Source organism: Hymenobacter yonginensis, assembly GCF_027625995.1.
Lineage (GTDB): Bacteria > Bacteroidota > Bacteroidia > Cytophagales > Hymenobacteraceae > Hymenobacter > Hymenobacter yonginensis.
On the sequence record NZ_CP115396.1, the window covers coordinates 2,340,000 to 2,397,670 of the forward strand.

Consider the following 57,671-nt stretch of genomic DNA (forward strand, 5'->3'; position numbering starts at 1 on the left):
GGCGCTGCTCCTCGGTGTGCGTGGGATTTTCGTAGATCCAGTGCTGGAACTTGTCGATGGTAGCCACCCAGGGGAAGGTTTCGAGCACGCCTTCCAGATGCGTTTTCTTGGCGCGACGTAGCTCATCCGGGTCGGTGAAGAATACGTCCCAGTGGTCCATGCTCATCAGCTCCATGCTCATGGAGGCCAGCTCGGCCACTTCGGACGGCGGGTGCTTGTCGGCGCCTAGCGGCAGGTTGCGGGTCAGGAACGAATGCACGGCGTGGCCGCCTTCGTGCAGCATGGTCACCACGTCGCGCAAGGAGCTGGTGGCGTTCATGAAGATGAACGGCACGCCGGTTTCGTCGAGCGGATAGTTATAGCCGCCGGGAGCCTTGCCCTTGCGGCTTTCTAGGTCGAGGTGGCCCATCTGGCGCATGGTGCGCAGGCAGTCGCCTAGGTAGGGGTCGAGGCGCTGGAACACGTCGATAGTTTTTTCCAGCAGCTCGGCGCCCGTTTCGAAGGGCCGTAGCGGGGCTTTGCCGCTCACGTCCACGTCGAGGTCCCAGGGGCGCAACTCGGGCAGGCCCAGGTCCTGGCGGCGCTCCAGGTCGAGGTCGTCGATAAGCGGCACTACGGTTTCGCGGATGGCCCGGTGGAAGTTGAAGCAGTCCTGCGGGGTGTAGTCGAAGCGGCCCAGCGCGGCAAACATGTAGTCGCGGAAGTTGGCGAAGCCGGCGTTCAGCGCCACCTGATGGCGCAGCCCGATCAGCTCGGTAAACAGCGCGTCGAGCGGCTCCGAGTCGCGGAGGCGGCGGGCCTGAATGGCGCGGTAGGCGTCTTCGCGTACGGTGCGGTCGGTACTCTTAAGGCGGTCGGCGGCGCGGGGCAGCGTCACTTCCTCGCCGTCGAGCGTGACCGTCATGGCGCCGGCAATGGCCGCATATTGCTGCTGCTTGGTACTGATGTCGGTTTTGAGCGGAATGTTCTCGGCGCGGTAGATTTCCAGGGCCTGCCGTACCGAGCGCAGAAACACGCGGTACTTCTGCGGATCCAGCTCCGGCAGGAATTCCGAGGCCAGCATCTTCTCGTTGAGGGCGTGGTCGTAGGGCGCCACGTTGGGCTCAATCTCGCTCACGAAGTACTGAAACGCCGTGCTGCGGGCCTCGTCCTGGGTGTCGCAGGTCATGCGGATGTAGCGCCAGGCCAGGTCTTCGCTCAGCGCCGATTCCAGCTCCGAGCGGTCGAGCAGCCAGCGCTCCAGCTCCGCGCCGGAGTGGATGGTCCGGTCGCGCAACTCCACAAAAAAGGGTTCCAGCGCCGCCCAATCCGTCACCGAGTAGTCTTCGGGCAGGTAGTGGCGGGGCGGACGCTGGGTATCAGTAGCCGAGGCAGTCGGCAATTCAGAGGAAGTAGACATAGAAGCTCGGATACGGGGGAAATGGGCGGCGGGGGGGTGGTACCCCGACTTTTTCCAGTCGGGGCATCCCTATTGTTGCGGATGACTGCAACGAAGGCCGTTCAACGATAGTGGTACCACGAGGCCCTGCGGGCAACTCGTGGCACCACGCCGGTGACTAGGGACACTAGTCGATTTCGATAACCACGTCGCGGGTGAGCGGGTGCGCCACGCACACCAGCACGTAGCCCTGCTTCATCTCCGAGTCCGACAGGCCCTCGCGCTCATCGAGGTGGACTTTGCCCGAGAGGCACTTGCCGCGGCAGGCCGTGCACAGGCCGGCCTGGCACGAATACGGCAGGTCGATATCCAGGTCGAGGGCGGCTTCCAGAATCGTCTGGCTGGGCTTCACCTCAAACTGGTACTCGGTGCCTTCGTAGTTCACGGTCACGTTGCGGGTCATGATCTGGCCGTCGTCGTCGGCGTCCGATACGTCGCCGTGGCCGCCGGGCTGGGCGGCGGCGGTTTCCTGCGTGTCGGCCGCGGCCACGAAACTCTCGCGCCGGATCTGGGCCTGGGGCACGCCCAGCAGTTCCAGCGCCGATTTAGCTTCGGCCATCATGCCGTCGGGGCCGCAGAGGTAGTAGTCGGCCTGGGCGGGCGGGGCCTGGTGGCGCTGCTCCAGAATGCGCAGCAGCATGGTGCGGTTGAGGCGGCCGGTGTGCTGGTGGGCAGCTACCGGGCCGGTGGGCTGGCTATACACGTGCTCCACCTGCAGGCGGCCGCCGCTCTGGGCTTCCAGCTGGCGCAGCTGCTCCCCGAATATCACCGAGGCCTCATTGCGGTTGCCGTACACCAGCAGCACCTGGCTGCGGGGCTCATCACGCAGTACGGCCTTCAGCATGCTCATGAGCGGCGTGATGCCCGAGCCGGCTCCCACCAGCACCAGCGAGCGGGCCGCGGCGGGGTTGGGCGTGAGCGTGAAGTTGCCGAGCGGGGCCATGGCCTCCAGCTGCTGGCCCACGCGCACCGTCTCAAGCAGGTAGTTGCTGACGAGGCCGCCCGTTACGCGCTTCACCGTCACGGACAGGCGCGGCGCCTCGCTGGGCGTGCTGCTGAGCGAGTAGGCGCGGCGCTCCTTTTTGCCGCCCGGCCCGCAGGGCAGAATCAGGGTCAGGAACTGGCCGGGGGCGCTGGCAATGGGCTGGCGGCCGGGGGCTTCGAGGTGAATGGTAACGGCGTCGTTGGTTTCCTGGGTGAGCTCAACAACGGTAAGCGTGAGGTACGGACTGCTCATTAGAGACTTAGGGGCTTGGGGACTTGGGGACTTGGGAACTTGACCGGGAGCCTGCGCAAGTTGGCGGTAGCCGCGTGCAGACGTGGAATAAGGGCTGCAAAGTACGGGATTCTATAGCGGATGCTTTAGCTTGCGGCCCCACTGCCCGGCGTATAAAATATTGCCTTGCGGCTATGCCGTATGACCGGCCGGCCTTGCCCCACGGCTGTATGCCGGGGCACCTGGGTAACTCCTTTCATTTTCATCTTGTTCAGAAGTATGCTTGCTGATCTGCTCGAACGCCACCAACACGAATTCCACCCCGTTCTGCCCGTCGACCTGAATGCTGCCGACGTAGCCCGCCTCGACTTCACCGCCAACAACCCCGTGGTACGCGACGCCGACCTGCGCGATACGGCCGCCTTCGAGACGCTGGTAACGCAACTGCTGGCCGACCAGAACGCGCATATCGGCGTAGGCGGCTACCTCGAAAACCGCGTCATCTACCGCCGCAGCCCCGGCCTGTTCGGCGACCCGGCCGTGCCTGCCCGCTCCCTGCACCTGGGCGTGGACGTGTGGCTGCGCGCCGGCACGCCCGTGCTGGCCCCGCTGGATGCCACCGTGCACAGCGTGCAGGACAACGACAACTTCGGCGACTACGGCCCCACCGTCATCCTGCAGCACACCCTCGAAGACACCACGTTCTACACCCTCTACGGCCATCTAAGCCGCCGCGAAACCGCGCTGCTGCGCCCCGGCATGGCCATCGAAAAAGGCCAGACGTTCACCGAAGTCGGCCCCGCGCCCGAGAACGGCGACTGGCCGCCGCACCTGCACTTCCAGGTGATAGCCGACCTGCAGGGCCGTTCCGGCGACTTCCCCGGCGTGGCCTTGCCCGAGGAGCGCGAGCAGTGGGCCGCCCTGTGCCCCAACCCGAACCTGATTCTGCAGAGCCGCTGGTTGTAAGCTATATTCAAACAAAGAGGCCCCGCAGCGCTGCTGCGGGGCCTCTTTGTTTAGTCGAACTTGATGGCCGTAACAGGCTTGATGCGGGAGATGAGGTAAGTGGGAATCAGCACGGCCAGCAGGGAGGTGGCAAACACGGCGGCGTTGAGGATGACGATGATTTTAGGGTCCCAGAAAATCGGCACCCGGTCCATGTAGTAGTTCTCGGGGTCGAGCGGGATGAGGTGGGTGTAGTACTGCAGGGCACAGAAGCCCAGCCCCACCAGGTTGCCATAAAGCATGCCGCGCAGCGTGAGGCTCAAACCCCGGAAGAAGAACATGCTCCGGATCTGGCGGTCGGTGGCGCCCACGGCCTTCAGCACCCCAATCATGTTGGTGCGCTCCAGAATCATGATGAAGATGGTGGCCACCATGTTGAACGTGGCCACAAAGATGATCAGGATCAGGAAGATAATGACGTTGCGGTTGAGCAGCTGCAGCCAGTCGAAGAGCTGCGCGTACTGGTCCGTGATTTTGTCCAGCTTGAGGTCGTAGCGCAGGTTTTCGTAGAGGTTTTCCGCTACCGGGTCGAGACGGTTGAAGTCCTTGAGCACCACTTCCACGCCACCTACCAGGGAGTCGGGCCAAGCGTTCAGCTCCCGAATCTGGCGGATGTCGCCGATGACGTACACCTCGTCGAACTCGTCGAGGCCGGTCTGGTAGATGCCCTTCACGGTGAACTTGCGCACCCGCGGCGGGTTTTGGATGAAGTAGAACAAGGCATCGTCGCCGACCTTGAGGCGCAGCTTGTCGGCCACCTTGCGCGAAAGCAGAATGTCGTTAGAAGCCGTTGAGTCGGGGAAGGTCAGGAACTTGCCCGACTGCAGGTTTTCGCGCATCGGCGATTTGCCGTCTTCCTCCGAAATGCCTTTCAGCACCACGCCCAGCACCTCATCCTTGGTTTTGATGATGGCCGTTTTGCGGGCGAAGGGCTGAATGGTCTGCACCTGCGGGAAGCGGTGCAGGTCTTGCACCAGACGGGGCCCGCCGATGGGCTCTACTTCCAGCGAGTTGTTGGTGTCGTACTTACTGATCTGCAGGTGCGCGCCAAAGGAAAAGATCTTACTTTGGATTTCGTTGCGAAATCCTTCGAGGATAGCAAAAGACACAATCATCACCGCAACGCCAAGGGCAATGCTGATGATGGCTATCTTTGTCACCGACGAGGTAAAAGACCCCGAGTCGGCTCCGTCAATCTTGTGGGATATGTACCGCGAGACGTTCACTGCCGTAAAGCTACGCGTCTACGGTCAGTTTCCTAGCTTCGTTTCCTGATGCCGATATCCAATTTCTCCGGGCTGCTGAGCACTGCGCTGCTGCTCGCCAACTGCAGCGCCACCGCCCCCACCCAGCCTGCCGCTACTGCGCCAGTTGCTTCTCCTTCTGCCACAGTGGTTTCGGCGCCGCAGGTGCTCACCGAGCCGGCCGCCGCCCTGCGCGTAGGCGCGGCGCAGTTCGAGCGGTACCTGCCGTTGCTGAAGGGCAAGCGCGTGGGTTTGGTGGTGAACCAGACGGCGCTGGTGGGCCGCGCCTTCCTGCTCGACACGCTGCTCACGCAGGGTGTGGCCGTGAAGGCCGTATTCGGGCCCGAGCACGGTTTCCGGGGCGAGGCCGCCGACGGTGCCACCATCAAAGACGGCAAAGACGCCCGCACCGGCCTGCCGGTGCGCAGCCTCTACGGCGCCACCAAAAAGCCCACAGCCGAGATGCTGGCCGACGTGGATGTGCTGGTGTTTGATATTCAGGACGTGGGCGTGCGGTTCTACACCTTCATCAGCACCATGCACTATGTGATGGAGGCCGCCGCCGAACAGGGCAAAGAGGTGATTGTACTGGACCGCCCCAACCCCAACGGCTGGTACGTAGACGGGCCGGTGCTGGAGTTGCAGCACAAGTCGTTTGTGGGCATGCACCCGATTCCGGTGGTGCACGGCCTCACGGTGGGCGAGCTGGCCAAGATGATTAATGGCGAAAAGTGGCTGGCCGGCGGCAAGCAGTGCCGCCTGACGGTGGTGCCCGTGCAGGGCTACACCCACGCCACCCGCTACGAGCTGCCGGTGCGCCCTTCCCCCAACCTGCCCAACGCCCATTCCGTGAGCCTCTACCCCACCGTCTGCCTGTTTGAGGGCACCGACGTGAGCGTGGGCCGCGGCACGGATATGCCGTTTGAGGTGATTGGAGCGCCCACCCAGCCCGCCACGCGGCCGTTCCGCTTCACGCCCAAGCCCAACACTGGCTCGCCCACGCCGCCCCAGAACGGCAAGCAGTGCTACGGCCTCGACCTGCGCAACTCTGGCAACGAGGTGGGCTTCACGGTAAAGTATCTGCTCGATTTCTACCAGCAGAGCACCACCAAAGACAAGTTCTTCGGCAAGTACTTCGAGCAGTTGACCGGCACTTCCACCATTCGCCAGATGATTGTGGCCGGGAAGACGGAGCCGGAAATCCGGGCTTCGTGGGAGCCGGCGCTGGGGCAGTACAAAGCCATGCGGCAGAAGTATCTGTTGTATCCGGAGAGGTAACGCGAAGTTCCACTTCGCGCACCAGCGCCCCAACTGGCAGGCTTTCGGAAGCCAATTGTTAACTCCGCGAAGCACGACTTCGCGTTACGCTCTTCTATGACTCCCCTCCGCATCATCTTCATGGGCACGCCGGAATTTGCCGTTCCGACACTGGAAAGCCTGCTTAGCTGGAACGGCTGCCAGGTGGTAGCCGTCGTGACGGCACCCGACAAACCGGCCGGGCGCGGGCGGCAGCTGCAGGGCTCGGCCGTGAAGCAGGCCGCCGAAGCGCACAACCTGCCCGTGCTGCAGCCCACCAACCTGAAGTCGCCGGAGTTTCAGGCGGAGCTAAAGGGCTACGCGGCCGATTTGCAGGTGGTGGTGGCCTTCCGGATGCTGCCCGAGGCCGTTTGGAACATGCCGCCGCAGGGCAGTATCAACATCCACGCCTCGCTGCTGCCACAGTACCGCGGGGCGGCGCCCATCAACTGGGCCCTCATCCACGGCGAAACCCGCACCGGCGTCACGTCCTTTTTCCTGCGCCACGAAATTGATACCGGCGACCTGATCTTCCAAGACGTAGTACCGATTGCTGACGAGGACGATTTCGGCTCGCTCTACGAGAAGCTGAAGCTGGCCGGCGCGGCCCTGGCCTTGCGCTCGGTGCAGGCCATTGCGGCCGGTACGGCACCCAGCCTGCCTCAGCAGGAAAGCACGGAGCTGCGCGCCGCCCCCAAGATCCAGAAGGAAACCGGCCGGCTGGATTTCAACGAGTCGGCACCGGTGCTGGCCAACCGGGTGCGGGGCCTCTCCCCCATCCCCACGGCCTTCACCCAGCTACCCGACGGCCGCACGCTCAAAGTGTTCCGGGCCCAGCCCTTCGACGACGAGGAAGCCAGCGGCCCCGATGCGGGCGGCATCGGCACCTGGCACACCGACGGCCGCACTTACCTGCGCGTGCAAACCGGCAGCGGCCTGCTCAGCCTGCTCGACGTGCAGCTGGAAGGCAAAAAGCGCATGCCCGTGCAGGAGTTTCTGCGAGGGTTCAATGCTGCTTCGCTTGCCAGCTAATATTCCCCGCAGCTCGCGCAGTTTGTCACCCTGAACATGTCGCGCATCAATCAGCCTATATGGTATCCTTCGTAGTAGCCACCGCCGAAAACAACGTCATCGGGCACGACAACCAGCTGCTTTGGCACCTGCCCGACGACCTCAAGCATTTCAAGCGTCTCACCCAGGGCCACCCCGTCATCATGGGCCGCCGCACCTACGACAGCATCGGGCGGGCGCTGCCCAACCGCGCCAACATCGTCATCACACGGCAGCAGGACTGGCAAGCACCGGGCTGCGAAGTGGCGTATTCAGTGCCCGCCGCGCTGGAGAGGGCGGCGCAGCTGGATGAAGAAGTGTTTGTTATTGGTGGCGCCGAAATCTACCGCCAAGCCATGCAGGCCGCCGACACCATCTACCTCACCGAAGTACACCATAGCTTCGAGGGCGACACCGTGTTTCCGGAACTCAACCACACCGAGTGGCGCGAGGAGTCGCGCGAGCGGCACGAGGCAGACGAGCGGCACGCTTACGCCTTCAGCTTCGTAACGCTGCGACGGCGGTAGGCAGTTGTCAGCCAAAAGCCTGTACATATAAAAAGGGCCGCCAATTTTGGCGGCCCTTTTTATTGGGTATTGCTTAGCGGTGCCTGCTTAGCGAATCAGGACGATCTTGCCCCAGTCGTTTTTGAAGGCCCGGCGGTCGGCCTCGGCGCTGGTGGCGCGGCGGCTGAACTTATTGGTCGGGTCGTCGAGGATGACGCGGTACAGGTAGGTGCCGTTGGCCAGCCGGTCGCCATAGGTGTCGGTGCCGTCCCAGGCGTAGCCTGTGATATTGTTGCCGATGCGCAGCGGCCCTTTGGCCGTAATGTCTTCCATCATGATTTCCTTCACTACCCGGCCCGTGAGGGTCAGGATCTGAATTTTCATGTCCCGCGGCAGCTCGGCGCCCGTGAGCGTAAACACGAACTGCGCTTTGCTGGTGACGGGGTTCGGATACGGGAAGACGTTGGTGATGGTGGAGGCATTCACCACCTCAAACGTCACGCGGTACGGCTCGGAGCCAGCGGGCTTGTTGGTGGCGTCGCGGCCCTGCACCTCCAGCGTGTAGATACCGTCGGCCAGCGCCTGGGTTTTGCCCATGTCCAGCGTCAGCACCGCCAGGCCTCTGGTCGAGTCCGATTCGAAGATGACGTTGGAGCCGTTCAGGTTGAGGCGGGTGGCCGTGGTCTGGCCGGGCGCGGTCAGCAGCACGTCAAAGTTGTTCACGTCCTTGATGCGGCGCAGCCGGTCATCGTCCTTGAGCTGCACCCGGATGATGGGCGTAGGCGACACAATTTCCCCGTTCAGAATCCGGCGGCCATCGAAGGCCACGTCCAGCACTGGCGGCGTGTTGCGGTCGTCCACCTGGAAGGCCGGCAGCAGCAGCTCGTTGTTGAAGAAGTACAGCTCGGGCAGGGCCTGTGGCTCGGCGGCCGTGGCCGGCCGTGGGTTCACCACCACGTTGCCACTGATGGAGCCATCGAGGCCCACCACGTTCACGCTGGCATTGAAGCTCACCTGCGAGTTGGCTGCCAGCGGCCCACCGGGCACATCTACCAGCGCCGTGCGGGTAGCCCCGCCGTTGCTGAGCGTAATGCGCGCCTTCAGTGCCCCGCTGAAGTTGATGGACGATACGTTTTCGAATACCACCGGCACCGTTACGCTGCCGGTTGCGGCCGCCTGCCGGGCCAGAGTGGCGGCATCGTAGGCCGTGGCGGGCGTGGCCAGGTCGCGGCGCACGATGCCTTCGGGTACGCCCTGGTAGGTTACCAGCCACTGCTCCAGCTGCGGCGCCGTGCGGTTCACGGTGTCGCGCAGGGTCAGCACCAGCTTCAGATACGGGTACTGCTGCGCCGAAATGCCCGCCAACGACAGGCTACGGCTCGTGACGTTGGGATTGAGCACGCTCTCCACGTCCTGGGCATTGATTCCCACCAGCTGCAGCGTGTAGCTGTCGGAGGCGTCGGGCAGGCGCACGGTGTGGTAAAGCGTTTCCCACTGCCGGGCTGGCCCGATGCGGGTCGACGACACCGTGCCGCTGCCCCCGCGGGTACCAATCTGGCCGCTCAGCGTAATCACCTGGCTGCTGCGCGGCGTTGAGCTGGTGGGGTCGGCGGTTACTTCCTGGGCCGGGCGGGCGTTGGGGCCTTTCTGCACCAGCAGTGCATACGGGTCACCATCCTGCAGGCTGTTGATGCGCGTGGCACCCAAGCCGGCCAGCACCGTTTTCAGGGAGGCCGGGAAGGCGGAGAAGTTCACCTTGTTCATTGACAGCAGGGCGATGTAGTCGCCAGGTTGCACGTTGGTAAGCAGCGCCTGCAACTGGGCCTGCCGGGCGGGGGTATTGATGTTGTCGGTGGCAGTGGTGGCGAAGTGGTAGAAGCGCAGGTCACCCTGGCCGCACGAGTCGTAGAGGCCGCCGCCCACGTTGCGCACGGGGCGCAGCGTCTGGCCGCTGAACACAGCCACCATGATGTTGGGCTGGCTGACCGCGCAATTGCCAACGAACGGCAGAGAGGCTGCGGTGATGCCGTCCGTCACCTGGTTGAAAGTAGGTGCGCTACCGTTGCCACCACCGCGTGTGTTTAGACCAATGGCCTGCGTTACGGCATCGGCAAATTCCCACCGGCCGGAAGGAGCAGCAACATTTACGCGGGCCAGTTGGTCGCGCTTGAACTGGCCGTGGTGGCTCTGCGACCAGCCCCCGAGAGTGCCCGGAATCACACGGAAGGAACTGGTGGCCCACTCCGGATTTTCGTTGAGCGTCGGGTCGGGCGTCTGGAAGCGCAGGCGCCAGTACCATACCACACTGTCGCGGCCCGTGAGGGTAGGCAGCGTGGGGCGCCAGTCGGGCACCAGCGTGGTCGTGACGGTGCGGGTCTGCTTGAGGCCGCTGTTGAAAGTGGGCACGGTATCGAGCTCCATTTCATAGGACCGCGAGGTGCCGCGGGGGTCATTGGTCTGGCCTACCAGGCGCAGGCCGGCAGCGGGCACAATGGCAAATTCCGGCGGCCACAGCGTCGTGACGCCGCCCTGCAGGAAGTTGAAGCAGGCCTGGCCACTGTTGTTGGTTTCCGACAGTTCCGCAATGCGCTGCTGATAATCCAGCTCCACCTGGAAGCAGTTTTCGCCGAATACGTTGCCGGCGTTGGGCAGCACGAAAGCGTAGGTGGTATCGCGCCGGGCCTGGCGTACGGTGTAGGTGTACACGTCGGGGGCGCGGGTGCCGGCGCTGGTGGTGGGGTAGCGCCGCGTGACGCGTACGTCCAGCGGATCCGTCGTGATTTTGCCGGGGTTCTTCACGTTCACCACCACCTTCAAGCTGGTGGCCGACGCCTGCAGCGGCCCGGCCCCGTTGGGCTGGATCTGCACATCGCCGGGTTGGTTGGCAATGAAGTCGGGTTTGTCGGGAGCGAAGAAGCGCAGGGCCGGGTCACCGAGCCAGACGTTCATCAACGACTGCGAAATAGCAGAAGGTATGTCCAACTGCGCTAGCATCCGCCGTGACGCCTCAGCCTGAATAACAGTAATGGGCTTGCCGTAGAAAGCCGGATCATTGAAGGCCAGCTTGTAGAAATTGGTGCTGAATGCGTCTAGGTTCTGCTCAAAACCCAAATCGGAATCGGACATAAATCCAATAGATCCTTTGTTCTCAGCGAAAATCCAGTTTTCGGAAAGGGTGCGAACTTCTGTACCAAGGTTGGTGAATACAGCATTGACACTGCAACCGTTTATTAGGAATACTGGATACTTGTTGGGATTGTTGTAGCCTTTGCCAGGGTCTGTGGGATCACCAAAGTTTAGGTCTAAGTCCAACACTTGGCCGTGCCCAAAATAGCTTACCAACGACACGCCTGCGTTCACCTCGGGGGCAATGGTCATGCTGATCGGCAGGTTGGTACCTGGTGACTCGGCACGACGGTAGGTTTTCACGACCGTCCCCCCGAAGAGTGGCCGTTCAACCAAGCGCTTGTACTGGTCCATGTATCTCTCAAACCGGACAAATTCATCCTGGTTCTTGCCGCCAGCCATGTGCACGATACTCTTTCGCCACGGCTCGGCCCCTAGCGCCTCATATGTTTTGAGCTTGTTTAAATAGTTGAGCACCTCCACTGGTGTTCTGGCCGACACGCGACCAGTAGGCATGCGGGCAACATAGTTGTTGTTTTCCCAGTCAGCCGAGAGAAAGTTGTCGGAGGCGCTACGCGTGGGGCCTGGAATCAGGTCAATGGATGGTGCCAGGGAGTTGCGGCTATACTCGCCTACCATCAGGCCTTTACCGAGCAGCAGCAGGTAATTGGTTTGGGTAGCCGGTGAGTTAGCTAGTTCCCAACGCACATAGTTACGTATAGCCCCTACCGACTTTTCACCGTAGTGAAACTGGTCGTAGAGCTGCTGTGAGGTCACTACCACGGTGTCATAGCGGCCACCGGCTGTGGAGGCGCGGTAGGTAGCATAAGCTCGTACGGCATCAACTCCCCCTATCGGCCGCATCAGCACTGAGTGACTAATGATTAGAAAGTTGGTCGTAGCAGCATTAAGAGTCCGGAAACGTATTCGAGTGGCGGGGCGTGGAACTGACGCCACCGCCTCGTCGGCCAGCACCAAGCTACGGGTGCGGTTAGCCGCGTCAGGAAACACGTATCCCCTGCGCTGCCCTCCCAAGGCGGCCCCGGCAACCCGCTGCACGTTGTAAGGATCCGTGACATCAAAACCGGCTACTGTAGCTGGAATGGAATCCAGCGCATAGTAAGCCGGCCCGGCTAAGGTGGAATCGTTCAGAAAAGACAAATGCTTACGACCAGCAAACCAGCGACTGGTTTGAGAGTAACTATAATGAGCATACGCCACCCGAAATTTATTATTGTTATTAGCTGGCGGCGTACCGGAGACATTAAAGAATAAGTTAATTTTCCCATCAATTCCAAAATCAGCAGGTTGCAGCGGCAAGCGCAACAATTGCTTGTTATAGCCACTAATTGCTGCACTGCCGAGCAGACGTTTAGTAACGCTGCTACCGGGCGTAAACACTGACACCTCTACTGTACGCTGTCCTGGCCACCCCCCAACCAATAGCACCTCTACCATTGGGTTGCGACCTGTAACACTACGACTCCAAATAGAGTCAGTGAGAGCAGAAGCAGTTAGTTGTTCATTACGGAATGTCCCGCCGAAAGAGAACGATAGAAATCCCTCGCCAGCCTCACCCCAAGGCTGGTACACGTTGCTTGCATCATCCACGTAAGCAATGGCATAGTTAAACATCTCTAACTCTTTCCGTATCCGATGAGGATGCGGTGCGGCCGTAGGTGTTACGGCCGGCTGGGGCATCCGCTTGCCGTTGGCCGTAGCCGACCACGTCAGGAAGTAGGCAGCCGTATCGGTGTAGAGGCTGTAGAGGTCGTGGGGCTGGGTGGCCGAGCCCCCTTTGTAAATAGCTTGGTCGAGCTTGCCGTCGTTGCGCTGGCCGTAAAACTCGAAGTAGGTGGTGGCGTCGAGCGTGGTTTGGTTGCCGCCGCCGAAGATGGCCACCTCGCGGCCGCGCCGCCAGAGCTGCACCCGCTGCGGATTTACGCCGCTGATGCCCGCCTGCGCCAGGTACTGCTGGTCGAGGCGGTAGAGGCCGTCTTTGAGAATCTTGATCTTATAGTACTGCTGGCTGGGTACAATCCACTCGTTGCCGTAGAGCGTCTGGGCGGAGGCGGAGCCGGCAGTCAGCAGGCTTAACAACACCAGGCACCAGCTCAGCAGATAGCGAAGTCGGTAAGGTTGTGTCATATAGTAATGTAAAAACGTAGTGAGGGAGAAGTGCCGCGCCAACTCGCTTGGCGCGGCAATAGGTTCCACTGGCAGTCTTATTTGATACCGTAGCCCAGCGAAACGATTATGTTGTTGGTCTGGGTACGGCCGGCCAGCTTCTCAATGGCCAGCTGCGACAGGGCCACATCCAGCCGCAGGCCGCTCAGGGCCACGCCTACGCCCAGGCTGGGCTGCACCTTCCACTCCTCAGAGCCCGAGAAGGCCTTAATCTTTTGCACGTTGCTCACGCCACCGCGCAGGAAGACCAGGTTTTTGTAGCCGATTTCCAGGCCGGCCCGTGGGTCGATGCTCACCAGCTTGCCCGATACCAGCGTGTTGCGCTGGCCGTCGGTAGTCAGATCCAGATCCACGGCGGCCAGGGCCGTGAATTCGCCGGGCAGCTTCACCAGCCGGCCCACGCCCAGCACGAAGCGGGGCAGCGTAACTTCGGTACTGCCCTTGGGCACGCTGCTACCGGTAGAGTCGCCGGCAATGGGGCGCAGCTTGTCGGAGTTGATGGACCAAGCGTTGACGGTGGTGGTGATGTCGCGGGCCATCAGGCCGAGGCGCCAGTTGCCTTTGTCGTACTGCACGCCCGCGTCGATGCCGAAGCCCCAGGCGTTGGCAAACTCGCCGATGTTGCGGTAGATGACCTTGGCGTTGGCGCCTACTTTCAGGCCCTCAATGTTGCCGAGGCGCCGCGCATACGACAGCATCAGGGCATAATCGGCCACCGAGAAGTACCGGATCCGGTCGTACTGGATGTAGCCATACTCGTTGATCAGGTCGCGGGTGTCAGCAATGTCGTCGACGCCCAGGCGCACGACGCTCACGCCGATGGCGCTTTTGTCGTCGAGGGGCATGGAGAAGGCGCCATAGTCGTTTTTCACGATGCCAGAGAACAGCTCGGAGTGCATGAGCACAGCATCGTACTTGGCTTTCTGGTCGAGCAGGCCGGCCGGGTTCCAGTAGCCGGCAGTGGCATCGTTGGCCAGGCTGACCTGCACTTTGCCCATGCCGAGGGCGCGGCCCCCGACACCAATGTTGAGAAATTCGTTGCTGTACTTGGGCGTGGTGTCCTGGGCAACGGCCCGCTGCGAAGACAGCGCCAGCAACCCACCAACCCCCAGCACTACAGGAGCAATACGGAAAATGTGCGACATAGAAAACAAGCTAAAAACGGCTAATCCGATTCACAACGCAAGTTACTAACTAATAGTGCGCCGTGGCCTCCGGGGCACGATAAACCCGCCCCCGATCCGCGCAGCTACTACCCGCAACCAGCCGGATTCTTCGGCACTTACGCACCCCTACCCTTCCCGGATTCCGGGCGTGGCTGCCGGCGGGGCTCTCCCCAAATGGCCCAGCCGGCAGCGAATAGCGCCTTGCCGGCCAATAGCCCGCTATATGACCCCGGTCGCCAGCTCTGCCCCCAGCCCGGCCAGGTGCCCGGCGGGCAGCCAAACCAATTTTTTTCGGCCAAAATCTGCCGTTGAAAAATATTTTCAACCAGTACCTTGCGTTGCATAGTACCTTCCGTTATATTTGTCTCATTCTTCACCGATATCTGCCTCAGCCCATGAAAGTCGAGAACACCCAAGTGCAGATGCGGAAGGGCATCCTGGAGTTCTGCATTCTGGAAATCATTGCCCGCGGGGAGGTGTATGCGTCTGATATGCTCGAAGAGCTCACTGCTGCCCGCATGATTGTGGTGGAAGGCACGCTCTACCCGCTGCTGACGCGCCTCAAGAACGCGGGCCTGCTGGACTACACCTGGAAGGAATCCACCTCCGGCCCGCCCCGCAAGTACTACACCCTCACGCCCGACGGCCAGGAGTTTCTGCACCAGCTGCGCCTGACCTGGGAGGAAGTCCAGGACTCCATCCGCATCATCCGCCAGAAGCCGCACGGCCCGGCCGCCGCCACGCCGGCCCCGCTCACGGTAGCCCCGCCGGACGCGCCCTCTCCTCCTGACGCGCTGCTCTAACGCACCGCCCCAACCCGTTTTTCTTGACTAGTTGCAGCACTGAGATGAAAAAGAACATCAGCATCAACCTTCAGGGCATGATCTTCCACATTGAGGAAGATGGCTACGAAGTGCTTAACCGCTACCTGGCGGAAGTAAAAGCCCACTTCAGCGGCTACCGCGGCCACGAGGAAATTGTGGCCGACATCGAAGGCCGCATTGCCGAGCTCTTCGCCGCCCGCCTCTCCGGCCTCAAGCAGGTCATCACGCTGGACGACGTGGAGGCCATGACGGCCAAAATGGGCCGGGTGAGCGACTTCCAGAGCGCCGACGACGCCGAGGAAGAAGAAGAGCTGCTGGCCGAGGCCGTAGCCAGCGGCTCGGCCCAGGGCACCTATGCCGACGGCACTGCCGGCACAGGCCGCCGCGCCAAGTCCGGCCCCGAAGCCAACGCCGATACCGCGCAGGCCGCGCCCCGGCAGATGTACCGCGACATGGCTCACCGCAAGGTGGCCGGGGTGGCAGCCGGGCTGGCGCACTACTTCGGCACCAACCCACTCTGGATCCGGATTGCCCTGCTGGTGTTGCTGCTGGCCGTGCCCGCAGTGTTCGACGATACGCCCCTCAACCAGTTTGGCGAGCGGGTAGCGGGTATCACGGTGCTGGCCTACATCATTCTGTGGGTAGTGCTGCCCAAGCGCTACGACACCACCGACCCCGACACCGACCCGGCATTTAAAAAGCTTTACCGCGACACCGACAACGGCAAAGTCGGCGGTGTTTCGGCCGGGCTGGCGGCTTACCTGCGGGTAGATGTGGTGGTGGTGCGCATTGCCTTCCTGCTGCTGCTCATTGCCGGCAGCCTGGGCTTCTGGCTCTACATCATCCTGTGGATTCTCTTGCCGGAGGCGAAAACCGCCTCCGACAAGCTCCGCATGCGCGGCGACGCCGTCACGCTCTCGGCCCTGGATGAAAACCTGCGCAACAACCCCTACGCCGCCGGTTCGGAGACTAGCCCCGTGAATAACCGGCCCGTGGGCACGTTCCTGGAAGACTCGTTCAGCAACGTGCGGCCCGTCATCAACGGCATTGGCTCACTGATTCGGGTGGTAGCCGGCGGCATCATGGCCCTCACCGGCTTTGCCATCCTGCTGAGCGTGGTTATTGCGCTGGGCATCGGCCTGGGGCTGATTTCCTCTTCCGACAACCTGGATTTCGGCCCGCTGCAGCCCTTCCTGCTCTTCAATGACATTTCGGTGTGGGCCGTGCTTTCCTTCTTCCTGCTCACGGCCATTCCGGCGCTGGCCCTGATGCTTTCGGGCCTGGGGCTGCTGCTGCGCCGCTCCGTGCTGAGCCGCACGGCGTCGCTCACGCTGCTGGGCTTGTGGCTGCTGGGCATCGTGGGCAGCTCGGTGGCCGGCATCCGGGTGGGCCGCGAGTTTCAGCGCGAAGAGGAAATCACCCAGACTACCACGCTCGACCGCCTCACCAGCCCTCGCCTAGTGCTGGAACGTCGGCAGCTCAACAACGACAAGTGGGTGGACCTCGACCTAGTAGGCATCGACAGTGCCCAGGTCCCACGCCTGGAACGCATCATCGCCGCCAAAGGCGCTACCGATTCGCTGGCCCGCCGCACGGCAGCCACCTCCACCAGCCACAATGTGCGCGTCCTCAACGACTCGACCCTGAGCGTGGACGACCACTTCACCTACCAGCCCAACGCCCGCTTCCGCGACCAGCAGATGCGCCTGCGCCTGCTGCTGCCCCGCGGCCGCTCCTTCCGCATGAGCGAGACGTTTGCTAACTGGCTTGATTCCGACAACTACGTGAACGGCCGCGAGCCCCAACACCCCGAAAACGAGGTATTCCGCATGCAGGGCAACAAGGTGGAGTGCCTCAGCTGCTCCGCCGAAGACCTGCGCGAACAGGACAACTCCGACGACGAAGACTACAACGACGGCCGCGACGACTCCGACGTGAAACTGAGCTTTGACCGCGTGCGGTCCATCAACGCCGACGAGGACGCCTACGGCTCCGGGCGGGAGAGCTTCAATGAAACCGACTTCAACGAGGTCAACATCGTGGGCGGCTACCGGGCCATCATCCGGCAGGGCAGTACCTTCACCGTGCGCGCCGCCGGCGACGACCGCACCCTGCGCGACCTGAAAGTTACGCGTGACGGCCGCGAGCTGACCATCAGCCCCCGCAACCGCGACCTGTTCGATTCCCGCAGTGGCGACCAGGACCAGGTGCTGCTCATCATTGAGCTGCCCGAGCTGAACAACCTGAGTTTGGTGGGCGGTACCCACGCCGAGGTTAGCGGCTTCAACTCCGGCGACTTGCGCGTCACGCAGGCCGGGGGCAGCAAGCTGCGCCTGACCGGCACGCTGCAGCAGCTGCAGCTGGAGCTGGCCGGCGGCTGCCAGGCCGCCCTGCAGGGCAGCGCCGACGAGCTGAAAGTGGACGGCGCCGGCGCCTGCGAAGTAGCCGCCGCCGAGTTCACCGCCCGCCGCGCCGACATCGACGCGGTAGGTGCCACCAAGGTGCGCCTGCACGTGACGGATGAGCTGCGGGCCGAGGCCATCGGCGCCAGCCTCATCGAATACAGCGGCAAGCCTACCACCATCCGCCGCGAAGCCCTAGGGGCTGCTTCCGTCCGCAGCGTGGAGTAGCCAAGCCGGTGCGGGCCAGTATAGGCTGGCCCGCACCGCTGGCCTGGACGTGGCCGGTATCAGAAAAGTGCGCCTTCACGTGGCAGAAACTTTGGAAGCCGACGCCATCGGGGCCGGTATGGTGCAGTACAAAGGCAGCCCGCGCAACGAGGAGAAAAACATCGTTGAGGCTTCCCGCGTGAATGCCGTGCGTGCATAACCACTACTTCATGCGGGGCTCACCTGATTGGCAGCACTTTTGCAATCGAAGTCCACAATTGTTACCCCACAGGCAACCTTGCCGCCCAAGCGCGCATCTATCTGCCTGAGTGACCCACAATGTCTTTTTCTGGTGAGTGAAAGACTGGGCGAGAAAGTCCTCTTACCTACTGTGCTGCAACCAGTAGATAAGGGGCTTTCTCATGTTTGGGCCTGAGCAAATTGTAGCCCTACTCGCCTGGCTAGCCGCACGGCCGGCTCCATGTCCCATTTCCTAATTGCATCCTCCCAGTTGCTGGCACTCGGCGGCCGGGGCTTGACTGGTGGTCGGCCGCCGGTTTGTACAGTATTCTTCTACCTTTTATCTCACTACCTATGAAGCCATTCCTTTTCGCGCTGATGCTGGCACCGGCCGTTTCGTTTGCTCAATCTGCTGCTCCCACTTACGCCCAACTCATGGACCAGAGCGGCGCCCAGATGCAGGCCAAAGACTTCTGCGCGGCCGTTGCCACCTTCGAGCAGGCCTTCCGGCCCGACAGCGCCCGCGCCAATGAGTTTGAGCTGTTCACTGGCGCTATAGCGGCCGCCAACTGCCCGGCGCGCCGCCCGCTGGCCTGGCGCTGGCTGGGGCAGCTGAGCCGCCACCGCCCCCTGAGCATGCAGCCCCGCGACCTTGACAACGTCGCCAACGACCCGATGCTGGCCCCGTTGCGCACCGAAGCCGCGTGGCAGCGTTGGCTGGCCGCCATGCGCCAGGCCTTGGCCCAGCAAACCGCCGACGCCCAGGCCGCAAGTATCCGCTGGATAGCCGAAACGAAGGCCCGCACGCTGCCCGCCGCCTACGGCAAAGCCCGGGCGGCCGCCACGCCTGGTTTCGCCCTCTACTTCAGTCCGGTACCGGCCGATACTGTTCGGATGCCCTATCTGGTGCGCGTGCCGGCCGGCTACGATCCGGCCAAGCCAACCCCGGTGGTGGTGTATCTGCACGGCGGCGTGGTGAACACCAAGCAGTTTGGCTATGCCGACCGGGATGTGGCGGAAGAAACCATTTTCGAGGCGGCGCCCACCAACGCGCTGGTGGTGTATCCGTTCGGGCGGGCCAGCTTTGGCTGGGTGGCGCAACTGGCTGCCTTCGCCCAGATTGAGCGAGTCCTGGCGGAAGTGCAGGCCCGCTACCGCACCGACGGCCGCCGCACGGTGCTCGGCGGCATGAGTAACGGCGGCAGTGCCGCCCTGTGGTTTGCCAGCCAGCGCCCCGCTGCTTTCAGCGGGTTCTACGCGTTGTCGCCGGCGCCGGTGCTGCCGCTGCAGGCCAGCTACGGGCGCTTAGGCCAGGGCAAGCCCTGCTACCAGCTCAGCGCCCAAGACGACTCGCTCTATAGGTATAAGGCCGTGAAGGCCACCTACGACGCCCGCCCGTCGCAGGCGGCGCAATGGTTTCTGCAAACCCTGCCCAGCGGCGGCCACGGCTTCCTCTACCGCCCCGAGGGCCCGGCGCTGCTCCGGCAAACGCTGGCTACACTGTGCGCGTCACCCAAGCCGCGCTAAGCTTGGGCGGCCCGACGGAATCCCTCTCTCCGCTCCTGCCGGCCCTACTCCGCTGAAGGCACCGGCGTCAGGCCTTTGCGTGCCCCAAGCTCCAGCAGCAGCGCAAACGCCTCGTCGTGCTCGTTGCGGATTTTGCCTTCCAGGATGGCTTCCAATAGCGCTTCCTTCAACTCGCCCACTTCGCGGGACGGCTTCAGGCTGAAGGTGGCCATGATGATTTCGCCGGTGATGACGGGCTTGAAGTTGCGCAGGTGGTCTTTTTCCTCCACCTCCTTCAGCTTCTGCTCCACCACGTCGAAGTTGCGCAGGTAGCGGTTTTTACGGTCGTAGTCTTTGCTGGTGATGTCGGCGCGGCACAGCAGCATCAGACGGTCGATGTCGTCGCCGGCTTCGAACAGCAGGCGGCGCACCGCCGAGTCGGTCACGATTTCCTTGCTCAGGGCAATGGGCCGCAGGTGCAGGCGCACCAGCCTCTGCACCTGCCGCATCTCCTCGCCCAGCGGCAGCTTCAGGTCCGTGAAGATGCCCGGCACCCAGCGGGCGCCCTTGTCTTCGTGGCCGTGGAAGGTCCAGCCCACGCGCGCATCAAAGCGTTTGGTGGCGGGCTTGGCGATGTCGTGCAGGATGGCCGACCAACGCAGCCACAGGTCGCCGCCGGCCGCCACCACGTTGTCGAGCACCTGCAGGGTGTGGTAGAAGTTGTCTTTGTGAGCGTGTTTGCCCACTTTCTCTACGCCCTGCAGCTGGGCCATCTTCGGGAAGATAAGCTGTAGCAGCCCACAGCTGAACAGCAGCTTGAAGCCGTAGCTGGGTTTTGGGGCCATAATGATCTTGTTCAGCTCGGTGGTGATGCGCTCCTGCGAGATGATCTTGATGCGCTCCTTATTGCGGGCCAGGGCATCAAACGTATCGGGGTCGATGTCGAAGTCCAGCTGGGTGGCAAACCGAATGGCGCGCAGCATCCGCAGCGGGTCGTCGGAGAAGGTCACGTCGGGGTCCAGCGGCGTACGGATGATGCGGCGCTGCAGGTCGCCCATGCCGTCGTAGCGGTCTACCAGCTCGCCGTAGGTGTCGGGGTTGAGGCTCAAACCCAGGGCGTTGATGGTGAAGTCGCGCCGGGCCAGGTCTTCTTCCAGGGTGCCGGCTTCCACTTCGGGCTTGCGGCTTTCGGCGCGGTAGCTTTCCTTGCGGGCGCCCACAAACTCCACTTCAATCTCGGGCGTAGGCAGCATGGCCGTGCCGAAGTTCTTGAACACCGTCACGCGGGGCCGGCCCGGTAGCTTGCGCCCCACGGCCTGGGCCAGCGCAATCCCGTCGCCGACGCACACTACGTCCACGTCTTTGCTGCCGCGCTCCAGCGCCAGATCCCGCACGTAGCCTCCAATCACGTAGGCCGGAAACCCCAGCTCGCCGGCGGCTTCAGCAATGGTCTGGAACAGAGGGAGGCTGGGGAGTTGCGGGTTTTTCATGGCGCAAAGTTCGGCAACCGGCAGCTAGCAACCATACGGGGCGGCGGCTGGGCGCCGCGCTTCATCCGGGTTTGCGGCAGCTTCAGGTGGCCCGGCCGACAGTTCGGGCCCAGCCGCTTGGCGAACCGGCGGCAAAACGGCAGCTTTAGCCATTCGTTTACAGCCCCTTACTGCCATGTCAGCCTTGCTGCTCGCCGCCCCCCTGTTTTCCCTTGCTGCTTCGGCGCTACCTGTGCGGGTGCTGCTGAGCCTGCACATTGCGGCCGGTACCGTGGCCCTGCTGGCCGGTCTGGTACCGATGCTGGGCCGCAAAGGCGGCACCTGGCACGTGCGGGCCGGCCGCCTATACGTCTACTGCATGATGGCTGTGGCCCTGACGGCCGTGGGGCTCTGCCTGCTGCAGCCCCTGACGCTGAGCCGGCTTTTCCTGACGGGCGTGGCCATGCTGAGCTTCTACCTCAGCTTCAGCGGCTGGCGCGCTGCCCGCCGCCGCAGCGCCCTGCTGCCCCGCCCCGACCAGCTACTGGCCATTGCGGCCTTGCTGGTGGGCGTGCTGATGGTAGGAGTAGGTTTGTGGCTGCAGGCCGTGCTGTTCGCCTTCTTCGGCGCCCTGATCTGCCTGTTTGCCGGCCTCGATGCGCGCCAGAGTCTGTTTCCCCGGCCGGCCGAGCAGGCGGAGCCCTGGCTGCTGCGGCACATTGCGCGCCTGGGCGGCTCCTACATCTCGGCCTTCACGGCGTTTCTGGTCGTGAACATGGGCCGGGTGCTGCCCGCCGATGCGCCCGCCTGGCTGGGCACGGTCGTCTGGATTGCCCCCACGGTGGTGGGCAGCGTGCTCATTGCGCGCACCGTGCGCTATTACCGCGCCCGGCTGGCCGCCCGCCAAGCCGGATTGGGGGCGCCGGGCGCAGGTTAGTCGCGCAGCACTTCCAGGCTGCCATCGGGCAGCACCCGCACCACCCGCGAAGGAGCGGCGCGCGTGGTGTCGTCCTGGCGCCAGTAGGCTACGTAGTCGGCTTTGCGCACCAGGGCCGGGTCGATTTCCGTGTACAGGGCGGGCGTTGGCTCGCCGCTCAGGTTGGCCGACGTCGACACCAGTCCGTGGCCCAGCCGCCGCACCACCAGCCGGCAGAACTCGTCGTCGAGCACCACCCGCAGGCCGATGGTGCCATCCGGCGCCAGCAGATTGGGCGCCAGGTGCGAGCTGCCAAGCACCACGTAGGTGGTAGGCCGCTGCTGGGTGGCCAGCAGCTCCGGCAGGTTGGGTGGCACCACGGCGGCGTAGCGGGCAAACATCTGCTCATCGGCCACCAGCACAATGCAGGCCTTGTTAGTGGGGCGGTTTTTGAGCTGGTAGATTTTCTCCACGGCCCGCGGCAGCTCGGCATCACACCCCAAACCCCACACCGTATCGGTCGGATATAGAATGACTTGCTGCATCAGCAACGCATCCACAGCGGCATCTACTTCTTCACGGAGAAATCGGGGGTTCATAGGAGTCGGGGATTAGGGATTAGAATACGTCTCAGGAGTTCAGGAATGCCTAATCCATAGGCACCAATCCCTTATCCTACTTGATAGTCTGGCAGAGCTCCACCAGCACGCCGCCGGCTGATTTGGGATGCACGAAGCACACCAGCTTGTTGTCGGCGCCTCGCTTGGGGGTTTCGTTGAGCAGCGTGAAGCCTTCCTGCCGCAGCCGCGCCATCTCGGCCTCAATGTCGTCTACCTCAAACGCAACGTGGTGAATACCGGCCGGCTTCTTCTCCAGAAACCGCGTGATGGCGCTGTCGGGTGAGGTGCCGGCCAGCAGCTCTATCTTGGAGCCTCCCACCTGAAAAAACACCGTATCCACCGCCTCCGACGCCACATGCTCGCGCTTATAGGGCTCCTGGCCCAGCAGCGTGGTGTAGAGCGCCGTGGCAGCTTCCAGATCAGGGACGGCCAGGCCTAAGTGTTCGAGGTTGAGGAGCATGGTGGGGTTGTAAAAGTGCCGCCGCCGGATAGCGCGGCTTGTTTGGATTTGTTCTACTTTTGCAGGTGCAAATGTGGGAAGAAAAGAAAACCTGTTTACCGGTTTTTGTGTTCTACCTGCGAAAGATTCTCCGCTGAAACCAGACCCCGAGCCATGCTCAAGCTACCTATTTACCTCGACAACAACGCCACCACGCCTCTCGATCCGCGCGTTTTGGAGGCGATGATGCCGTACCTGACAGAGGTATTCGGCAATGCAGCCTCCCGCAACCACCCCTTCGGCTGGGCTGCCGAGGAAGCCGTGGATTACGCCCGTGACCAGATTGCCGGCCTGATCAACTGCGACCCCAAGGAGATTATCTTCACTTCCGGCGCTACCGAGTCCGACAACCTGGGCATCAAGGGTGTATTTGAGATGTATGCCCAGAAAGGCAACCACATCATCACCACCACCACTGAGCACAAAGCCGTGCTCGATACCTGCAAGCACATCGAGAAGCTGGGCGGCAAGGTAACCTACCTGCCCGTCGACTCCGAAGGCCTCATCAGCCTCGCTGAGCTGGAAGCCGCCATGACGCCGGAAACCATCCTGGTGACCATTATGTACGGCAACAACGAGACGGGCACCATCCAGCCCATCCGCGAGATTGCCGCCATTGCCCACAAGCACGGCGCCCTGTTCATGACCGACGGCACCCAGGCCGTAGGTAAGATTCCGGTAGACGTGATTGCCGACGGCATCGACCTGATGGCTTTCACGGCGCACAAAATGTACGGCCCGAAAGGTGTAGGTGCTTTGTACGTGCGCCGCAAGAACCCACGCGTGAAAGTGACGGCCCAGATGGACGGCGGCGGCCACGAGCGTGGCATGCGCTCCGGTACGCTCAACGTACCCGGCATCGTAGGCCTGGGCAAAGCCTGTGAGCTGGCCAAGCAGGAAATGGCAGCCGACACGGCCCGCCTGAGCACCCTGCGCGACCGGCTGGAAAAAGAGCTGCTGACGCTGGAAGAAAGCTACGTAAACGGCTCGGTAGAACACCGCCTGCCCCACGTAGCCAACATCAGCTTCAAATACGTGGAAGGCGAAGGCCTGATGATGGGCGTGAAAGACCTGGCCGTATCGTCGGGTTCGGCCTGCACCTCGGCCTCGCTGGAGCCCTCCTACGTGCTGAAGGCCCTGGGCCTGAGCGACGACCTCGCCCACAGCTCGCTGCGCTTCGGCCTGAGCCGCTTCACCACCGATGAGCAAATCGATTACGCCATCAACCACGTAAAAGAGGCCGTTACCAAGCTCCGTGAAATGTCGCCCCTGTGGGAGATGTTCAAGGAAGGCATCGACCTCGACAAAATCGAGTGGGCTGAGCATTAATAGTGCTCATTTCTTGGTTGTCAGTGCGTAGTTTACACTCCGCATCAACAGTCAAGTTTTGTCCTAAGCACTAAGCACAAACAACTAAGCACAAACAACAAAAGCCATGGCTTACTCCGATAAAGTAATCGACCATTACAGCAACCCCCGCAACGTGGGCACGCTGGACAAGAGCAAGAAAAACGTAGGCACCGGCCTGGTGGGCGCGCCTGAGTGCGGCGACGTAATGCGTCTGCAGATCGAGGTAGACGAAACCACTAACACCATCACCGACGCCAAATTCAAAACCTTCGGCTGCGGCTCGGCCATTGCTTCGTCGTCGCTGGCGACGGAGTGGCTGAAAGGCAAGACTGTGGACGAGGCCCTGGCCATCGACAACATGGAGATTGTGGAAGAGCTGGCGCTGCCGCCCGTGAAAATCCACTGCTCGGTGCTGGCCGAAGACGCCATCAAATCCGCCATCAACGACTACCGCGTGAAAAACGGGATGCCGGAGCTGGAAATGGCCAAGTCGCACCACTAAGTTGATTGTTGAATGGCTGAATTGTTAAATGGCTGTCCGCTCTACGAAAAAGTGGAAGGCAACTAACCAGTTAACAATTCGGCCATTTAGCCATTTAATAAATGGACGTTACTTCTTCTGACGTACACGTAGAAAGTGCCCGGATTCAGCGACAGATAGAGGACTATCTGGGGCTGGGCCCGGGCAACCTGCTGTTTGAGTTCCGGCAGCTGGACGGGCAGACCCGCCTGGACCTGATTACCGTGAACCCACGGCACCAGCAGAGCTTCCTGTTTCGCTATGAAACCGGTTACGACAAGCTGGACGCCCTGCGCCGGATGCTGGCTTACGTGCAGCGCTACCGCGACGAGGAAAGCTCCTTCACGCTGCAATGGCGCGCCCGCGGCGAGAAGGAATTACAGACGTCCTACTTCCGGGCCCACAATGCCTACGAAGCGCTGGATAAGCTTTACTTCGGCCGCGACCTGAACACAATCACCGTGTTCAGTGTTGTATTGAATCCATCTTCGTAGCAATACGCGGCCGCCACAACGCGGCACCGCAGCGTAGCGGCCGCTTTTCCGGCTGCTCAAGCACTTCATACCAAGTACCAACGCCATGATTACCGTTTCTGAAAAAGCTAAAGCGAAAGTAGAAAGCCTCATGCGCGACGCAGAGCTGGATTCTACCTACCGTCTGCGGGCCTCCGTGGCCGGTGGTGGCTGCTCGGGCCTGAGCTACAAGCTCGACTTCGACAACGAAGTGAAGCACATGGACCAGGAGTTTGAGGACAAGGGCGTGCGGGTAGTGGTAGACATGAAAAGCTTCCTCTACTTGGCCGGCACCGAACTGGACTTCTCCGACGGCCTCAATGGCAAGGGCTTCTACTTCGACAACCCCAACGCCTCCCGCACCTGCGGCTGCGGCGAGAGTTTCTCGGTATAGCGACACAGCCTTGCCGGTCAGCTGTTCGGGCAACAGGGCCTCTTCCAAACCGGGAGAGGCCCTGTTGCATAAACAGCCAGGCGCTCCGCTTCCCTTGGTTGCGCCATTTCAGTAGCCGCCCTGCTCCCCCGCCTGAGTTATTGGAAACGTCATCCGCACGCGTGGAAACGTGGCGCGCACGGATGGAAATACTGAGCGCACGGGTGAAAACGTCACGTGCATAGGTGGAAACACGGCGCGTATGGGTAGCGCCCTTGCGCGCACGAGTGGAAACACGACGCGTAGGGGTAGCTACCGGGCGGCAATGGCCGGAAACGAGTTTATCAGTCCCTTTTTTCCAGTACACATCTCCCCTATTATTTGCCATGCAAAACGATTTGATTGAGGCCCGCCTGCGGCGCGACACCACCCTGCTGGCGTTTCTGCAGGAACAGAAAGCGCAGTATGCCGACTTGGAAGAGGATATAGCCAGCCCCCGCGAGCTGCTTGGACGCAGCCTAGCGCAGGCCCAGGCCCTGTCGGCGCAAGTACTGGAGGCCGACTCCGACAGCAGCACCAGCCGCAAGCGTGGCCTCCGCCGCCAGCTCACCGAACTGCTCAAGCGCTTGGCAGTAAGCCTGAAAGCGGCCGGCACCGCCACCGGCGACTTGCGCCTGCAGGCGCTGGCAGGCCAGCCCGGCCAGCTCACCAAACTCCCCGAAGCCACCTTTGCCGAGGAAGCCCGCCGCCTACTGAGTCTGGTGCCCGAGCGCAGCGCCGCGCTGGCTAAGCGCCGCTTCCTGCCCGAGCACTACCAGCAGGCGCAGAAGCTGCTACAGGAGCTGCGCGCAGCGGCCACCGAAGGCCGCCTCCACGACACCGCCGGCGCCGCCGGCCGCCAGGGTCTGGAACGCCTCATCAAAGAAAACGCCCGCCTCGTGGCCCGCCTCACCGACCTTCTGGCCGTGTACGCGCCCGATGCCCCCGACTTCTGGAACGCCTACAAAGCCGCAGCCCGCGTGGTGAAGCGCGGCGGCCAGGACGGCCCCGACGATACCACTAAACAGTAAACCGTTGCCGTTGCGGGCCGTGCCAGCGCAGTAGTGGGCTCATCATACCAAGTAGGCAGCTATGAGTAATTGGCATGATGACAATGGTTAAAACGTATCAATCAGTTGATCGAACCAGATCTAACGCCTGATTACGTGTGTCTATCTACTCAGTATCAAAGCACAACGCCCCTTCCACTGCAGTGGAAGGGGCGTTGTGCTTTGCCTGGGCGCCTTGGCAACAGCTGTTGCCAAGGCTTCTGAACGGCTAGTCCTGCTTGGTGAACTTGCGCACCACGCGGCCGGCAGCCGTTGTGACCTCCAGGTGGTAGAGGCCAGCGGGCAGCGACGCTACGTTCAGCGCGGCACTGCCGGTGCTGGTGCGGCCTTCCAGCAGCACGGCCCCGATGGTGCTTAGCACGCGGTAGGTAGCCTCCGGCGCGGGCGCTACCACCTGCAGCTCCGTGTGGGCGGGGTTAGGATAAAGGGCCAGCTCCTTGCCAGCGGCTACGGCCACCACCGGCGAGAACGACGCCTGACCGTTGGTGTCTACCTGGCGCAGGCGGTAGTAGGCCGTGGCGGGCAGCGGCTGCCGGTCGAGGGCGGAGTAGGTGTGGCGCTGGGCGGTGGTGCCCTGGCCGGCTACCGTGGCCAGGGTGCGGAACTGCGCGCCGTCGGCGGAGCGCTGCACCTCGAAGCGGGCGTTGTTTTTCTCGGAAGCCGTAGCCCAGTCCAGGCGCACGGCGTTGGCCTGCCGTTGGGCCGTGAAGCGTATCAGCTCCACGGGCAACGGATTGGTGCCGGGCGTCTGGTTGCCGAGCGTGAAGATGTTCTGCAGGTTGAAGTCGGCGGCAAAAGCATCGGAGATGATGGCGCCCGTGGGGTTGCCGGTACCGCCGCTGCTCTGGCCCCGGTCTTCGTACGCAGCCCCATTCACGGAGCGCAGCACCCGCAGGAACGCCGGATCATTTACGCCGTCGTCGGTGCCGTAGGTGAGCGTAACCTGGGCCGCCGTTACAGCCGCCGTGCCCGACAGGCGGTTGAGCGTGTAGTAGCGCACCAGCGAGCGGCGCGTAATGTTGCCCGGCAGGCCGAAGTCCGGCGAGGCTTCATTGATAACCTCCATTTGGTAGATGGCGGTACCAGTCTGGCTCACGTTGAGAGTGAAGGGCCGCACGATGCCGTCTTTACCAATTGGGAACGTGCGGTTGGTGGCTCCATCGTACTCCCAGGCCAACGGGCCATCCACAAAGCTGGTAGAGGTGATAGTAGGCGTGGCCGGCACGATGCTGGCCGAAGAGCGCAGCGTTAGCAGGTTGGCGCTGGTCGTGAGCAGGCGGCCCTGCGTCAGGAGCAGCGCACTTTCTACCGTGGCCATGCCCTGCACGGCTACCACCTCGGCGGCCGAAGGCAGGTTCACTTCTACGTCGTAGTAGTTGCCGGCGCGCAGCGCAAACTGCTCATCGATGAAGCGCGGCCGGCCAACTACGGCACCCCAGCCGCTACCCACCCGAATCCCGTCGATAACCAGGTTCTGGTTGCTGGAGTTCTGGCGCAATACCACCGAGTTGATATCCACCTCCGTGGAGCCGCTGCCGCCGAAGGTGATAGGGAAGTCGGCAACCTGCGGCACGGCGGGCTCCACCACAGGCGTGTTCTGGTCGAGCACGTAGAGGCGCAGCACGTCGTCGTTGGTGCCCGGGTTGCGGGTGTAGCGAATCACGACGGTGTAGGTCTGGCCGAAGGTGTAAGCCAGCGGCCCGCTGCCATCGGCCGCGTAGTTGATTAGGGTATTGCTGCCGCCGGTGCTGCCAGCAAAGCTCACCCCGATGTTGTAGCCGGGGCCGCCGGAGTTGGCGCGGAAGTGAATACGGCCCCGGGTGTCGCCGTTGCCAGCGCCCGAAAGGCTGAAATAGTAGTCATCATTGCTTCCAATGCCATTGGCGCCCATGTTCACAAGGAACGAGGTGTAGAGCGTACCGGCCGTGAGACCGGGCGAGAAGGTCCGGCGCACGTCTTGGCCGTCGGCGTCGAGCTTGGCGGCAGTACCCAGGCTGGGCGTACCGTACTGGCTGGCGCTCAAGCTCAGGTTGTCGGTCTGGATGACGTTGGTAGTGGTGCCACCGCCGAATGAGGTCCAGTTGCCAGTGCTGGTGAGCGTGGTGCCCAGCGGATAATCGAAGGCTTCCTCCATGTACAGTTCGCCGGGGCCGGTGGTGGCTACCGGGGCGCTGGTGGCAGCGCTGTTGTTGTCGGTGGGGCTGGTCAGGTAGTTGGTGTTGCCACCGGTACCGTTGTATTCCAGCAAGCGGAAGTAGTACGTCACGCCGGGAGTCAGGCCCGTTACCGTCACGCCGGGAGCGTTGGCCGTGCTGCGCAGCACCACGTAGTTCTGGCTCCCGATTTCGCTGCCCGCCCCGAAGGCCGGGCTGGGCGTGTAGGCAATACCGTCGATGGGGTCGGCGGTGACGGGAGCAGCTTGCCGCACTACCAGCAGGCGGCCGGAACCGTCGCCGGCCGTCACGTTCACGCGGATGGACGTGCTGGTGATGGCGCCGAAGCTGATGGTGCCCACTGTGGCAGGCTCGGCCGCCAGCGTGGCCGGGGCCGTTACGGTGCCCGACACCGCTACCGACACCGAGAAACCGCCGCTGACGTTGGTGACATTGCCCGCGCTGTAGCTGCCGGCGGCAATGGTGTTGCGCAGACGCACAAAAATGGTCTGGTTGACGCTGCCACTGCTGCGCACCACCGTCAGCGACGATGCGTAGGTGCCGGCGGCGGCAGTGGCAACCTCGTAGCCGTTCGGAGCCGTCACTACCACGTCGGCCACGAGGCCCGAGCCGGTGAGTTGGTAGCTCTGGGCGGCCGAGTTCTGGCCTACCGTGGCCGTGAAGCCGGCAAGGGAAGTTGGGTTGGCCACCAGGCCGGGAGCCGCATTCACGGTGCCTTGCAGCGCAATCTGCACCGGGGCCGCTACGCTGGCCGAGTTGTTGTCTAGGTTGCCGGTGAAGGTGCCCTGGTTCACGCCGGTCAGGCGCACGAAGATGGTGGTGGTGGCGACGTTGCCGCTGCCGTTGGTGGGCAGCGTAAACGAGCTGGTGTACGCCCCACCCGCGGTGGTAGCCGCCTCGAAGCCGGCCGGCGTCGAAACCACGATGCCGTTGTTGCCCAGGCCGTCGCCGCGCACGGTGTAGGTCTGGGTGGCCGAGGGCGTACCCTGCGAAGTGCTGAAGCCCGAGAGGCTGGTGACGGAAGCCGTGATGCTGGGCGTGGCCACCACCGTGAAGGCCGGGCCGGTAGCCGTGTTGGTGCCATCTGTTACGCTGACTGCCTGGGCGCCGGCCGGAGTGCCGAGAGCCACGGTAGCCGTGAGCTGGGTGGCGCTGACCAGCGTGAAGCCACTGGCGGGCGTAGTGCCGAACAGGACCCCGGTAATGCCGGTGAGGTTGCCCCCATTCACCGTAACCACCGTACCCGTGGGCCCGCTGGTAGGTGTGATGCTAGAAATGAAGGGCGTGGTGGCACCAAAATCCGCAATCCGTACATCATCAATGTTGATACGCGGGTTATTGCCCGTTGACAGATTGGTGCTTGCAATACGAATCAGGACTGTGCCTGGCACATTCAGCGTATAGGAATAGAGCGCCAGTGTATTCAACCCCAGTGTAGCAGGGGTACCACTTACTGGAGTGAAGGTAGTACCACCATCCGTAGAATAGGAAATGGCAAAGCTGTTATCAGTGCTGGCATCCGAGCCAAAGCGCGCCGCATAAAGGCTCAGTTCGCCAACACCGTTAGTTTTGGTGTACTCAATGTATCCTCCACCTCGGATTCGCACGTTTTGGCTGCCCCGAGGATTGTCATTGCCTGTAGTAGCTGTTAGCGCCTGAAAGAAAGTCCAATTGCCGGAAGGAAAGGCGGTGGCTGCGGCTGGGCTAACATATCCGGTGCCGGGCGTGGAGCCGGTTTCAAATGGCTCAAACACGCCTATGAAAGCTGCCGTTACGGTTCCCTGCACCACCCGAGAAGCGGAAACCGAACCGCTGGTAAAGGTGATGTTGCCGTTGAAGGTGCCGATAGCAGCTCCGCTCAGCCGAACGAACACATTGCCACCAGCCGCCGGTAGCTGCAAAGTGTTGGTAGCCCCCGCGAAACTGCCGGACGTAGCCGACAGTTCGTAGCCGGCTGGTGCTACCACATCAATACCTGCCGATAAGCTCGTGCCCGTTACGGCAATGCTCTGCTGGGCAGATGGGGTGCCCTGCGTAGTGCTGAAGACCAGAGTACCCGTGCCGGCATTGATGCTGGGCGTAGGAGCCGCCGTAACGGTGCCGCTTACCGCCTTCGTAACGTCGGTAGCGCCGGAGCTGCTGTGGGTCAGGTTGCCTACATACGAGTTACCAGCCACTGTGGTACTGGCCAGTCGCACAAAAACGCGGGTAGCCGCCACGGTAGCTCCCGTGCGGTCTAGCACCAATGGGGTGCCCGCGGGAGCCACCGCAAACGTACCGGGTGTGTTGGAGCCAGCAGTAGTTTCCAGCGCCAGTTCGTAGCCGGTGGGTGCCACAATGCTGATGCCGTCAGTCAGATTAGCACCCGAGACGGTGTAGCTCTGCGCGGCAGAAGCAGTTCCTTCAGTAGTCATGAAGGTTAGCGCGGCAGCAGAGGAAAGGGTGATGGTGGGGGTTGTTGTAGTGCCATTTGTATAGCTCAATTGGAAGTCGTCGATTGCATGTGTATCTCTACTTCCAGAGCCTGTGCTACCTGCGAGGGCCACAATACGTATCCAAACAGGTCCTGCTAAATTATTTAGGCTACTTCCAAATGAAATAGATATTGGAGTTGTGCCAAATGTCGTTGCTGTAATTGGACTTCCTACTTGTGTAAAGGAGGAAGGGTTCGCACCCACTGCATATTCAACTACAAACGTGGTCGAGCGTGCTTGCTCATCCAAAAGCTGAAACTTAAAGTCTGCGCTTACAGCTGAAATATTTGTGGTATTAGCTATTTGCAATACAAAAGCTGCACCTGGGTCGAATCCACCAGAACCCGCTTGCCTAAGTCCAAAAGCACGGTCAGTTGAAGCATTCTGTGCTGCTGTATTTGCGCTCGAAGTAAGTCCATCAGCAGACGCGACATTACGGAAGTTACCAGTCGCATTAGCCCAAGTATTAGCAGTAGCGCTTAGAGTGCTTGTTGATCCTAAATTGCTACTGCTAGCCCCCGTTCTCCCTGTCCAACCAGTAGGATAGCCACTTGCAATTCCGTCGAAAGTTTCGGTGTATAAAGTTCCCGTAAGTGTGACCTGCCCCCACCCTACTACCGGGCTCAGCAACAGCAAGAACACAAACAACGTCCGCCAAACGGGGCCGGAACGGGTGGCGAATGAGCGAGTAACTGGTGCGACCATATGCAACAAAGGTGAAAGATGTAGTAGACGAAGGTGTGCAACCCCAAAGGTACAAGTTATTCAGGGAGTAGTACAACATACTACATATTAAGGAATCATTACAGATCCGGCCAAAAAAAAAGCCTCCCGCAGCTGCGGAAGGCTTTTTTTTGGAGCGGAGCGGCGAGGGCCGCGCCGGTAGCTTAGTTCTTCACCACTTTGCGGGTCACCTGCTGGTCGCCGGTGCCTACAGTCACCATGTAGGTGCCAGCGGGCATCGAGGTCAGGTCCAGCTCGCCGGTTACGGGCAGGCTCTGCTCGCGCAGCACCCGGCCGGTCAGGTCGGCGATACGAACGCGCAGGCCTTCGGCGGTCGTAGCCTGGGGCAGGGCCACCGTCAGCTTGCCCGAAGTTGGGTTCGGGTAGAAGCTAGCCTCAGTGAGGCCCGCGTTCTTCACCGTTACTACCGGCGAGTACGAGAACTTGCCGTCGGTGTCAATCTGCTTGAGACGGTAGTAGCTCAGGCCGGCCAGTGGGCGGGCATCTACGGCATCGTAGGTGCTACGGGCGCTGGTGGTGCCGTTGCCTTTCTTGAACAAGATGGTCGAGAACTCGCGGCCATCCTGGCTACGCTGTACTTCAAAGCCCTGGTTGTTGCGCTCCGAAGCCGTTACCCAGTTCAGGTTCACCTGGCCGTTGCGAAGCTGAGCCGTGAAGCTTTTCAGCTCCACTGGCAGCGGTACTTGTGGTTGGTTGTTGGGAACACGATAATTCTCTGCATTGAGAAGAGCATCATCGTTGAACTCAAATGAATAGAAGTAATATACTACACCGGGAGTCAGGTTGCCCACGGTAAAGTTATTAGCTGCGCCACTGAATACTACATACGTATTAGTGCTGGCTTCAATTGCAGTTCCAGAGCCAAATTGGTAGGCACCCGACACTGTTACACCTGGATTGAAATTCTGCTTGGGCTGAGGAAACAGGTTGGTAGGCAATTGCTGGTAGGTAGTAGTTGCAATAACCAAGCGGTTCTGACCATAGCTAGTGCCAGCAGGTGGTGAACTCAAATTGAAAGTAATGGTGGCGGTGCTAGAGTTGATATCACGCGCAATCACGGCTGTTGATTGAGCTGTCGGTACTGGAGCAATAGCAAATCCTTGTACACGCCCGTTGCCACTTGTCAAAACAAAGAAGTTACCTGAATTCAGCGAGCTGTTTCGCACTTCCAATTCCTGTGCTGAAGCTCCTACACGAGTTGGAGCGTAGCGTACCTGAATTTGTTGTGAGAAATTACCATTAGCATCTGGTGTGATGGTCGCGATTTTGCTGTAAGATGCTCCGTTGTTAAGTGAAAGCTCATACTGAGGTGTCTGCAACGGATTACGCGTTGGGTCATCGGTGTCGGCAGGGAAACGGATATCCACATTCCCACCCAAAAGGAAACCTTCAAGCAGAGCTGTTACTGGCGCTGTGGTGGTATTTTTCACTACGTTATCACCAAAGGAACCCAGTAAGCGACTCAGTCGAATCGTTGGTTCGCTGATACCGGTAACAGAAACGTCACGGTCAGGAGCTGGCGAACTCGTCGCCCGAATAATGGCGTTGACGGTTAGAGCATTGTTGCCTGGCAGAAAGCGCAGATAAATCGGACGCTGAGTTACATTCCCTTGAACATCAGGAGTGAAAGTCAATTGATTAAAGAAATTGACATTGTCTTCCGAGACTTGAAAATACTGAGCCGATGGCCCTGTAGGAGCAATGGTGAGTGGTTGTAATAGATTAGTACCTGCCAATAGAAATTGTTGAGCGACCGAAATGGAGTTTGGTCGCGTAGCGAAAGTAAAGCTGTTATTAGCAGGATTAGTGATGGAAATGTCCGATATATTTCCATTAGAGGTTGCCGAAATTGGTACAACGACAGGAGATGCTGTTGCGCTCGTTACGGTAATATTTCCATTAAAGGTAGTTCCGCTAATGAGTGCTACCAGTCGCACTTCTATTGAAGTTGGCACTACTGTAGTACCAGTCCGCGGTACTACTAATGCATCACTTGTAAAAGCCCCACCTGCTGAAGCATTCCGAATCTGTACATTGGCAGAAGGTGTCAGTGTAATATTATCTGTCAAGCCAGTACCACTAACTGTCAGCTGCCGGGTATCACCTGAGCCACTTGCGGTAATATTACCGAATGCCAGAGAGGCTGGCGAAACATTAATTGTAGCTCCAGGGGTTGGAGCAGTACCAATGCCTGTTACACTCACTAGTTGAGTTGGAGCACCCTGGGCGGATACCTGAACGTTGCCATTAGCAGTTCCGGCGGCCGTAGGGACAAATTGTACATCTATTTGCGTAGATCCAACAGTTCCTCCTACCGGCGTAAGCGTAACACTGGAGCCAAAAACATTGGTACCAGTGCGTACTTGATAACCTGAAGGGGCAGCTACTGTCACAGGGTTAGCACCCAAGTTATTGCCGCTTACCGTGAAGCTCTGGGGAGACGATGCGTTGCCTACAACCACAGACCCAAAGTCAAGGGTACCATTAGTAGAGACTGCCAATGTAGCAGGGGCTGTTTGTCCTACACCAGATACACCCACAGAAGCGGTGGTAGCCCCTGTGCTCGAAAACTGAACATTATCTACATAGTTGCCAGTAGCAGTAGGGAGAAACCGTACAAAAACAGACGTACTAGTGCTACCGTCTATTTTTCTTGCCAAAGTCACAGTCGAAGTATATGTTCCGGTAGATGTGAGAGACACTTGAAATCCTGCAGGAGCGGCTACCGTAATATCTTGATTCAAATAGACAGCATTAACATCTATCCTTTGCGCGGCAGAGGCAGTGTTTACAGTTTGTCCACCGAACGAAAGCGCTTGTGGAGCTACAAGAATGGTGGGAGTAGTAGTAGCGCTAAGAGTGACATCGTCTAACTGATACTGACGCGCTTGGGCCTGAGTATTGTTCAAACGGATAAAGCGCAACTGTAGAAAGCGCTGGTCACTAGCAGGCAGGGCTGCTGGATTTAGAACGAATGCGTTCCAAGTTCCTGGCGTAATGCCTGATACAGGAGTGTAGGGAACATTAGTGTCATACACCGAATATGAAGCAGCATCTACCGATGACGCTAGATTTAAACGGAAAGCATTTCGCAGAGCAGCGATGGTCGTTGGACCACCTGCTGGAATATAAAGAGCAAACCTTACCTGAGGGTTGCTGATACCTGTCAAATTGATGTCGCCAATAGTAAAAGTACTGGTGGCACCTGTATTTGTCGGAAAAAGTACGTTAACTGAACCGGAGCTATTAGGATAGCCTGTGGAAGGGTTTAATAGAGACAACTGAGCGTTGCCTTGATATTGAAGCCCTTTCTCTTGGTCATTGTCAAACCCACCCTGCCTGTTGTAGCTCTGTATGGTTTGTCCCTCAGTAGCAGTCGTACCTACTGACTCCGTGAAAATCTGTGCGTTGGAAAAACCAGGTAACACCAATGCTACTAAAAACAGCATTTGGCAGACAAACCTAGAAATCCGGCGTGTATTACGCTGGTAAGTGTGGTTCATAGTATAAGCAAAAAGTGAGCGTTTCAAAAGTGAAGTGAAAAAAAACAGAAGAGAAGGCAGTAAGTAACTGCACCGGTAGCAGAAGATGATACGCAGCAGCAAACGTGAGGATTGCTATGTTTCTTACATCTTATTGAACATTTTTAAGCACATTAAAAACAACGTGTTTGGGTTTTTCCGGAACTGCTCAACCATATTCCGTGCCAGTACAGCGCCTATTACATTATTAGGGAAATAAGAAAATTAAGGCAGTACTGGTTCATCATATATAAAATAATGAATGTTTTATACTTTTTGTTTCAGATGCAAATTTGCGGCAAAAATCTGAATAACCCGGCAGCTTGTTATACTACATATCAAATAATAGGTTTTTTTACCCGTTGCAAGTCAATGCATTAGCCACTACAAATACTTCTATATTCCTTGCCAATCGGCCATTGGCCAGCTCATTCAAGGTGGTTTTACCTCTTTCCCTCCCACCATACTTCGGCGTACAGCTGCTACATCCGAGCCGTTACCAATCCTTGCCGACAGCCCATAGCGTCGTAGCGGAAACCGCAGACCGCGCCGGGTGAGCCAGCGCATAATGCCCAAAGTACCGCCTTGACTAGCCTTCCCAATTTGACACTCACCTTTACGACAAAATGGATTTAATCAAGATAGCGCAAAAAAATCCACTACCCTTTTCAGGATAGTGGACTAAATGAGCACGTTAGGAGAGGGAACTGTTGCGCCTACTTGGCGTCAGGCTGTGTCGCATTTTGAAACAAACGGGCGCGGTTACTACCAGTCAGATCCATTTGCCATACCTCCGGTACCGATTGATTGACGTTGCTTACGTTCACGAAAACGACTTTAGCGCCGTTACCGCTGAAGCGAGGGTAAACGTCGTTGGTTCCCACAGGTTTACCCCCTGCCCCACCAGTGCCTTGTAATGCGGATAGCGACGTAACTCCAGTACCATCCAGATTCTGGACAAATATCTGCGCATCCAACTGCCGACCGGTCGGATCCACATAACTACTTAAATCGCGCGTATACATCACCTTATTACCTAACAAATTAAAGGACGGTGAATCCAGTCGCCCAGGTAAGTTACCGACTAGTTGCGTGAGGTTCGTACCATTGGCATCGAGCAGGTAAATTTCAGAATCGTAGATGCTTGCCCCTACTGTCTGTACCACAATCCGGTTGATCTGGCCATTCCAGTCGCATTCGCGGAAGTTACGGCCGCTGGGCGCCGTAGCCAGTAATACTAGGCCAGAGCCGTCGCGGTTAATGCGCCAGAGCTTGTCGTTGTTAGCGAACAATAGTTGCGCGCCATCTGGCGACCAGCAATAGGCTACTCCAAAGTTATTATATCCTTCCACTGGCAACGGCGAAATAAGGCGCTGATCGGAGCCGTCGCGGTTCATGGTATAGAGCCGGTATTGACCGGAAGCATTGGAAGTATAGGCCACCTTATCGAGCAAGGGGCTAAGCCGTGGCGAAGCTTCCACAAAAGGAGAGTTGGTAAGCCGAACCAAGTTACCGCCGGTAGCATCCGATGAGTAGATGTCTGTATTGCTCCCTGTCTGCCGCACATACAGGAACGCATTATCGGGTACTTCCCGGGTGCGGAAGCTCCATACATCCCCACGGACAAGCTCACCGGCTTTGTCGCGTACCGTTACCTGCCAATAATAGGTGGTATTAAATTTCAGACCAGTGGCCACCACACTGCTATCAGTGGAATTGGTCAGGAGTTGGCGGCGGTCAGTGGAATTGCTTTCGAACAGTGTTACGTCGCTGTACAGCACCGAGTCAACTTTGTCGGGGTCCGAGACTTTCCAGCGTAGCGTCAATTCCACTGGCTGGGCAGTTGCTCCATCGGTAGGACGGGGCTTAGAGGGCAGGTTCGGCCGGCTATTGGAGGTAGCGGCTTTGCTCAGCGTTAGTGAAACGGGTAGAGTCTGATTTTCATTAATGTATACGTTTGCTACTTCCTGGCGATAATCTGCTTTACGCGCCGTCACAGCCAGCTCACCAACCGGTACGTCCGGGATGGAAAATTTGCCGGCGGCATCCGTAGTATAAGAACTAGTGGCAGGGTTGGTAGTGATGGATACATTTGCAAGTGGCAGGTTGGTTGCCCCGTCTATTACCACTCCTTCTACGGCCCCATACAGCGTAGGCTCTACTGTATCCTCTTTACAACCTCCGGCGAATAAGGCGCTTACTAGCAATAGACACTGGGTAATCCACACAAGTGGTATTCGGTTGGGAATAAGTGTTTTCATGGTTTAAGGCAGGCTAAGGTGGGAGAGTTCAGAGTAGGTACAGACTAGGAAATCAGTGAGGGAACTTGTTCAGGCATCTGGTAGCACCCCCCTAAAAATATCATTAACCGCTGTAATTCAACATTTTGAAATAATACATCATATGTGCAATATATCAAGTATGGATAATGAGTATATCCACGCTACCAGCTATTCAAAGCAACGATCTATGCAATACTCAAGAACCTACGATTAGCAGAATGGCCGTATCATCGGAGCCATAAATGTAAGAATAATTTTAAAAATTCAGAATTTAATTCAAAACTACTGAGATGCAAAAAATGGCAACCTGGTTATCGACTATAACCAGATTGCCACCAACATTTTACCATCTCTATCATGCAGCTTATGGTAGTACCCTACCTTGCTCAATAGTAAGCTGGATACCGTTGCCGCGCATCTCCACGCTATAGCCGCGTGGTGCCAGGGGTGTCGATTCCAGCTGGTTGAGTGTATGATTATTACCTATTTGCATGACTTCATACTTGCGGCTGTCTCCGACGACGGTGCTGTTGATCTTATTGTCGTCACCATCCTGCACCAGCTTCATTTCGTTTCTGTCGCCGGTCAGGTTTACGTTTAGCTCGTTTCGGTCACCGTCCTGCGTAATGCGGGCGCTGTTGCCTTCTCCTGTCTGAGTGAAGCTGAGTTGGTTGCTAAGGCCTGCCTGCTCCACAAAAGCCGAGTTGGCCAAAACACCAGTATTGTTCTGTGTAATAGCGCCCCGATTACCGGTGCCCATCTGTAGCAACGACGACACGTTGCGCGCATCGGCTTGGCTTGGGGCATTAGGCAGTCGCTCCAAGCCAATGGTTTCGGCGAGGCGCTGCTCTACACGCAGGTCTTCCGGGTCGGTACGGCTTTGTGCAGTAGCTGGCAGCCAAAGATTAGCGGCGCTAACTGTGCAAAGCAGAAAAAACAGTTTTTTCATAGCCATGTCATGTTAATGCCCAAGAGGCCGGGCCTCCCTTCACAAAGAAGAGAAGACCCGGCCAATTGTGCGTTAGACACAAATCCGATTAGGGGTGGTCCTGACGAACGATGGCAGCATTGCCACTACCATCTTGTACAACCTGGCTCCATTGGTTATTAGAACCGAGGCTACCATCACCCTGACGCGTGTCAGCAAAGTTGCCGGGGATACCAAAGATCAAACCGGTAGCATTGGTTTGCTTCTGATGAGCAAAGTTGTCGTCGCTATCCTGGTCGATGTAGCCGTAGTTGAGGTCACCGGTCTGCTCTTGCACAGCATAGTTGCGGTTCTGGGCGTCACCAGTAGCACCTTGCTCTACGATGGCTTCTCCACGCCAGCCGCTTTGTACTTGGTCAACATAGTTGTTGTTGCCGGTTTGGCTGGAGTAAGCAGTGTTTAGGCCATTAAGTGGCGAGCTGCCAGACTGCGTCTGATAAGCATCGTTGCCCGTACCGTTCTGGTACATATCAGCCGACTGGTTGGAACCAGCCTGCCGAACGACGCCGTAGTTATCAGTACCTACTTGCTGCACATACGAATCATGGTCAACCGAACCGGCATTACGGCTGGTAGCAGAAATCTGGGTAGTAGTAGGAATTGCGCGGACAGCTGCACCACGGCCTTGTGCCGCTGGGCGGGCATTAGGGGCGGACTGAGCGAAGGCAGCACCGGTCATCAGGAGTGCAGCGGCGAGGAGTTGGATCTTTTTCATGGGGAAAAGGGGGACTTTGGGGGAGGGGTTAGAATTTTGTTTTACTACTTTTTAATTGTCTCTTCCGGATAGACAATTCAAATATAAAGCACTTTTTTCATAATGCAAGCAAGTGCGTAAATTTTTTATTCAAATTTTTATTTACATAGTTATATAATAAGCAAAAGCCCTTTCAATCAGCCATTTGACCGATTAAAAGGGCTTCAAATTATTTCATACGATGGCTACCTAAGTAGTAGGTAAAGCCCAGACGAGCTGCCCAGACATAGTCATTATACTTGCCGTAGTCCATATAATCGAGGTCGTCGCTTAGGTAGTAGCGGTTTTCGATGCTGGCATTCAGGCCAATACGTGGTGAGAGCAGGTACTCTCCTCCTATGCCCAATAAGGTATGCGGCAGCACCCGCTGGCTGCCGCTGACTGCTGGCTGATTGCGCAACGTAGCACCTGCCCCTGCCATAGCGTAGGGCGTGAATCTATCTTGCGGCAGCAAACGCATCATCAGGCCCGCTTCGGCGTAGCTGAAGTCCTGGCTGAAGTAGCGCCGCGCCGATAACTGGCCCCAGCCTACGTTCGCAAAAGAACTTAGGAAGCCGGTTCCCCACTGGTAGCGCAGTGTAGCAGTACCTTCCGGATCATTGCGAGGATTGGCGAAATCACCGGAATATTGCTGCAGTGAGGCCGAAAGCCCTATCCCAAAGCGGCTGCGGCGTTCCGTCAGTTCGCGGCCCAGCACATCAATGGAAGCATTCTGCTCTTTCTCCTGGAAATAAGCAGCCATAGCCGGACCCTGTAGGTCCTCCACGTTTTTAGGCGCCCACAGCCGGTCGCGCAGGCCCTCGAAGATGAGGGCTTCCACTGACTTCTCAATGGCTTCCTTCACTGCCATTTCGCTAGGTTCGTTGTATGTGAAACCAGTCTCGGTTTCCAACAGCCGCTTGAAGTTCACGAATCGGAACAGGCTGGCATCTACTTGCTGCGAAAGAATCGTTTTGCTGACGTAAACTGTTTTGAGCACCCGCCCATTGGATGTACTGATGGCCCGCAGATACACCGTGACACGGTCCTGCCGATACTGGCCCGAGGCGCCGGCTCCAAAGTAGCGCAGGCCGGCACCGCCGGTCAGCATATTGGCATCGTAGGAGATAATACCGCCTTCCAGCAGCACTCCCGCAAACAGCAGCGGCGGCAACGGCGACTGTCGTTGCCCAGTCTGCTCGCTGTATTCGGCCCGAGTCGAACGAATGATTTTGCGCTCATTCAGCAGATTGCCTAGGTTTTCGCGCTCAATCGGCTCAAACCAATTAGACTCTTCCAGCGCCTTTATCAAAATAGTAGTAGCACCCTGCGTGATGGCCGTTGAAAAGCTTGAGCCATTGGTGGTAGGCTTGTACTGCCCGGTCTGGTCGCGGAACTTATACACGGCCACGACCGCCTTTTCGCGGGGCTGCGGCATATTCTGGATTGGACGGGGCCGGATAACCTCGGCCCCCAGACGCGCGGGCTCGGTGGTGAGTGGCTGATGGAAATAAGGCGCGCAGGCATCAGTTGCTAGGAGCAGCGTGATAGCTAAGTATACTTTCCAGGTGGCGATGGTACGCATGGGGAGGTGAGGCAGTAACAGAGAGAAGATAAGCTAGTGGCCGTGCGACTGGCTAAGGGATATTTGGAATAGTGACGGTGGTCTGGTTGCCGGTGCTGGAGTCGGTAATCTGGATAACTACTCCGTTGGCACCGGGCGTCACTTCAATCTGATAAGTGCCTACCGTATAGCTACCTTCCCGCACCGGCCCCGAACCAAACTGCGACGTGATAAACCGGCTGGTCAGCTGACTCAGAATCTGTCGATTAAGGTTTTCAGCAAAGCCATTAAGCGGATCGTTGGCGTTGACGCCAGTGCCGGTGTCGCGAGCAGGCTCTTCGATGGTGTTTTGCGAGGTAGCAGAACTGAGCAACCATTGGTAGTTGAAGCTGTTTCCACCGCCGAAAGACGGGTTTTTGGGTTCGTAAACGAAGTCCTGTGCATGCGCTTGGCTACCAGCGAGCATAAGCAGCAGGGCAGTGCATAGAGTAAAAAGAGTTTTCATAGGGGGTGGGAGTAGTGAAGCAAGAAATGGGAAGTTGTCAGTAGGTTTCTCGGCCCTTCAGTTCGCCGCGCTCTAATTGATTGCTCACGCGCTGGGCTTCCACCAGATAGTCGCTGGCCAACCCTACGGCCTGGATGGCGGCTTCTTCTATCAGGTCGTACTTAGGCTGCAAGGGTATCTCGAGTAGCGTCTCATCGTTCACGGCGAGCGACACCAAGGCACTGTTGCCACGAGCCGGCAATTCTATGATGGTGATGTTGTATTCGTTGACGCCTGGTGGGGCTTCGAAGGCGGTATAGAACACGCTGTAGAAGTCACGGCCAATCTTGGTTATCGTCTGATCGACAACCAAGCCTTGTGATTCTATTCCAGCCGTCTGGCGACGTTGTGTCTGCGAAGAGTCAGCTTGCAACAGCAGCCGCAGGGCCTCCTCCAGTTTCTTGGCCGGCAACGGTGCTGCCTGCGATTCTTTTACAGGCACTTCGGGCGTTTTCTGGGCATTGCTACCTTCCCTTACCGGAATCCGTCGCTCATTTTGGGCCAGCGCCGGGCAGCCTAACAATACCAGCCAGATAACAAAACAGGTGCTGGCCAGCTGTCTAAACAACGGCTGCTTACACGTAAGCCAGTGCACCAATGTAGATAAGGAGAGCTGGCGTAGCATTGGGTTGAGTGAGAATTGATGGATTTATAAATGCCCTTTCGTCTCTAGACTGAACTTACCCAGTACCTAATCTGCCCTTCGCAGGCAGAATAAGCCAGGACGTTAAAAACTCGGTTTTACCAGGACGAGATAGGCAGAGCAGTTTTGCGGCATGAATGTAAATATTAAACGAAATAATACAATGATTTTTCACGATTTTAATCTATCAATAATTGAAATAATTAAAAACCCATGCACACGTCACTCCGCAACAACTTGTCAATCAGATGCCATAGCTCAAAGCTTATAGATAAGGCCCGCCTCTACTTTCGTAAAGGCGGGCCTTATCTATGTAAGCAATAAGCTTACAGACGCTTTTACGCTACCACATGCGGCACGAACTCCGACAGGTTGGTAATGAAGCCAGCGGCCCGACGGAAGCCGATGGCGCAGCCGCTGCCAGCCCAGAACACCCCAGCCTGGTAGAAACGCTGCCGGTCGTCCTGCGGAAGGTGGGCGAAACACTGATAAACCTGCGTCTGTCCGGCAAACTCGCCTTCCACGGCCTGCCCAGGCTGGCGGGCATTCATTTCCGTGACGTTCTGGCCCTCGCGGCCCAGCAGCGGCTTACGCACACTGTGGCCGGGCAGCTCGGAGAGGGAAGCCTCCAGCAGGAGCGGATGCTGCGGGAAGCATTGCCAGAGCAAGGCCAGGATGGCCTTGCTCTGGAACAGCAGCGTGTAGGCCGGGTTGGCAATGATAAGGTCGCGGCTTTGGAGCAGCTGCAGCAGGTCGGCCGTCAGCTCGGGCTCTTCGGCGGCCAGAATTTCCCAGGGCACCAGCTTAAACAGAAACCCAAACTGGCGCCACTGCTCCGGGGCTTGTTCGGCCCACACACCCCTATCCTTCCCCACCACCGATACCTGCATGGCATCGACGGAGCAGATGTGCACGTGCTTGAAGCCGGCTTCCGCAGCTGCCTCGGCCACTACGGCGCAGTTGGCGGCGTCTTCGGCACTGTCGGGCAGGTGCACGAGCAGCAGCGTGGGCGGCAGGTCGGGGTTGCGCTGCAGCCACTCGGTTAGCTGGGCCTGCAGGCCTTCGAACAGGCCGTTGGCCTGCCGGTCGTCGGAGGCCTGGCCGGCGGCTACCAGGCTGGCCCACTGCACCACAGCCGTTTCGGGGATGCTGGTGGCGGTGTCGGCGTTGAATTCGAGTAGCTTGGGGCCTTCCGGAGTCTGGGCCAAGTCGAAGCGGCCGTAGAGGTGCCAGTGCCGGTCGTCGTTCCAGGAGTGGCGCACGGCAGGCCACAGCAGCTCCGGAATGGCCAGTAGCCGCAGCAGCGTGTCCGGAATGGGGTCGGGAATGGCCTGTAGCAGCAGCTCATAGAGCGTATCGGCGGCCTCCAGCAGCGCATCGGCCTCGGCTTCGGGTAGCTGCACGGCCTCGCGGGCCACGTAGTTCTGGCAGTCTTCTTCCACCACCCAATCCCAGCCCAGGCTGCGTACGGCCGGCGTTACGTCGCCGGAGAGCGGCAAAAGCGAAATATCAGGCATGGGGGTAAGCGGTACGAATGAGAGATTATGAAAGGAGACTCAAGAAAGCGTGCAGGCATCAAGTAGGCTGATGGGCCGCGCCGGCTGCCGGAATCAGCCGCCGAAGCCCCGGCTGCTGCTGCGGCTGCCGAAACCGGAGCTCCGGCTGCTGCTGGGCGCGGTGCTCCGGACGCTGCTGCGGCTGCCGAAACCGGTGCTGCGCACTACGCTGGTGCTGGGCCGCACGCCGTTGTTGGTGCGGCTGCCACCAAAGCCGCGGCCGAAGAAGCCCCGGCCCTGGTCGCGCTCCTGCGCCACCCGGCCGCGCCAGCCGTTGTTTTGCTGCACAATGCCGGGGTTGGCGTAGGCTCCCACGTTCGGCGTGAGGAAGCGCCCGGCCATGTAGCCGATACCGCCCCACATCAGAATATCCATCATGCCGGTGCCACCCATGCGGTTTTCCGGGTTTACGCGCGTGTATTCCTGCATCTGGCGCTGCAGGGCCTGGCCTTGCAGGGTATCTACCTTGCCATCGAAGTGCTTGAGCACGGCGGCCACTTCTTCTTTGCCGGCGGGGCGCTCCGCCGTGATTTTCCATTCGCCCGGCTTCACTTCGGTCATTTCCGTGATGACGCCTTCCGAATACGACTCGCCGCCGCCCCAGTCTTCCTGGGTGGTGGCCCTGTCGGTGTCGGAGCTGCCGCCCGAGCAGGCGGGCAGCAGGAGTCCCAGGCTGGTAGCGGCAGCCATCAGCAGCACATTGCGGCGCAGGTCGCCGAGACGGTAATAAGGCTTATTCATCGGAGTGAGAAAAGGAAGGATTACGAAACGGAAAGCAACGGCACGAGCCGTGAGCTGCAGCTAGTACAACACTACTCCCAGAGCGGATAGTGCTCCAGGTGCACTTCCTGGCCAAAAAATATACGCGTGCTTTCCTCGAACGAACGGGTGAAATCGGAGACGTAGAAGTGATGCACCGGCGCCGCTTTGCCCGGCTGGGCCGCCAGGTTCTGCTGCTGCAGGTAGTGCTGCACGTGCGCCGCCACCACGTCGGAGGCGTCCAGCACGGCCGTGCGGCCCTGGTAGAAGTCGGTAATCTGCTTTTTGATGAGCGGGTAGTGCGTGCAGGCCAGCACCAGGGCCTCAATGCCTTCCAGAGCAGGGTTAGTCAAGTAGCTTTCAATGATGTTGCCGGCGATGCTGTTATCGAAAAAGCCTTCTTCAATCATCGGGGCCAGCAAGGGGGTGGCCAGGCTCTGCAGCTGCACGCCGGCATCCAGCTCGTCTATTTTCTTGCGGTACACGTTGCTGTTTACCGTCTGCTTGGTGCCAATCAGCCCGATGGTGCGGCCGGCGTAGGCCTGCCCCACATGGGCCACAATCGGGTCGATGACGTTGAGCACCCGCGCCTTGGACCCCACGTATTCGCGCACCAGCTCGTAGGCCGCGGCAGAAGCTGAGTTGCAGGCAATGAGAATGACTTTGCACTGCTGCTTGAGCAGTAAGTCACAGATTTTGACGCTGTACGCCTGAATGGCGGCAGTGCTTTTGTCGCCGTAGGGCAGGTGGGCCGTGTCGCCGAAATACACGAGCCGCTCGTGGGGCAGCACGCGTGCCACGGCCCGCGCGACGGTGAGGCCCCCGATGCCGCTGTCGAATACGCCGATGGGACGGATGGAAAGGTCTGGGTTCATATCGGCGGCAAGTAACGAGGAACCATGCAAACTGTTGTAGCCGCCGGTTTCCACAATACCGCCAATTTCCTATCTTCCGACTTCGTACCGCCCTTCTGCCCCTGCGTATGAGCACTATTCTGGCTGAAATTGACCAGGCTCTGGCCTCTTTCGATTCTTCCCGCGGACGCCCTGTTGCTATTGAGCTGGGCGAAAGAAAATACACGCAGCTGATTCTGGATGTGGCCCACCTGCACGCCGATGGCGGCGAGCTGACCCACAACACCGGCCGCCCGCTGGCCTACCGGGGCCTGGAAATCCTACGCGACGACCTGCACGTCGACCGGGTGCTGGTCATTTAATCACAGATGATGCAGATGCCGCTGATTTCGCTGATCCGGGCAACGCCCTACGAATGGCGCTGATTTCGCTGATTCGGGCGTTAATCAACTGCATCTGCGGAATTCCCATAATCTGCATCATCTGTGATGTAGCTTTGCGGCATGAATCTGCTTTCCGCTGAGAACCTTTCGAAGAACTATGCCGACCGGTGGCTTTTCCGGGACCTGAACTTTGGCTTGCTGCAGGGCCAGCGCGTGGCCTTTGTGGGCATCAACGGCACCGGCAAAACCACGCTGATGCGCATTCTGGCGGGCCTGGAGCAGCCCGATACCGGCCTAGTGAGCACCCGCAAGGGCATCCGGGTGACGTATCTGGGCCAGCAGCCCGTGTTCGATGAGAGCATGACGGTGGAGGAAACCATCTTCGCCAGCCAGAACGACACGCTCCGTGCCATCAAGGAGTACGAGCACGTGGTGAACGACCCCAACCACAAATCCGACGACCTGCAGCGGGTGCTGGAGCGCATGGACGCCCTCAATGCCTGGGACTACGAGGCGCAGGTGCAGCAGATTCTGAGCCGTTTGGGCATTCTGGGCGACTTGCTCACCCGCAACGTGAGCATGCTCTCGGGCGGGCAGCGCAAGCGCGTGGCCCTGGCCCGCGTGCTGATTGAGGAGCCCGACGTGCTGCTGCTCGACGAACCAACCAACCATCTGGACCTGGCCACCATCGAGTGGCTTGAAAACCGTTTGTCGTCGCCGACTCTGACGCTGCTCATGGTGACCCACGACCGGTACTTCCTCGACAAGGTGGCCAACGAAATTGTGGAGCTGGACCAGGGCCAGATGTACCGTTACCAGGGCAACTACGCCTACTTCGTAGAGAAAAAAGCCGACCGCGAAATGCGCCAGGCTACCGAGGTGGAAAAGGCCCGCCAGCTGTTCAAGAAAGAGCTGGAATGGATGCGCCGCATGCCGCAGGCCCGCGGCACCAAGCAGAAGGCCCGCATCGACGCCTTCTATATAACCAAGGAAAAAGCCAGCACCAACCTGAGCAAGCAGCAGGTGGAGCTGAGCGTGAAAACCACCCGCCAGGGTGGAAAAATCATTGAAGCCAGCCACCTCAACAAGGCCTTCGGCGACAACGTGGTGCTGGACGATTTCAGCTACGTGTTCAAAAAGAAAGACCGGATCGGCCTCGTGGGCCCCAACGGCGCGGGCAAGTCTACGCTGCTGAACATGCTCACGGGCAAGCTGGCGCCCGACTCCGGCACCATCGAGGTGGGCCAGACCACCGTGTTCGGCTACTACACCCAGACCGAGCTGGAATTCGATCCTTCCCAGCGCGTGATTGACATTGTGAAGGAGGTGGCCGAGGTGGTGGAGCTTGCCAACGGCGACGTACTGACAGCCAGCCAGTTCCTGAGCTTGTTCCTGTTTCCGCCGGCCCAGCAGTACACGCTGGTAAGCAAGCTGAGCGGGGGCGAAAAGCGCCGGCTGCAGCTGCTGCGCGTGCTCATCAAGAACCCCAACTTCCTGATTCTCGACGAGCCCACCAACGACTTGGACCTGGGCACGCTCAACATCCTCGAAGACTTCCTGCTGCACTTCTCAGGCTGCCTGCTCATCGTCAGCCACGACCGGTACTTCCTCGACCAGCTGGCCGAGCACCTGTTTGTGCTGGAACCCGGCGGGGCTGTGCTCAACTTTCCCGGCAACTACACCGACTACCGCGAATACCTGGCTGAGCGCGAAACCGAAGCTGCCCTCGAAGCCGAGGAAAAAGCCGCCAAGGCCGCCCGCGCTGCTACCAAGGCGGCCGTAACGGCCCCAGCCCCGGCTCCCGTGGCTGCCCCCGCGCCGGCCAAGCGCAAAGCCAGCTTCGCCGAGAAAAAGGAATACGAAACGCTGGAAAAGGAGCTGGCGCAGCTGGAAGTCCTGAAACAGCAGCTCATCGACAAGCTCAACGCCGGCTCCGGCTCGCACACCGAGCTGGCCGACTGGGCCGCCCAGCTCAAGCGCACCGACGCCGACCTCGACGCCAAAGGCGAGCGGTGGCTGGAGCTGGCCGAATTCATCTAGCCTCCTGCTGCTCTGAAGCTCACACGGCCCTTTCTGACCAGTTCAGAAAGGGCCGTGCTGGTTTTACGCCTGTTCAGTTGCCGTCAGAAGCGCGAGCCTTATTTCCTGTTCAGTTGGGTTTGCTGAAGCAACATTTCTGCCTCAGCCCGCCCGCTGAACAGCCCTAATAGCCGGATGCCGTACTGCTGCTTGGCGCGGCCGAGTAGGTTCCGGGCTTCTGGGTGAAATCGAATACCACCGGCCGAGCATTCACGAACAGCACCACCCGTAGCCGCCGGGCAGCATCGGTGCGCGGGAAGTGCACCTGGCCGGTGATGTACTCGTTGGACTGGAGCACCGTTTTGCGCAGAATCACCGATTCCAGGTGCTGCTTGCGGCCGCTGAGCTCGTCGGCCTGCTGGGCATGGGTTGCGCGCTGGTCGGCGAAGTAGGCTTCGTCGTCGGCGTGGCGCTGGTCGCGCTCGGCAATCTGCTCGGGCGTTTCAGTCTTTTTGATGGAGGCAATATCCTCGGTGATATTCGCCACGCTGCTCAGGATTTCCAGCCAGCTACCACTTTCGGCCTTGGCAGCTTCCTTGTTGAGGCGAGCCGTGAGCTGCTGCAGGGTCGCTTCAGGGTCGAGGGCCATGACGCGGGTGGACGTCAGTGCCGGGGCTCCCGGAGCAGTGGCCGCAACCGCCGCTGCCAAGTCGGTGGTCTGGGTGGTAGCGGCCGCATCGGTCAGGGAGTAGTCGGGCACGTAGTAGAACGTCTCGGGCAGGATTTCCAGCGGCCGGCGCGCATCGTTCCCGATTTCCACCTCAAACACCAGCTCCTTCTTATCGTAGCGAACAAAGCCCAGCTTCACCTCCACGCTGTCGGGGTGGTAGAGGCGGCTGGTGGGGTGGCCGTTCAGGCTGGGGCCGTTGGGCGTGGCAGGCTGCATAGCCAGGAAAGAGGTGGAGCTGCAGCCGGCAAGCAGCAGCCCCGAGGCAGCCAATAGAGTAGCAATACGCATAACACGAAGAGTAAGAATATCCGGAAAAAGCCAACCGGCGCAGGTGGCGGGTTAGTAGGCCGGCTGACGGCTGCGTAGCTGGCGGTAGCTCAGCAGCAGCGGCTGGCGGCGCAACGGCAGTGAAAGGCGCAATACATCGGCCTCGTCGGTGCGCGGGAAGTACACGTAGCCCCGGATTCCCTGGCCCGGTAGCAGCGTGTTTTTGCGCAGCAGGCGGGCTTCCACGTCTTGCTTCTGAGTCTGGGCCTGCAGGGCGGCCGCGCTGTGTTCCATGCGGTACTGCTGCCCGTATTCGGCCCCGGCCAGTACCAAGGGCCGCTGCGATTCGCGCACGTTGTATACTACCGCCGCCACCAGGCCATCCAGTTTCTGCTCGGGGTTGATGGCGCTTACCGGCCCGGGAAAATACGGCATGTACTCCTGGCCTTTGTGCAGCGTGGTGGCTACGGGCGTGTAGTTGAACTGTTCGGGCGCTACCAGCACCGCCCGCTCCGACTGGTTCTGAATATCCATATCGAAGACCATCGAATTGCCTTCGTAGCGCACAAACCCCAGGCTCACCTCCAGGCTATCCTGCCGGATAACAGACCGTTCGTGGCCGTCTTTCCAGGTGCCGCTGCCCTGGTCGGGCTTCAAGGATAGATAAGCGGTGGGCGTGCAGGCCGTGAGCAACAGGCTTAGTGCCGCAATACAGTGTCGAGTTGTTGGCATATACTATAGAGAGTAGGGGAAGGAAAAGCCACCCCGGCCGGCGCGTTTTCTACAGGCCGGCGGGCAGCGCGGCTTCTCCCGCAGCATTTGTGCCAAACTGCCACACGCGCCGCACCGCCGCCAGCGGAATTGGCCCAAAGGCGTGGGCAAAATGCTGCTGCCGGCTCTCCACCCACTCCCGCTCTACCCGCACTCCGGCCGCCGCCAGGGCGGCTTCGTCCAGCTCCAGCAGCCACAGGTCGGAGCGGTGGGCGTAGTAGCGGCGGGCCGTTTCTAGCACCTGATGCAGCTCCGAGCAATGGATGAATCCTTCCTGCACAAGGTCGGGGCTGGCGAAGGCGCCGGTTTGCTGGGCGTGCTGCCAGTCGGCAGGTTCGGCTATTCGGTAGAGCATATGGAAGAGTAGTTAGAGGGAGTTACAGGGCGCCGACGAGGCAGTATACTGGTCGGGTGGAAAGCAGAAAGGACTCATGCTGCAGCATAAGTCCTTTCGGTAAGCGTGGCTTTAAAAGCTGTTCAGCGGCAGACTAGCTGGCTTTCCAGAGCTCCTGCTGCACGGCTTTGCCTACCGTGAGCATGATGCGCGTGGGGTTGGGCACCAGCGTAATACGGGCCTCTTTGCCGGGGTATTTTTCCGAGTCCACCCACACGCCTTCCTTGGGCGAAGGCGTACCGCCGGTGCTGGAGGGCAGGTAGGCCGTAGGCAGCAGCACATCGGTATCGGAGCTCAGCTCGGTGTGCACCTTGTCGAGGGCGGCTTCGAGGTAGGCGCCGTATTCTTCGTTGAAATCGTCTTCGAGGTCGTGCAGCTCCTCTTCTACGTCGTCGTAGCGGGCATCATCATACGACATATCGTGCAGGGCCTGCTTTTTCTCGATCAGCGTAACGAGGGTGCGGTTCAGCTCTTCCAGATTCATAAGGGTAAGGCGTAGGGTTGTGCTACAAAGGTGAAGAGGATTCGGCAGTTTTATGCGCCGTTCCTGCTCCCGGCTCAATTTTACGAAGAAAGCGGCATTCCTTTCGCCTGGAGGTGGCCACGCATGTGGCAGGAGCGCGAACTTTGTAGTTCGCGCCCCCGCGCCGTTTGGGTGCTTATCGTTCCGGGGCGCGAACTGCACAGGTCGCGCCCCGCCCCGTTTGGGTGACTGTCGTTCCGGGGCGCGAACTACAAAGTTCGCGCTACTGCCGGCGGCCGCTCCTTGCCCCGACGGAATCATTTGCCTCAAAAACGTATTTTTACCCACGCATCCCACCCAACCCCTTCTGCCCATGCAAACGATGACCTCGCCCGAAGTGCAGGCCCACCCTGCCCACGACTTCCTCCCGCTCAACGGCACCGACTACCTGGAATTCTACGTCGGCAATGCCAAGCAGTCGGCCTACTACTACCAGGCTGCCTTCGGCTTCGAGCTGGTGGCCTATTCCGGCCCCGAAACCGGCGTGCGCGACCGGGCCAGCTACGTGCTGCAGCAAAACAAAATCCGCTTCGTCCTCACCACCTCCCTCCTGCCCGACTCCGATATCACGCGGCACGTGGCCCAGCACGGCGACGGCGTGAAGGTGATGGCCCTGTGGGTGGACGACGCCCGCAAATCCTTCGAAGAAACCACCAAGCGCGGCGCCAAGGTGGCGTTTGAGCCCTACACCATCGAAGACGAGCACGGCTCCGTGACGATGGCCGGCATCTATACCTACGGCGAAACCGTGCACACTTTCGTGGAGCGCAGCAACTACACCGGGCCGTTTCTGCCGGGCTTCGTGGCCAGAACCAGCGGCATTCCGCAGGGCGCGCCCGTGGGCCTGCAGGTGGTCGACCACTGCGTGGGCAACGTGGGCTGGGGCGAGATGAACCAGTGGGTGAAGTTCTACGAGGACGTAATGGGCTTCAAACTGCTCATCACCTTCGACGACGACGACATCAGCACCGAATATTCGGCCCTGATGAGCAAGGTGGTCAGCAACGGCAACGGCTTCGTGAAGTTCCCCATCAACGAGCCCGCCGAAGGCAAGAAGAAAAGCCAGATTGAAGAATATCTGGACTTCTACCATTCGCCCGGCGTGCAGCACATGGCCCTCATCACCAACGATATCCGCACGACCGTAACGGAGCTGCGCCGCCGCGGCGTGGAGTTTCTGCAGGTGCCCGCCACCTACTACGACGACCTGCTGGACCGCGTCGGCCACATCGACGAAGACCTCGACAGCATCCGCGACCTGAACCTGCTCGTAGACCGCGACGAGGAAGGCTACCTCCTCCAGATTTTCACCAAGCCCGTGGAAGACCGTCCGACGGTGTTCTTCGAAATCATCCAGCGCAAAGGCGCCAAGAGCTTCGGCAAAGGCAACTTCAAGGCCTTGTTCGAAGCCATTGAGCGCGAGCAGGCCCTGCGCGGCAACCTGTAATACGGCCCGTCATGCAGAGGTGCAGCCGAAGCATCTCGCTAGTGTAGTAATCCAGTCATGTTGGGTAGCGCGAGGAATCTTGCTGGTGTCTGGTATTGATTTACTACACTGGCGAGATTCCTCGCTGCACTCGGAATGACGTTCTTTTTCTTTTCTTTCCTCCTCCAGAATATGGCCCTTACCCCCGACATTCAAGCGAAAATCAATACCTGGCTCACCGGTGGCTACGACGCCGAGACGCAGACTGAAATCCGGCAGCTGCAGGCTGACAACCAGGATGATTTTCTGTCGGATGCCTTCTACCGCAACTTGGAATTTGGCACCGGTGGCCTGCGGGGCATTATGGGGCCCGGCTCCAACCGCATGAACCGCTACACGCTGGGCATGGCGGCGCAGGGCCTGAGCAACTACCTGCTCCAGCAGTTCGCGGGCCAGGAAATCAAGGTGGCCGTGGCGCACGACTCGCGCAACAACAGCCGCGCCTTTGCCGAAATGGTGGCGGGCGTTTTCTCGGCCAACGGCATTACGGTGTACCTGTTTGAGGCACTGCGGCCCACGCCGGAGCTGTCGTTCACCATCCGGCACCTGGGCTGCCAGAGCGGCTGCGTTATCACGGCCTCGCACAACCCCAAGGAGTACAACGGCTTCAAGGTATACTGGAACGACGGCGCCCAGGTGGTGGCTCCGCACGACAAGAACATCATCCGCGAAGTGGAAGCCATTCAGGGCGTCGAGCAAGTGAAATTCCAGGCCGACACCACGCGGATTCACAGCATCGGGTCCGAGGTGGATGCCGCCTACCTGGCCAAGGTGAAGGAGTTGAGCATCAACCCGGCTGCCATCCAGCGCCAGCACGACCTGAAAATCGTGTTTACGCCGATTCATGGCACCGGCATCACGCTGGTGCCGCAGGCGCTGGCGCAGCTGGGTTTCACCAACGTATCGGTGGTAGAAGCCCAGGCCACCCCCGACGGCAACTTCCCGACGGTGCTTTCGCCCAACCCTGAGGAGCAGGTAGCCATGCAGATGGCCCTGGACCAGGCCAAAGCCCTCGATGCCGACATCGTGCTGGCCACCGACCCCGACTCAGACCGGGTGGGTATTGCGGTGAAGAATACTCGCGGCGAATGGGTGCTGGTGAACGGCAACCAGACGGCCGCCCTGCTGACCTACTACGTGCTGTCGGCGCGGCAGCAGGCCGGCAAGAAGACCGATAAGGACTTCATCGTGTACACCATCGTGACCAGCGAGGTGCTCGGCGACATTGCCCGCTCCTATGACGTGCAGAGCTACCAGACGCTCACCGGCTTCAAGTACATTGCCGGCCTGATCCGGGACCTGGAAGGCGAAGCCAACTACGTGGGCGGCGGCGAGGAAAGCTACGGCTACATGCTCGGCGACTTCGTACGCGACAAGGATGCCGTATCGGCCTGCGCCCTGCTGGCTGAAATGGCGGCCGTGGCCAAAGACAACGGCCACTCGCTTTACGAGGAGATGACGCGCATGTACGCCCAGTATGGCCTCTACAAAGAGCACCTGATTTCGCTCACGAAGAAAGGCCAGCGCGGCGCCGAGGAAATCCAGGAAATGATGGCCGAGCTGCGCGCTATGCCGCCCGCTACCATTGCCGGCCAGCCCGTGGTGGAGCTGCGCGACTACAAAACCGGCCTCATCCGCGACCTGCGCACTGGCCTGGAAACGCCCACCGGCCTGGAAAGCAGCAACGTGCTGCAGTTCATTCTGGAAGACGGCAGCAAGATTTCGGCGCGGCCTTCGGGCACTGAGCCCAAAATCAAGTTCTACTTCAGCGTGCGGCATCCGCTCAAGTCGCACGTCGATTTTGAGTTGGCTGAACGCCAAGCGCAGGAGAAAATTCAGGCCATCATTGAGGATATGCAGCTGAAATAAGCCTGCCCTTTCCTGCAGTTGCCTTCCGGCTGCCAGCCCCGACTACTCACGTAGTCGGGGCTTTTTGCTGGCGGGTGGCTGGGTGGCGCGTATTTATTGTTCAGGGGACACAGGATCTGCATTGTTTTTTTGCCGACGACCCTGAAAAAGGTGAGGTGCCTTCATGGCGGAGCAGGCACCAGAAGCGGGCTGATGACTTGTGCAATAAGCGTACAGGGCAGCCTCAAAAAACCCATTTCCAGCCAATTGAGCTATTTTTGCGGCTTGCTTTTGCTTCGCTCAGACACTAGTTTTGGTTGCATCCCCAGGGAGCTTTAGCCGTGCAAGCGAGCATGGCCCCTGCAGCCGGAAGTATAGCCGCTGCCACAAGCAGCTTTTACAATTTTTGAGTGAGAAAGTGAGGCAAATAGGACGGGGCTTCCCTGTCCTGTTTCTCGCTGGCCTCCTGCTCATCTATCTCCCTTCATGCGTCAATTGGTTAGAGCCGGCCGCTTTCCCGTGCGGCTGCTGTACTGTTTTGTGCTGCTGCTAGCTGGCAGCGAGCCGTGGGCCACACCTGCCGCCGCTCAGCCCCTGAGTTTACTGCACACCAAAGGCCCCGCGCTGCTCGACGCCCAGAACCGGCCCGTCGTGCTGCGCGGCATCAACGTGGGCGGCTGGCTGCTGCAGGAAAGCTACATCCTCCGCACCGACTCTTTGAACTCCCAGGGTCGCATTCAGCAGGCCATGCTGCGCACCATGCCCGAGGCCGACGTAGAGGACTTCTACCGCCGCTACCGGGCCGGCTTCATCACCAAGGCCGACATTGACTTCATTGCCCGGCAGGGCTTGAACTGCGTGCGGCTGCCACTGCACTACGACCTGTTTCTGACTGGTGCTCAGCGCCGCGCCCGCACCCGCGCCCTGCAGAACCCGCGCCACGTGGATGCCTACGTCCAGTCGCTGAGCACGTGGTACGACCAGAACCAGCTGTTCACGGACGCCCAAAATTTGGATGGTTTCCGGCTGATTGATGACGTGCTGCGCTGGTGTGCCGCCAACCGGCTCTACGTGGTGCTCGACCTGCACGCCGCCCCCGGCGGCCAGGGCGCCGACCGCAACATCAGCGACTGTCTGGTGCCGCTGGACCTGTGGAAGCGCCGCGATGCCAAGGGCCGCCTCCTCTACCAGGACCTCACGGTGCGGCTCTGGCAGCAGATTTCCCGGCGCTACCGCACCGACGCCCGCGTGGCGCTCTACGACTTTCTCAACGAGCCCAACGGCCTGAGCACCGCCAACGGCCTGGCCGGCGACAACTCCGAGCTGAGCGAGCTGTACAGCCGCCTGATTGACGTGGTGCGCGCCCAAAATGACCAGCACGTGGTGCTGCTGGAAGGCAACGGCTACGGCAACGAGTACACCAACCTCACGCCCGACAAGCTGCGCACCCCGCACAAAGGCAACCTCATGTACAACGCGCACCGCTACTGGTGCCCCAACGACACCACCGCTTCCGACGCCAATTCACTGCAAATCAATCTTATTCACAATCTGGTGACTTTCCGGGAGCGGTGGCAGGTGCCGGTGTGGGTGGGCGAAACCGGCGAGAACTCCAACGAGTGGTTTGCCGCCGCCGTGCAGGCACTCAACCAGCAGAACATCGGGTGGTGCCACTGGACGCTGAAGCGGGTGGATGGCCGCACCAGCCTACTGAACGTGCCCCGCTACGGCAGCCTGCTGACGCCGGCCGGACGCATGGCGCTGCTACGCAACAGCGAGTTCCGGAACTGTACCGTAAACACCGATGTGGTGGCGGCCCTCACCCGCCCCACGGCCGCCCCAGCGGCATTTGTGCCGCACGTAGTGCCCGGCACCATCCAGGCGGCCGACTACGACCTGGGCCGCCTGGGCCAGGCCTACTCCGACACCTACGCCACCCGCACCGACTTCCGCAACCACACGCCCCACAACGCCGGCGACGCCTACCGCAACGACGGCGTGGATATTGAGCCCATGCCCGACAGCACTGCCACTATCCTAGCCGTCAGCCATATGGAAGCCGGCGAGTGGCTGAGCTACACCGTAACCGTGCCCCAAACCACGGCCTGCGCCGTGCAGCTGCGGGCCCGCAACCCGACTGCTGCCGCCGCCCAACTGCTTGTCAGGGTGGATGGGCAGGTGTTGGCGGGGCAGGTGACCGTACCCGGTGGCGGCTGGCAAACGCTGCCGGTCGGCAATGTGCAGCTGGCGGCGGGCACGCACACGATGCAGCTGTACGTGGAGCAGCCGGGTGCCGTGGTGAGCTGGCTACAATTTGTGCCGCTGGCCGGTCCTCGCTAACCCTCCCAAGTACAGGAGTTTCTTTAACTTAGAGATTCCCATGCCAACCCTGCCCTCCCTGATTTCCCGTTTCAGCCTACTAGCCGCCGCCCGCCTGCTGTGGGTGCTGGTCGTCCTGGGTGCCGCCGGCCACCAAGCCCGGGCCGAGCGCCCCCTCCCGCTGGATGCCCGCCAGCCGGAAATTTTCGTCAGCCCCCTCAACTACAGCATTCTCGAAGACCCCACGGGCCAGCTCACGCTGCGCGATGTGCAGCAGCCCCGCTATGCCAGCCGGTTTGTGTCGGGGGCGCGGGTGGCCACCAACATGGAGCACCCCGGCTCAGCCTACTGGCTGCGCCTGACGGTGCAGGCCATCGGCCCGCAGCCCCAGCACTGGTACCTGGAGATGTTCGACTCCCACCTCAACGACATTTACTTTTTCCCCAAGGCCCCCGCTGAACAGGGCCGCATCCATACCGGGGCCGACCGTCCGTTCACGACCCGGCCTTACCGCTACAAAAACTACCTGCTGCAACTGCCAATAGCCGACAACCAGCCGCATACCTACTACCTGCGGCTGCAGTCCAATTCGCGCACCAGCTTCCTGTCGAAGATGCGCACCGAGCAGGGCATTGCCGAGCACTTCCAGCTAGAATATGGGCTGCTGGGTGCCTTCTATGGCATGCTGCTCATCATGATTATCTACAACTTCTGCCTGTTCTGCTTCACCGGCGAGCAGACCTATCTGCGCTATGTGCTGTACGTGCTCAGCTGCAGCCTAGTGTTTCTATCGGAGGATGGGCTGGGATTTCAGTACCTGTGGCCCGGGCAGCCGTGGCTCAATCGGGTGGTGGAAGTGGCGTCGGCGCCGCTGCTGCTGCTCACCTTCGGCTACTATGCGCGCCAGTTTCTGGACACGCCCCAGCGTCTGCCCCGCTACGACCAGTGGCTGCGGGCCGTGGTGCTGCTGAGCGTGGCGGCCCTGCTGCTCGACGGCATCTGGTGGAAAACCGGGATGGGCATGGGCCTGTATCTGCTGCCCTACGGCATGCTGTTTTTCGCGGCGCTGCGCGTGTGGCAGCGCGGCTTCCTGCCGGCCCGCTTTGTGCTGCTGGCCCACTCGCTGGTGGCCGTCAGCGTGTTGTTTCTGATTTTGCGCAAGCTGGGTATTCATACGTTCACCAACACCTACACGGTATATAGCATGAACGCCGCCTTTGTGGTGGAAGTGGTGGTGCTGTCGTATGCGCTGGGTGAAAAAATCCGCGCCATTCAGCACGCCACGCTCAAGGCCCAGCACCGCCTCGTGAAGCA

General features: G+C 60.0%; 42 protein-coding genes (2 of these 42 cut by a window edge). 19 read left to right on the forward strand and 23 right to left on the reverse strand.

What is annotated here, in order from left to right; translation table 11 throughout:
* Window positions 1-1,399, reverse strand: the 5' portion of a protein-coding gene (locus O9Z63_RS10145) for a M3 family oligoendopeptidase (protein WP_270129224.1). Its footprint begins 344 nt before the window's first position; 1,399 of the gene's 1,743 nt are visible here — the first part of the coding sequence; its start codon is at window positions 1,397-1,399; its stop codon lies beyond the left edge, outside the window.
* A 166-nt stretch (window positions 1,400-1,565) separates the two neighbouring features.
* A complete protein-coding gene (locus O9Z63_RS10150) occupies window positions 1,566-2,675 on the reverse strand; it encodes a ferredoxin--NADP reductase (protein ID WP_270125078.1) in 1,110 nt (369 codons plus the stop codon).
* A 258-nt stretch (window positions 2,676-2,933) separates the two neighbouring features.
* On the opposite strand from O9Z63_RS10150, the gene O9Z63_RS10155 reads away from it, so the two are divergent.
* Complete coding sequence (locus O9Z63_RS10155) at window positions 2,934-3,620, forward strand: peptidoglycan DD-metalloendopeptidase family protein (protein WP_270125079.1); 687 nt, start codon at window positions 2,934-2,936, stop codon at window positions 3,618-3,620.
* Window positions 3,621-3,670: 50 nt separating this feature from the next.
* On the opposite strand, the gene O9Z63_RS10160 is transcribed toward O9Z63_RS10155, so the two are convergent.
* Window positions 3,671-4,819, reverse strand: a complete 1,149-nt coding sequence (locus O9Z63_RS10160; RefSeq protein WP_270125080.1) for an ABC transporter permease — start codon at window positions 4,817-4,819, stop codon at window positions 3,671-3,673.
* Window positions 4,820-4,933: 114 nt separating this feature from the next.
* On the opposite strand from O9Z63_RS10160, the gene O9Z63_RS10165 reads away from it, so the two are divergent.
* From O9Z63_RS10165 to O9Z63_RS10175, 3 genes are all read left to right on the forward strand, one after another.
* The gene (locus tag O9Z63_RS10165; RefSeq protein WP_270125081.1) at window positions 4,934-6,181 is read left to right on the forward strand and encodes an exo-beta-N-acetylmuramidase NamZ family protein; all 1,248 of its coding nucleotides are present in this window, start codon (window positions 4,934-4,936) and stop codon (window positions 6,179-6,181) included.
* A 96-nt stretch (window positions 6,182-6,277) separates the two neighbouring features.
* Entirely contained in the window at window positions 6,278-7,231 is a 954-nt protein-coding gene (fmt, locus tag O9Z63_RS10170; protein ID WP_270125082.1) for a methionyl-tRNA formyltransferase, read from the forward strand.
* Window positions 7,232-7,290: 59 nt separating this feature from the next.
* The gene (locus tag O9Z63_RS10175; RefSeq protein WP_270125084.1) at window positions 7,291-7,776 is read left to right on the forward strand and encodes a dihydrofolate reductase; all 486 of its coding nucleotides are present in this window, start codon (window positions 7,291-7,293) and stop codon (window positions 7,774-7,776) included.
* Window positions 7,777-7,863: 87 nt separating this feature from the next.
* On the opposite strand, the gene porU2 is transcribed toward O9Z63_RS10175, so the two are convergent.
* Together porU2 and O9Z63_RS10185 are read right to left on the reverse strand one after the other, a co-directional pair.
* A complete protein-coding gene (gene porU2 / locus O9Z63_RS10180) occupies window positions 7,864-13,029 on the reverse strand; it encodes a putative type IX secretion system sortase PorU2 (protein WP_270125085.1) in 5,166 nt (1,721 codons plus the stop codon).
* Between the two features lie 77 nt (window positions 13,030-13,106).
* A complete protein-coding gene (locus O9Z63_RS10185; protein WP_270125086.1) occupies window positions 13,107-14,213 on the reverse strand; it encodes a putative type IX sorting system protein PorV2 in 1,107 nt (368 codons plus the stop codon).
* Window positions 14,214-14,629: 416 nt separating this feature from the next.
* On the opposite strand from O9Z63_RS10185, the gene O9Z63_RS10190 reads away from it, so the two are divergent.
* The 3 genes from O9Z63_RS10190 (at window position 14,630) to O9Z63_RS10200 (ending at window position 19,434) form a co-directional block, all read left to right on the forward strand.
* Entirely contained in the window at window positions 14,630-15,037 is a 408-nt protein-coding gene (locus O9Z63_RS10190) for a PadR family transcriptional regulator (RefSeq protein WP_270125087.1), read from the forward strand.
* Between the two features lie 44 nt (window positions 15,038-15,081).
* Window positions 15,082-17,688: a PspC domain-containing protein gene (locus O9Z63_RS10195; RefSeq protein ID WP_270125088.1), complete on the forward strand. Its 2,607-nt coding sequence runs from the start codon at window positions 15,082-15,084 to the stop codon at window positions 17,686-17,688.
* Between the two features lie 573 nt (window positions 17,689-18,261).
* The gene (locus tag O9Z63_RS10200; RefSeq protein WP_270125089.1) at window positions 18,262-19,434 is read left to right on the forward strand and encodes an alpha/beta hydrolase-fold protein; all 1,173 of its coding nucleotides are present in this window, start codon (window positions 18,262-18,264) and stop codon (window positions 19,432-19,434) included.
* Window positions 19,435-19,478: 44 nt separating this feature from the next.
* Here the strand turns inward: O9Z63_RS10200 and O9Z63_RS10205 are convergent, their stop codons facing one another.
* Entirely contained in the window at window positions 19,479-20,903 is a 1,425-nt protein-coding gene (locus O9Z63_RS10205) for a CCA tRNA nucleotidyltransferase (protein WP_270125090.1), read from the reverse strand.
* A gap of 175 nt (window positions 20,904-21,078) precedes the next feature.
* On the opposite strand from O9Z63_RS10205, the gene O9Z63_RS10210 reads away from it, so the two are divergent.
* On the forward strand, window positions 21,079-21,819 hold the full coding sequence (locus O9Z63_RS10210; protein ID WP_270125092.1) for a DUF2306 domain-containing protein: 741 nt from the start codon (window positions 21,079-21,081) through the stop codon (window positions 21,817-21,819).
* On the opposite strand, the gene O9Z63_RS10215 is transcribed toward O9Z63_RS10210, so the two are convergent.
* Both O9Z63_RS10215 and mce read right to left on the reverse strand, forming a co-directional pair.
* Window positions 21,816-22,397 (reverse strand): L-threonylcarbamoyladenylate synthase, encoded by a 582-nt coding sequence (locus tag O9Z63_RS10215; RefSeq protein WP_270125093.1) that lies wholly within the window; start codon window positions 22,395-22,397, stop codon window positions 21,816-21,818. The two genes, O9Z63_RS10210 and O9Z63_RS10215, sit on opposite strands and share 4 nt — an antisense overlap.
* Window positions 22,398-22,473: 76 nt before the next feature.
* A complete protein-coding gene (gene mce, locus O9Z63_RS10220; protein WP_270125094.1) occupies window positions 22,474-22,878 on the reverse strand; it encodes a methylmalonyl-CoA epimerase in 405 nt (134 codons plus the stop codon).
* Between the two features lie 153 nt (window positions 22,879-23,031).
* Here mce and O9Z63_RS10225 point away from each other — a divergent pair, with 153 nt between their 5' ends.
* The 5 genes from O9Z63_RS10225 (at window position 23,032) to O9Z63_RS10245 (ending at window position 26,742) form a co-directional block, all read left to right on the forward strand.
* Window positions 23,032-24,246: an IscS subfamily cysteine desulfurase gene (locus O9Z63_RS10225; RefSeq protein WP_270125095.1), complete on the forward strand. Its 1,215-nt coding sequence runs from the start codon at window positions 23,032-23,034 to the stop codon at window positions 24,244-24,246.
* Between the two features lie 106 nt (window positions 24,247-24,352).
* Window positions 24,353-24,769: a Fe-S cluster assembly scaffold IscU gene (gene iscU / locus O9Z63_RS10230; RefSeq protein ID WP_044017126.1), complete on the forward strand. Its 417-nt coding sequence runs from the start codon at window positions 24,353-24,355 to the stop codon at window positions 24,767-24,769.
* A 101-nt stretch (window positions 24,770-24,870) separates the two neighbouring features.
* Window positions 24,871-25,281: a hypothetical protein gene (locus O9Z63_RS10235; RefSeq protein WP_270125096.1), complete on the forward strand. Its 411-nt coding sequence runs from the start codon at window positions 24,871-24,873 to the stop codon at window positions 25,279-25,281.
* 85 nt (window positions 25,282-25,366) lie between these two features.
* Entirely contained in the window at window positions 25,367-25,693 is a 327-nt protein-coding gene (locus tag O9Z63_RS10240) for a HesB/IscA family protein (protein ID WP_044017122.1), read from the forward strand.
* Between the two features lie 365 nt (window positions 25,694-26,058).
* Window positions 26,059-26,742, forward strand: coding sequence for a hypothetical protein (locus O9Z63_RS10245; protein ID WP_270125098.1), 684 nt, complete (start codon window positions 26,059-26,061; stop codon window positions 26,740-26,742).
* Window positions 26,743-26,989: 247 nt separating this feature from the next.
* Here O9Z63_RS10245 and O9Z63_RS10250 read toward each other — a convergent pair whose 3' ends face one another.
* From O9Z63_RS10250 to murI, 11 genes are all read right to left on the reverse strand, one after another.
* Window positions 26,990-31,369, reverse strand: a complete 4,380-nt coding sequence (locus O9Z63_RS10250) for a T9SS type A sorting domain-containing protein (protein ID WP_270125099.1) — start codon at window positions 31,367-31,369, stop codon at window positions 26,990-26,992.
* A gap of 947 nt (window positions 31,370-32,316) precedes the next feature.
* On the reverse strand, window positions 32,317-35,676 hold the full coding sequence (locus tag O9Z63_RS10255; RefSeq protein WP_270125100.1) for a T9SS type A sorting domain-containing protein: 3,360 nt from the start codon (window positions 35,674-35,676) through the stop codon (window positions 32,317-32,319).
* Between the two features lie 734 nt (window positions 35,677-36,410).
* On the reverse strand, window positions 36,411-37,955 hold the full coding sequence (locus tag O9Z63_RS10260) for a carboxypeptidase regulatory-like domain-containing protein (RefSeq protein WP_270125101.1): 1,545 nt from the start codon (window positions 37,953-37,955) through the stop codon (window positions 36,411-36,413).
* Between the two features lie 385 nt (window positions 37,956-38,340).
* The gene (locus tag O9Z63_RS10265) at window positions 38,341-38,925 is read right to left on the reverse strand and encodes a hypothetical protein (protein ID WP_270125102.1); all 585 of its coding nucleotides are present in this window, start codon (window positions 38,923-38,925) and stop codon (window positions 38,341-38,343) included.
* Window positions 38,926-39,013: 88 nt separating this feature from the next.
* Entirely contained in the window at window positions 39,014-39,679 is a 666-nt protein-coding gene (locus O9Z63_RS10270; protein ID WP_270125103.1) for a hypothetical protein, read from the reverse strand.
* A 208-nt stretch (window positions 39,680-39,887) separates the two neighbouring features.
* Window positions 39,888-41,282 (reverse strand): CsgG/HfaB family protein, encoded by a 1,395-nt coding sequence (locus O9Z63_RS10275; protein WP_270125104.1) that lies wholly within the window; start codon window positions 41,280-41,282, stop codon window positions 39,888-39,890.
* 52 nt (window positions 41,283-41,334) lie between these two features.
* Entirely contained in the window at window positions 41,335-41,766 is a 432-nt protein-coding gene (locus O9Z63_RS10280; protein WP_270125105.1) for a curli production assembly/transport component CsgF, read from the reverse strand.
* Window positions 41,767-41,803: 37 nt separating this feature from the next.
* Window positions 41,804-42,430, reverse strand: a complete 627-nt coding sequence (locus O9Z63_RS10285; protein WP_270125106.1) for a CsgE family curli-type amyloid fiber assembly protein — start codon at window positions 42,428-42,430, stop codon at window positions 41,804-41,806.
* A gap of 356 nt (window positions 42,431-42,786) precedes the next feature.
* Complete coding sequence (locus O9Z63_RS10290) at window positions 42,787-43,965, reverse strand: glutathionylspermidine synthase family protein (protein ID WP_270125107.1); 1,179 nt, start codon at window positions 43,963-43,965, stop codon at window positions 42,787-42,789.
* Window positions 43,966-44,058: 93 nt separating this feature from the next.
* Window positions 44,059-44,745: a hypothetical protein gene (locus O9Z63_RS10295; RefSeq protein ID WP_270125108.1), complete on the reverse strand. Its 687-nt coding sequence runs from the start codon at window positions 44,743-44,745 to the stop codon at window positions 44,059-44,061.
* Between the two features lie 71 nt (window positions 44,746-44,816).
* On the reverse strand, window positions 44,817-45,638 hold the full coding sequence (murI, locus tag O9Z63_RS10300) for a glutamate racemase (RefSeq protein WP_270125109.1): 822 nt from the start codon (window positions 45,636-45,638) through the stop codon (window positions 44,817-44,819).
* A gap of 107 nt (window positions 45,639-45,745) precedes the next feature.
* Between murI and O9Z63_RS10305 the strand changes: the two genes are divergently transcribed.
* The gene (locus tag O9Z63_RS10305; protein WP_044017104.1) at window positions 45,746-45,979 is read left to right on the forward strand and encodes a hypothetical protein; all 234 of its coding nucleotides are present in this window, start codon (window positions 45,746-45,748) and stop codon (window positions 45,977-45,979) included.
* Between the two features lie 141 nt (window positions 45,980-46,120).
* Window positions 46,121-48,040 carry an ABC-F family ATP-binding cassette domain-containing protein gene (locus O9Z63_RS10310; protein WP_270125110.1) on the forward strand — a complete coding sequence of 640 codons (1,920 nt, stop codon included), beginning with the start codon at window positions 46,121-46,123 and terminating at the stop codon, window positions 48,038-48,040.
* Window positions 48,041-48,203: 163 nt separating this feature from the next.
* On the opposite strand, the gene O9Z63_RS10315 is transcribed toward O9Z63_RS10310, so the two are convergent.
* The 4 genes from O9Z63_RS10315 to O9Z63_RS10330 form a co-directional block, all read right to left on the reverse strand.
* A complete protein-coding gene (locus tag O9Z63_RS10315) occupies window positions 48,204-49,037 on the reverse strand; it encodes a hypothetical protein (RefSeq protein ID WP_270125111.1) in 834 nt (277 codons plus the stop codon).
* A 51-nt stretch (window positions 49,038-49,088) separates the two neighbouring features.
* Window positions 49,089-49,748, reverse strand: coding sequence for a hypothetical protein (locus O9Z63_RS10320; protein ID WP_270125112.1), 660 nt, complete (start codon window positions 49,746-49,748; stop codon window positions 49,089-49,091).
* 49 nt (window positions 49,749-49,797) lie between these two features.
* Complete coding sequence (locus O9Z63_RS10325; protein WP_270125114.1) at window positions 49,798-50,142, reverse strand: DUF952 domain-containing protein; 345 nt, start codon at window positions 50,140-50,142, stop codon at window positions 49,798-49,800.
* Window positions 50,143-50,275: 133 nt separating this feature from the next.
* Window positions 50,276-50,665: a hypothetical protein gene (locus O9Z63_RS10330; protein ID WP_044017092.1), complete on the reverse strand. Its 390-nt coding sequence runs from the start codon at window positions 50,663-50,665 to the stop codon at window positions 50,276-50,278.
* Window positions 50,666-51,017: 352 nt separating this feature from the next.
* On the opposite strand from O9Z63_RS10330, the gene hppD reads away from it, so the two are divergent.
* From hppD to O9Z63_RS10350, 4 genes are all read left to right on the forward strand, one after another.
* A complete protein-coding gene (gene hppD / locus O9Z63_RS10335; RefSeq protein WP_270125116.1) occupies window positions 51,018-52,151 on the forward strand; it encodes a 4-hydroxyphenylpyruvate dioxygenase in 1,134 nt (377 codons plus the stop codon).
* 171 nt (window positions 52,152-52,322) lie between these two features.
* Window positions 52,323-54,059 carry a phospho-sugar mutase gene (locus O9Z63_RS10340; RefSeq protein WP_270125118.1) on the forward strand — a complete coding sequence of 579 codons (1,737 nt, stop codon included), beginning with the start codon at window positions 52,323-52,325 and terminating at the stop codon, window positions 54,057-54,059.
* A 519-nt stretch (window positions 54,060-54,578) separates the two neighbouring features.
* Window positions 54,579-56,378: a cellulase family glycosylhydrolase gene (locus O9Z63_RS10345; protein ID WP_270125120.1), complete on the forward strand. Its 1,800-nt coding sequence runs from the start codon at window positions 54,579-54,581 to the stop codon at window positions 56,376-56,378.
* 40 nt (window positions 56,379-56,418) lie between these two features.
* A protein-coding gene (locus O9Z63_RS10350) for a 7TM diverse intracellular signaling domain-containing protein (RefSeq protein ID WP_270125121.1) crosses the window boundary here: on the forward strand, window positions 56,419-57,671 show its 5' portion. 799 nt of this gene lie beyond the right edge of the window; only the first 1,253 of its 2,052 coding nucleotides appear in the window; the start codon lies at window positions 56,419-56,421; the stop codon falls past the right edge of the window.

What these genes read in the sequence shown, in the direction of transcription:
- O9Z63_RS10200 (WP_270125089.1), top strand. Translation starts at nt 18,262, where the DNA reads ATGAAGCCATTCCTTTTCGCGCTGATGCTGGCACCGGCCGTTTCGTTT.
- O9Z63_RS10250 (WP_270125099.1), bottom strand. Translation starts at nt 31,369, where the DNA reads ATGACTACTGAAGGAACTGCTTCTGCCGCGCAGAGCTACACCGTCTCG.
- O9Z63_RS10310 (WP_270125110.1), top strand. Translation starts at nt 46,121, where the DNA reads ATGAATCTGCTTTCCGCTGAGAACCTTTCGAAGAACTATGCCGACCGG.
- O9Z63_RS10260 (WP_270125101.1), bottom strand. Translation starts at nt 37,955, where the DNA reads ATGAAAACACTTATTCCCAACCGAATACCACTTGTGTGGATTACCCAG.
- O9Z63_RS10285 (WP_270125106.1), bottom strand. Translation starts at nt 42,430, where the DNA reads ATGCTACGCCAGCTCTCCTTATCTACATTGGTGCACTGGCTTACGTGT.
- O9Z63_RS10315 (WP_270125111.1), bottom strand. Translation starts at nt 49,037, where the DNA reads ATGCGTATTGCTACTCTATTGGCTGCCTCGGGGCTGCTGCTTGCCGGC.
- O9Z63_RS10340 (WP_270125118.1), top strand. Translation starts at nt 52,323, where the DNA reads ATGGCCCTTACCCCCGACATTCAAGCGAAAATCAATACCTGGCTCACC.
- O9Z63_RS10235 (WP_270125096.1), top strand. Translation starts at nt 24,871, where the DNA reads ATGGACGTTACTTCTTCTGACGTACACGTAGAAAGTGCCCGGATTCAG.
- O9Z63_RS10255 (WP_270125100.1), bottom strand. Translation starts at nt 35,676, where the DNA reads ATGAACCACACTTACCAGCGTAATACACGCCGGATTTCTAGGTTTGTC.
- O9Z63_RS10320 (WP_270125112.1), bottom strand. Translation starts at nt 49,748, where the DNA reads ATGCCAACAACTCGACACTGTATTGCGGCACTAAGCCTGTTGCTCACG.
- porU2 (WP_270125085.1), bottom strand. Translation starts at nt 13,029, where the DNA reads ATGACACAACCTTACCGACTTCGCTATCTGCTGAGCTGGTGCCTGGTG.
- O9Z63_RS10330 (WP_044017092.1), bottom strand. Translation starts at nt 50,665, where the DNA reads ATGAATCTGGAAGAGCTGAACCGCACCCTCGTTACGCTGATCGAGAAA.
- mce (WP_270125094.1), bottom strand. Translation starts at nt 22,878, where the DNA reads ATGCTCCTCAACCTCGAACACTTAGGCCTGGCCGTCCCTGATCTGGAA.
- O9Z63_RS10215 (WP_270125093.1), bottom strand. Translation starts at nt 22,397, where the DNA reads ATGAACCCCCGATTTCTCCGTGAAGAAGTAGATGCCGCTGTGGATGCG.
- O9Z63_RS10225 (WP_270125095.1), top strand. Translation starts at nt 23,032, where the DNA reads ATGCTCAAGCTACCTATTTACCTCGACAACAACGCCACCACGCCTCTC.
- O9Z63_RS10150 (WP_270125078.1), bottom strand. Translation starts at nt 2,675, where the DNA reads ATGAGCAGTCCGTACCTCACGCTTACCGTTGTTGAGCTCACCCAGGAA.
- fmt (WP_270125082.1), top strand. Translation starts at nt 6,278, where the DNA reads ATGACTCCCCTCCGCATCATCTTCATGGGCACGCCGGAATTTGCCGTT.
- O9Z63_RS10175 (WP_270125084.1), top strand. Translation starts at nt 7,291, where the DNA reads ATGGTATCCTTCGTAGTAGCCACCGCCGAAAACAACGTCATCGGGCAC.
- O9Z63_RS10325 (WP_270125114.1), bottom strand. Translation starts at nt 50,142, where the DNA reads ATGCTCTACCGAATAGCCGAACCTGCCGACTGGCAGCACGCCCAGCAA.
- O9Z63_RS10190 (WP_270125087.1), top strand. Translation starts at nt 14,630, where the DNA reads ATGAAAGTCGAGAACACCCAAGTGCAGATGCGGAAGGGCATCCTGGAG.
- O9Z63_RS10305 (WP_044017104.1), top strand. Translation starts at nt 45,746, where the DNA reads ATGAGCACTATTCTGGCTGAAATTGACCAGGCTCTGGCCTCTTTCGAT.
- O9Z63_RS10155 (WP_270125079.1), top strand. Translation starts at nt 2,934, where the DNA reads ATGCTTGCTGATCTGCTCGAACGCCACCAACACGAATTCCACCCCGTT.
- O9Z63_RS10245 (WP_270125098.1), top strand. Translation starts at nt 26,059, where the DNA reads ATGCAAAACGATTTGATTGAGGCCCGCCTGCGGCGCGACACCACCCTG.
- O9Z63_RS10265 (WP_270125102.1), bottom strand. Translation starts at nt 38,925, where the DNA reads ATGAAAAAACTGTTTTTTCTGCTTTGCACAGTTAGCGCCGCTAATCTT.
- O9Z63_RS10295 (WP_270125108.1), bottom strand. Translation starts at nt 44,745, where the DNA reads ATGAATAAGCCTTATTACCGTCTCGGCGACCTGCGCCGCAATGTGCTG.
- murI (WP_270125109.1), bottom strand. Translation starts at nt 45,638, where the DNA reads ATGAACCCAGACCTTTCCATCCGTCCCATCGGCGTATTCGACAGCGGC.
- O9Z63_RS10270 (WP_270125103.1), bottom strand. Translation starts at nt 39,679, where the DNA reads ATGAAAAAGATCCAACTCCTCGCCGCTGCACTCCTGATGACCGGTGCT.
- O9Z63_RS10210 (WP_270125092.1), top strand. Translation starts at nt 21,079, where the DNA reads ATGTCAGCCTTGCTGCTCGCCGCCCCCCTGTTTTCCCTTGCTGCTTCG.
- O9Z63_RS10280 (WP_270125105.1), bottom strand. Translation starts at nt 41,766, where the DNA reads ATGAAAACTCTTTTTACTCTATGCACTGCCCTGCTGCTTATGCTCGCT.
- O9Z63_RS10195 (WP_270125088.1), top strand. Translation starts at nt 15,082, where the DNA reads ATGAAAAAGAACATCAGCATCAACCTTCAGGGCATGATCTTCCACATT.
- O9Z63_RS10240 (WP_044017122.1), top strand. Translation starts at nt 25,367, where the DNA reads ATGATTACCGTTTCTGAAAAAGCTAAAGCGAAAGTAGAAAGCCTCATG.
- O9Z63_RS10165 (WP_270125081.1), top strand. Translation starts at nt 4,934, where the DNA reads ATGCCGATATCCAATTTCTCCGGGCTGCTGAGCACTGCGCTGCTGCTC.
- O9Z63_RS10205 (WP_270125090.1), bottom strand. Translation starts at nt 20,903, where the DNA reads ATGAAAAACCCGCAACTCCCCAGCCTCCCTCTGTTCCAGACCATTGCT.
- O9Z63_RS10290 (WP_270125107.1), bottom strand. Translation starts at nt 43,965, where the DNA reads ATGCCTGATATTTCGCTTTTGCCGCTCTCCGGCGACGTAACGCCGGCC.
- O9Z63_RS10185 (WP_270125086.1), bottom strand. Translation starts at nt 14,213, where the DNA reads ATGTCGCACATTTTCCGTATTGCTCCTGTAGTGCTGGGGGTTGGTGGG.
- iscU (WP_044017126.1), top strand. Translation starts at nt 24,353, where the DNA reads ATGGCTTACTCCGATAAAGTAATCGACCATTACAGCAACCCCCGCAAC.
- O9Z63_RS10275 (WP_270125104.1), bottom strand. Translation starts at nt 41,282, where the DNA reads ATGCGTACCATCGCCACCTGGAAAGTATACTTAGCTATCACGCTGCTC.
- hppD (WP_270125116.1), top strand. Translation starts at nt 51,018, where the DNA reads ATGCAAACGATGACCTCGCCCGAAGTGCAGGCCCACCCTGCCCACGAC.